The organism is Mesorhizobium sp. M1396 (assembly GCF_040317725.1).
GTDB lineage: Bacteria > Pseudomonadota > Alphaproteobacteria > Rhizobiales > Rhizobiaceae > Mesorhizobium.
Window position 1 is genome coordinate 115,344 of sequence record NZ_JAMYLA010000002.1, and the last position, 56,452, is coordinate 171,795.

The 56,452-nt window shown below is 62.6% G+C and carries 57 protein-coding genes and 2 pseudogenes (2 of these 59 only partly in view); 21 read left to right on the forward strand and 38 right to left on the reverse strand.

Going from position 1 to position 56,452, the window contains the following annotated elements:
- The 4 genes from NKH02_RS01740 to NKH02_RS01755 form a co-directional block, all read right to left on the reverse strand.
- Positions 1-351, reverse strand: partial view of a type II and III secretion system protein family protein gene (locus NKH02_RS01740; protein WP_352875863.1) — the 5' end (the start) only. 1,170 nt of this gene lie to the left of the window's left edge; the window shows 351 of its 1,521 coding nt (coding positions 1-351); the start codon lies at positions 349-351; its stop codon lies off the left edge, out of view.
- Positions 348-1,160, reverse strand: coding sequence for a Flp pilus assembly protein CpaB (gene cpaB, locus NKH02_RS01745; protein ID WP_352875865.1), 813 nt, complete (start codon positions 1,158-1,160; stop codon positions 348-350). Before cpaB ends, NKH02_RS01740 begins: the two co-directional genes overlap by 4 nt.
- Before the next feature lie 210 nt (positions 1,161-1,370).
- Complete coding sequence (locus tag NKH02_RS01750) at positions 1,371-1,889, reverse strand: A24 family peptidase (protein ID WP_352870163.1); 519 nt, start codon at positions 1,887-1,889, stop codon at positions 1,371-1,373.
- Positions 1,890-2,063: 174 nt separating this feature from the next.
- Complete coding sequence (locus NKH02_RS01755; RefSeq protein WP_352554696.1) at positions 2,064-2,240, reverse strand: Flp family type IVb pilin; 177 nt, start codon at positions 2,238-2,240, stop codon at positions 2,064-2,066.
- A 335-nt stretch (positions 2,241-2,575) separates the two neighbouring features.
- On the opposite strand from NKH02_RS01755, the gene NKH02_RS01760 reads away from it, so the two are divergent.
- The 3 genes from NKH02_RS01760 to NKH02_RS01770 all read left to right on the forward strand — a co-directional run bounded on the left by NKH02_RS01760 (position 2,576) and on the right by NKH02_RS01770 (position 4,383).
- On the forward strand, positions 2,576-2,998 hold the full coding sequence (locus NKH02_RS01760; protein WP_352870162.1) for a pilus assembly protein N-terminal domain-containing protein: 423 nt from the start codon (positions 2,576-2,578) through the stop codon (positions 2,996-2,998).
- 139 nt (positions 2,999-3,137) lie between these two features.
- Positions 3,138-3,719, forward strand: coding sequence for a TadE/TadG family type IV pilus assembly protein (locus tag NKH02_RS01765; RefSeq protein ID WP_352870161.1), 582 nt, complete (start codon positions 3,138-3,140; stop codon positions 3,717-3,719).
- Between the two features lie 46 nt (positions 3,720-3,765).
- Complete coding sequence (locus NKH02_RS01770; protein ID WP_352870160.1) at positions 3,766-4,383, forward strand: TadE/TadG family type IV pilus assembly protein; 618 nt, start codon at positions 3,766-3,768, stop codon at positions 4,381-4,383.
- A gap of 99 nt (positions 4,384-4,482) precedes the next feature.
- Here NKH02_RS01770 and NKH02_RS01775 read toward each other — a convergent pair whose 3' ends face one another.
- Positions 4,483-5,430: a phosphate/phosphite/phosphonate ABC transporter substrate-binding protein gene (locus NKH02_RS01775; protein WP_352875866.1), complete on the reverse strand. Its 948-nt coding sequence runs from the start codon at positions 5,428-5,430 to the stop codon at positions 4,483-4,485.
- Positions 5,431-5,611: 181 nt separating this feature from the next.
- Here NKH02_RS01775 and NKH02_RS01780 point away from each other — a divergent pair, with 181 nt between their 5' ends.
- From NKH02_RS01780 to NKH02_RS01820, 9 genes are all read left to right on the forward strand, one after another.
- Positions 5,612-6,853 (forward strand): phosphopentomutase, encoded by a 1,242-nt coding sequence (locus NKH02_RS01780; RefSeq protein ID WP_352876080.1) that lies wholly within the window; start codon positions 5,612-5,614, stop codon positions 6,851-6,853.
- Complete coding sequence (gene mutM, locus NKH02_RS01785) at positions 6,846-7,733, forward strand: bifunctional DNA-formamidopyrimidine glycosylase/DNA-(apurinic or apyrimidinic site) lyase (RefSeq protein ID WP_352875869.1); 888 nt, start codon at positions 6,846-6,848, stop codon at positions 7,731-7,733. Before NKH02_RS01780 ends, mutM begins: the two co-directional genes overlap by 8 nt.
- 31 nt (positions 7,734-7,764) lie before the next feature.
- The gene (locus tag NKH02_RS01790; protein WP_352870156.1) at positions 7,765-8,538 is read left to right on the forward strand and encodes an enoyl-CoA hydratase; all 774 of its coding nucleotides are present in this window, start codon (positions 7,765-7,767) and stop codon (positions 8,536-8,538) included.
- Between the two features lie 182 nt (positions 8,539-8,720).
- Positions 8,721-8,987, forward strand: a complete 267-nt coding sequence (gene rpsT, locus NKH02_RS01795) for a 30S ribosomal protein S20 (RefSeq protein ID WP_013533694.1) — start codon at positions 8,721-8,723, stop codon at positions 8,985-8,987.
- 851 nt (positions 8,988-9,838) lie between these two features.
- Positions 9,839-11,383 (forward strand): chromosomal replication initiator protein DnaA, encoded by a 1,545-nt coding sequence (dnaA, locus tag NKH02_RS01800; RefSeq protein WP_352875871.1) that lies wholly within the window; start codon positions 9,839-9,841, stop codon positions 11,381-11,383.
- Positions 11,384-11,688: 305 nt separating this feature from the next.
- The gene (gene dnaN / locus NKH02_RS01805; protein WP_352875873.1) at positions 11,689-12,807 is read left to right on the forward strand and encodes a DNA polymerase III subunit beta; all 1,119 of its coding nucleotides are present in this window, start codon (positions 11,689-11,691) and stop codon (positions 12,805-12,807) included.
- Positions 12,808-12,994: 187 nt separating this feature from the next.
- Positions 12,995-14,134 (forward strand): DNA replication/repair protein RecF, encoded by a 1,140-nt coding sequence (gene recF / locus NKH02_RS01810; RefSeq protein ID WP_352870154.1) that lies wholly within the window; start codon positions 12,995-12,997, stop codon positions 14,132-14,134.
- A gap of 125 nt (positions 14,135-14,259) precedes the next feature.
- Complete coding sequence (locus NKH02_RS01815) at positions 14,260-15,015, forward strand: molybdopterin-synthase adenylyltransferase MoeB (RefSeq protein WP_352875875.1); 756 nt, start codon at positions 14,260-14,262, stop codon at positions 15,013-15,015.
- 4 nt (positions 15,016-15,019) lie between these two features.
- Positions 15,020-15,508 carry a GNAT family N-acetyltransferase gene (locus NKH02_RS01820; protein WP_352875877.1) on the forward strand — a complete coding sequence of 163 codons (489 nt, stop codon included), beginning with the start codon at positions 15,020-15,022 and terminating at the stop codon, positions 15,506-15,508.
- A gap of 30 nt (positions 15,509-15,538) precedes the next feature.
- On the opposite strand, the gene NKH02_RS01825 is transcribed toward NKH02_RS01820, so the two are convergent.
- The gene (locus NKH02_RS01825) at positions 15,539-16,540 is read right to left on the reverse strand and encodes a 2-hydroxyacid dehydrogenase (protein ID WP_352870151.1); all 1,002 of its coding nucleotides are present in this window, start codon (positions 16,538-16,540) and stop codon (positions 15,539-15,541) included.
- Between the two features lie 159 nt (positions 16,541-16,699).
- On the opposite strand from NKH02_RS01825, the gene NKH02_RS01830 reads away from it, so the two are divergent.
- Entirely contained in the window at positions 16,700-17,260 is a 561-nt protein-coding gene (locus NKH02_RS01830; RefSeq protein ID WP_352870150.1) for an SH3 domain-containing protein, read from the forward strand.
- Positions 17,261-17,306: 46 nt separating this feature from the next.
- On the opposite strand, the gene NKH02_RS01835 is transcribed toward NKH02_RS01830, so the two are convergent.
- A complete protein-coding gene (locus NKH02_RS01835; RefSeq protein WP_502913763.1) occupies positions 17,307-17,681 on the reverse strand; it encodes a DUF4260 domain-containing protein in 375 nt (124 codons plus the stop codon).
- Positions 17,678-18,109: an iron response transcriptional regulator IrrA gene (gene irrA / locus NKH02_RS01840; RefSeq protein WP_024503471.1), complete on the reverse strand. Its 432-nt coding sequence runs from the start codon at positions 18,107-18,109 to the stop codon at positions 17,678-17,680. The genes NKH02_RS01835 and irrA overlap by 4 nt, the downstream gene beginning before the upstream one ends.
- A gap of 242 nt (positions 18,110-18,351) precedes the next feature.
- Between irrA and fabA the strand changes: the two genes are divergently transcribed.
- From fabA to NKH02_RS01860, 4 genes are all read left to right on the forward strand, one after another.
- The gene (gene fabA, locus NKH02_RS01845; RefSeq protein ID WP_352870148.1) at positions 18,352-18,867 is read left to right on the forward strand and encodes a 3-hydroxyacyl-[acyl-carrier-protein] dehydratase FabA; all 516 of its coding nucleotides are present in this window, start codon (positions 18,352-18,354) and stop codon (positions 18,865-18,867) included.
- Positions 18,868-18,916: 49 nt separating this feature from the next.
- The gene (gene fabB, locus NKH02_RS01850; RefSeq protein WP_023758107.1) at positions 18,917-20,137 is read left to right on the forward strand and encodes a beta-ketoacyl-ACP synthase I; all 1,221 of its coding nucleotides are present in this window, start codon (positions 18,917-18,919) and stop codon (positions 20,135-20,137) included.
- A 32-nt stretch (positions 20,138-20,169) separates the two neighbouring features.
- Positions 20,170-20,982, forward strand: a complete 813-nt coding sequence (gene fabI, locus NKH02_RS01855; RefSeq protein WP_109666399.1) for an enoyl-ACP reductase FabI — start codon at positions 20,170-20,172, stop codon at positions 20,980-20,982.
- 206 nt (positions 20,983-21,188) lie between these two features.
- Positions 21,189-22,733, forward strand: a complete 1,545-nt coding sequence (locus NKH02_RS01860) for a putative bifunctional diguanylate cyclase/phosphodiesterase (RefSeq protein WP_352875879.1) — start codon at positions 21,189-21,191, stop codon at positions 22,731-22,733.
- Positions 22,734-22,748: 15 nt separating this feature from the next.
- Here the strand turns inward: NKH02_RS01860 and NKH02_RS01865 are convergent, their stop codons facing one another.
- The 11 genes and pseudogenes from NKH02_RS01865 to rimP all read right to left on the reverse strand — a co-directional run bounded on the left by NKH02_RS01865 (position 22,749) and on the right by rimP (position 35,014).
- The gene (locus NKH02_RS01865) at positions 22,749-23,768 is read right to left on the reverse strand and encodes a class I SAM-dependent methyltransferase (protein ID WP_352875881.1); all 1,020 of its coding nucleotides are present in this window, start codon (positions 23,766-23,768) and stop codon (positions 22,749-22,751) included.
- A 96-nt stretch (positions 23,769-23,864) separates the two neighbouring features.
- Positions 23,865-26,012: a polyribonucleotide nucleotidyltransferase gene (gene pnp / locus NKH02_RS01870; protein ID WP_352875883.1), complete on the reverse strand. Its 2,148-nt coding sequence runs from the start codon at positions 26,010-26,012 to the stop codon at positions 23,865-23,867.
- Positions 26,013-26,291: 279 nt separating this feature from the next.
- Positions 26,292-26,666 (reverse strand): 30S ribosomal protein S15, encoded by a 375-nt coding sequence (gene rpsO, locus NKH02_RS01875; protein ID WP_352875885.1) that lies wholly within the window; start codon positions 26,664-26,666, stop codon positions 26,292-26,294.
- A gap of 78 nt (positions 26,667-26,744) precedes the next feature.
- Complete coding sequence (gene corA / locus NKH02_RS01880; RefSeq protein WP_352875887.1) at positions 26,745-27,839, reverse strand: magnesium/cobalt transporter CorA; 1,095 nt, start codon at positions 27,837-27,839, stop codon at positions 26,745-26,747.
- Between the two features lie 43 nt (positions 27,840-27,882).
- Positions 27,883-28,122: pseudogene (locus tag NKH02_RS34490) on the reverse strand (tRNA pseudouridine(55) synthase TruB); the annotation flags it as partial.
- Positions 28,123-28,244: 122 nt separating this feature from the next.
- Positions 28,245-28,914: pseudogene (gene truB / locus NKH02_RS34495) on the reverse strand (tRNA pseudouridine(55) synthase TruB); the annotation flags it as partial.
- The gene (gene rbfA, locus NKH02_RS01890) at positions 28,914-29,339 is read right to left on the reverse strand and encodes a 30S ribosome-binding factor RbfA (RefSeq protein ID WP_352601443.1); all 426 of its coding nucleotides are present in this window, start codon (positions 29,337-29,339) and stop codon (positions 28,914-28,916) included. The pseudogene truB and the gene rbfA, both read right to left, overlap by 1 nt.
- A 126-nt stretch (positions 29,340-29,465) precedes the next feature.
- Positions 29,466-32,039, reverse strand: a complete 2,574-nt coding sequence (infB, locus tag NKH02_RS01895) for a translation initiation factor IF-2 (protein WP_352875891.1) — start codon at positions 32,037-32,039, stop codon at positions 29,466-29,468.
- Positions 32,036-32,686, reverse strand: coding sequence for an RNA-binding protein (locus NKH02_RS01900; RefSeq protein ID WP_352875892.1), 651 nt, complete (start codon positions 32,684-32,686; stop codon positions 32,036-32,038). The genes infB and NKH02_RS01900 overlap by 4 nt, the downstream gene beginning before the upstream one ends.
- Before the next feature lie 38 nt (positions 32,687-32,724).
- On the reverse strand, positions 32,725-34,320 hold the full coding sequence (gene nusA / locus NKH02_RS01905) for a transcription termination factor NusA (protein ID WP_352870139.1): 1,596 nt from the start codon (positions 34,318-34,320) through the stop codon (positions 32,725-32,727).
- Between the two features lie 49 nt (positions 34,321-34,369).
- A complete protein-coding gene (rimP, locus tag NKH02_RS01910) occupies positions 34,370-35,014 on the reverse strand; it encodes a ribosome maturation factor RimP (RefSeq protein ID WP_352875894.1) in 645 nt (214 codons plus the stop codon).
- A gap of 285 nt (positions 35,015-35,299) precedes the next feature.
- Between rimP and NKH02_RS01915 the strand changes: the two genes are divergently transcribed.
- Entirely contained in the window at positions 35,300-35,464 is a 165-nt protein-coding gene (locus NKH02_RS01915) for a hypothetical protein (RefSeq protein WP_352875897.1), read from the forward strand.
- A gap of 61 nt (positions 35,465-35,525) precedes the next feature.
- On the opposite strand, the gene trmB is transcribed toward NKH02_RS01915, so the two are convergent.
- From trmB to NKH02_RS02005, 18 genes are all read right to left on the reverse strand, one after another.
- Positions 35,526-36,227 (reverse strand): tRNA (guanine(46)-N(7))-methyltransferase TrmB, encoded by a 702-nt coding sequence (gene trmB / locus NKH02_RS01920; RefSeq protein WP_352875899.1) that lies wholly within the window; start codon positions 36,225-36,227, stop codon positions 35,526-35,528.
- A gap of 23 nt (positions 36,228-36,250) precedes the next feature.
- Positions 36,251-37,516, reverse strand: a complete 1,266-nt coding sequence (metK, locus tag NKH02_RS01925) for a methionine adenosyltransferase (protein WP_352872133.1) — start codon at positions 37,514-37,516, stop codon at positions 36,251-36,253.
- A gap of 169 nt (positions 37,517-37,685) precedes the next feature.
- Entirely contained in the window at positions 37,686-38,105 is a 420-nt protein-coding gene (locus NKH02_RS01930) for a helix-turn-helix domain-containing protein (protein ID WP_352872132.1), read from the reverse strand.
- A 138-nt stretch (positions 38,106-38,243) separates the two neighbouring features.
- Positions 38,244-39,836: an apolipoprotein N-acyltransferase gene (gene lnt / locus NKH02_RS01935; protein WP_352875901.1), complete on the reverse strand. Its 1,593-nt coding sequence runs from the start codon at positions 39,834-39,836 to the stop codon at positions 38,244-38,246.
- Between the two features lie 103 nt (positions 39,837-39,939).
- Positions 39,940-40,410, reverse strand: coding sequence for a VOC family protein (locus tag NKH02_RS01940; protein ID WP_352872136.1), 471 nt, complete (start codon positions 40,408-40,410; stop codon positions 39,940-39,942).
- Between the two features lie 16 nt (positions 40,411-40,426).
- Entirely contained in the window at positions 40,427-41,521 is a 1,095-nt protein-coding gene (locus tag NKH02_RS01945) for a hemolysin family protein (RefSeq protein ID WP_352875903.1), read from the reverse strand.
- 28 nt (positions 41,522-41,549) lie between these two features.
- Complete coding sequence (gene ybeY, locus NKH02_RS01950; RefSeq protein WP_352872128.1) at positions 41,550-42,050, reverse strand: rRNA maturation RNase YbeY; 501 nt, start codon at positions 42,048-42,050, stop codon at positions 41,550-41,552.
- Between the two features lie 18 nt (positions 42,051-42,068).
- Positions 42,069-43,061 carry a PhoH family protein gene (locus tag NKH02_RS01955; protein ID WP_023758127.1) on the reverse strand — a complete coding sequence of 331 codons (993 nt, stop codon included), beginning with the start codon at positions 43,059-43,061 and terminating at the stop codon, positions 42,069-42,071.
- 83 nt (positions 43,062-43,144) lie between these two features.
- Positions 43,145-44,554, reverse strand: a complete 1,410-nt coding sequence (miaB, locus tag NKH02_RS01960) for a tRNA (N6-isopentenyl adenosine(37)-C2)-methylthiotransferase MiaB (protein ID WP_352875905.1) — start codon at positions 44,552-44,554, stop codon at positions 43,145-43,147.
- A gap of 73 nt (positions 44,555-44,627) precedes the next feature.
- On the reverse strand, positions 44,628-45,428 hold the full coding sequence (olsA, locus tag NKH02_RS01965; RefSeq protein WP_352875907.1) for a lyso-ornithine lipid O-acyltransferase: 801 nt from the start codon (positions 45,426-45,428) through the stop codon (positions 44,628-44,630).
- A gap of 20 nt (positions 45,429-45,448) precedes the next feature.
- Positions 45,449-45,943, reverse strand: coding sequence for a ribosomal protein S18-alanine N-acetyltransferase (gene rimI / locus NKH02_RS01970; RefSeq protein WP_352875910.1), 495 nt, complete (start codon positions 45,941-45,943; stop codon positions 45,449-45,451).
- A gap of 62 nt (positions 45,944-46,005) precedes the next feature.
- Positions 46,006-46,683 carry a tRNA (adenosine(37)-N6)-threonylcarbamoyltransferase complex dimerization subunit type 1 TsaB gene (gene tsaB, locus NKH02_RS01975; RefSeq protein WP_352875913.1) on the reverse strand — a complete coding sequence of 226 codons (678 nt, stop codon included), beginning with the start codon at positions 46,681-46,683 and terminating at the stop codon, positions 46,006-46,008.
- A 108-nt stretch (positions 46,684-46,791) separates the two neighbouring features.
- On the reverse strand, positions 46,792-47,898 hold the full coding sequence (locus NKH02_RS01980; RefSeq protein WP_352875915.1) for a DUF1513 domain-containing protein: 1,107 nt from the start codon (positions 47,896-47,898) through the stop codon (positions 46,792-46,794).
- A gap of 352 nt (positions 47,899-48,250) precedes the next feature.
- Positions 48,251-49,330 carry an imelysin family protein gene (locus NKH02_RS01985; RefSeq protein WP_352875917.1) on the reverse strand — a complete coding sequence of 360 codons (1,080 nt, stop codon included), beginning with the start codon at positions 49,328-49,330 and terminating at the stop codon, positions 48,251-48,253.
- On the reverse strand, positions 49,330-50,928 hold the full coding sequence (locus NKH02_RS01990; protein ID WP_352875919.1) for a di-heme oxidoreductase family protein: 1,599 nt from the start codon (positions 50,926-50,928) through the stop codon (positions 49,330-49,332). The genes NKH02_RS01985 and NKH02_RS01990 overlap by 1 nt, the downstream gene beginning before the upstream one ends.
- Before the next feature lie 12 nt (positions 50,929-50,940).
- Complete coding sequence (gene bfr / locus NKH02_RS01995; RefSeq protein WP_352629774.1) at positions 50,941-51,426, reverse strand: bacterioferritin; 486 nt, start codon at positions 51,424-51,426, stop codon at positions 50,941-50,943.
- Entirely contained in the window at positions 51,392-51,703 is a 312-nt protein-coding gene (locus tag NKH02_RS02000; protein ID WP_352629776.1) for a (2Fe-2S)-binding protein, read from the reverse strand. The genes bfr and NKH02_RS02000 overlap by 35 nt, the downstream gene beginning before the upstream one ends.
- A 111-nt stretch (positions 51,704-51,814) precedes the next feature.
- Positions 51,815-53,104, reverse strand: coding sequence for an imelysin family protein (locus NKH02_RS02005; protein ID WP_352875921.1), 1,290 nt, complete (start codon positions 53,102-53,104; stop codon positions 51,815-51,817).
- 434 nt (positions 53,105-53,538) lie between these two features.
- On the opposite strand from NKH02_RS02005, the gene NKH02_RS02010 reads away from it, so the two are divergent.
- The 3 genes from NKH02_RS02010 to NKH02_RS02020 are packed head-to-tail and all read left to right on the forward strand — an operon-like array spanning position 53,539 to position 55,392.
- Positions 53,539-54,792, forward strand: coding sequence for an NAD(P)/FAD-dependent oxidoreductase (locus tag NKH02_RS02010; RefSeq protein ID WP_352875923.1), 1,254 nt, complete (start codon positions 53,539-53,541; stop codon positions 54,790-54,792).
- A 37-nt stretch (positions 54,793-54,829) separates the two neighbouring features.
- Positions 54,830-55,060, forward strand: coding sequence for a type II toxin-antitoxin system ParD family antitoxin (locus NKH02_RS02015; protein WP_352872117.1), 231 nt, complete (start codon positions 54,830-54,832; stop codon positions 55,058-55,060).
- 5 nt (positions 55,061-55,065) lie between these two features.
- The gene (locus NKH02_RS02020) at positions 55,066-55,392 is read left to right on the forward strand and encodes a type II toxin-antitoxin system RelE/ParE family toxin (protein WP_352875924.1); all 327 of its coding nucleotides are present in this window, start codon (positions 55,066-55,068) and stop codon (positions 55,390-55,392) included.
- Positions 55,393-55,440: 48 nt separating this feature from the next.
- Here NKH02_RS02020 and NKH02_RS02025 read toward each other — a convergent pair whose 3' ends face one another.
- Positions 55,441-56,452, reverse strand: the 3' portion of a protein-coding gene (locus tag NKH02_RS02025) for a 4-aminobutyrate--2-oxoglutarate transaminase (RefSeq protein ID WP_352875926.1). Its footprint extends 266 nt past the window's final position; the window shows 1,012 of its 1,278 coding nt (coding positions 267-1,278); the start codon falls outside the window, past its right edge; the stop codon is at positions 55,441-55,443.

A 56,452-nucleotide genomic window follows, 5' to 3' on the forward strand; every position in this document is an offset into this window, starting at 1 on the left:
GCCGGCAACGTCGCGTTCGACGGCCAGATCCAGACTGACTATCTGCTCGCCATTCGGGCCGAAGACAAAGATGTTCGTCTCGCCGACCGCCTTGCCGAACAGGTAGATGCGCCTTGCGGTGCGGGTCACCGCATCGGCCACCGCCGGGTTGGCGACGAGAATGTCGTAGGCATCGCTCGGCAGGTCGATGACCACCGACTTGTTAAGACCAAGCTTGACGCGCTGGGTGGCCGTCGATGCCGTGACCTGGGCGTTCTTTGCCTCGACAACGCTGCCTTGCACATTCGTTCCGACGAGCAGCAGGCCGAATGCCGCGGCTGCAATTGCCGGCAGTTTACCACTTAGCCTCATTTCCTTGCCCCTACTTCGGAAACTTCGCCCGACTTGATCAGCCTCACCGTTCCCCTGCGGCCATTGCCGGAAACGAGATAGTCGGCCTCACCCAGATTCTTTTCCTGCGTGTCCGCGACCGCCCGCAGCGCCAAGGTCAAGCGATCGGCCATCTGTTGGGCGACGGTGATGATCTCCGCCTGCTTGGGCGTTAGTTCCAGCGTGGCGGTCTGGCCCACCCTGGTCTTCTTGCCTTCCTCGTCCTCCTGAATGGTCTGGTCGATGGCCAGGACGCGGATGTTCTTGAGGATGGTCTCGGTGTTGAAACCGGCGCCAGCGGCGCTGGCATCGGCCCTGCGGGTCATGATGACATCGACGAAATCGTTCGGAAGAATGAAGCCGCCGGCCGACGTGTCGGCCGAAATAGCCGTGGCGACCGCCCGCATGCCGGAAGGCAGGATCGACGACATGAAGCTTTGCCCCTCGCCGATCAGCTTGGAACGCCGCAGAGGCTCTCCGGCATACATCGCCACACGGGCAAGAGAGCTCTTCAGCTTCTCCAGCGCCTCGGGCTCGGCGGCGCGGGTGATGAAATTCGCATTGACGCCGTCGGCGGGCCAGGATTGCCAGGCGATGTTGTTTTCGATCGGGCTGCCCATCGGAACGTCGCCCGAAAGCACAAGCACATCCTGCAGAGCCACGGCCGGGGCCTGGGGGCCGGAATCGACGACGACCTGGGGCGGCGGTGCCACCATGTTTTTCGCGACATAGCCCGCGCCGCCGGCCGCGGCCACCGCCACGCTCAGAATTATCAATCGCGATGCTGGCATCTGTCCGAACCCTTGCCCTGGCAAACCACGTAGCCAGGCCGGACTTTGCAGCGGCAATCGTCAAAACAAGGTTAATGTAATGCTTACGATCGTGATTAATTTAAGGTTTACATAAATTAGCCGGAATGCGCCCTGATCGGCCAAAATGGCCGGGGCCGGGCCTGTTGAGAACCGGTTGCGGCAATGCTGACAGATAAAATTAAATCGCGGTCAGGCCGCGAGCCTGGTGAGCGCCCATCCCATCAAAGGCGAATCCGGATAGGTCAGCAACCCACCAAGGCCGAGCGCTACGCCGTAGGGAACGCCTTTTGCCTCGTCGGCGAAATGGCGCAGAAACGGATTCTGGCCGGTAACGGCCGCAAGCAGCGACTTCCGGTAGAGGATGATCGCGAGCGTCAGCAGGCCACCGATGATTGTCGAGGCGACAAGATACTCGACGAGACTGACATTGAGACCCATCCACATCGCGGTGGCAGCCAGAAGCTTGGCGTCGCCGCCGCCCATGCCGCCCAGAGCGAACAAGCCGAACGTCACGGCCAGGACTAGGGCGCCGGCGGCGAAATGCCCGCCATAGGCCGCCCATCCCATGCCCGTCAGCGGCGCAACCAGCGCGAAGACGACGACGAGCAGCACCGGCACGCGATTGGCGATCGTCATCGACAGCATGTCGGAGATCGCGGCAAACAGCATGCAGAACGGAAAAACGACGAAGATCAGGGCTTCAAGCATCGGCGCTGTGCCTATTTGTCCGAATTCCACGGGCCCCAATCTAGGCATGTTCGATTAACGATTGATGAGGCCGAGAACGAAAGGACGACGGATGTTGGCAGCGGCATGGAAAAAGGACCGCCATGTGGCGGCCCTTTTCGAGAATGCAATCCAAGCGCTCAACAATATGGCAGATTAGCCGCCGCTGGTATTCAGGGTGGAACCGATAGCGGTGAACTTGCCGTTGAGCGCATTGCCGAGTGCGCCGGCGCCGGTGATGATGGCGAGCGCGATGAGAGCGGCGATCAGACCATATTCGATAGCGGTCGCGCCGGATTCGTCCTTCACAAAACGTGCGATGAGATTAGACATTCGAGAGCTCCTACTCCACGTGTTACAGCACTTCCGTCAACTTCTGTGATGGTTGATCGGATGCTGCCAATCTAGGGAGAAGCTCTTTCGATCGGCTTAATAAACAGCCTTACCGATTCCTTTCCCGGTTCGAATATATTGCGTGGTTAACTTCGGGCTAAAGTGCCGCCGGACCTTCCAATCCCGGGTTTGGCGGGGCTTGCGGCCCCGACCGGATCGCGCCTCGCGGGCGCCCTTGCCGGTCATGGCACCATTGGCAGCACCGCATGCTTAACCGTTGGTTCACCAATCTCGTTCATGTTCCGTTGATCAGTCTGCTTGCGTGGAGCGCCTCAATGGCCCAGCCGAGATCGTCAATCGTGATTGCCGCGCTTCTTGCCGCCACGACCTTCGTCGCGCCAGCCATGGCCGGCCCCGGCATCGAAGTCACGATGAACCAGGCCAAGATCGTCAAACTGTCGCGCCCGGCCGACACCATCGTGGTCGGCAACCCGGCAATCGCCGACGCTTCCGTGCAGGACGCCTCGACGATCGTGCTGACCGGCAAGGGCTTCGGCGTCACCAATCTGGTCGTGCTCGACACCGACGGCAGCCCAATCGTCGACGAGCAGGTTACCGTCGTGCGCCAGGCCGCCTCGTCCGTGCGTATCTATAGGCGTGCCGAAATCCAGACGATGTCCTGCACGCCCTATTGCGAAAGCTCCTACAAGAGTGATGCGGAGAAGTCCTCCGAAGCGGAAATGAGTGTCAGCCATTAGGATGGTGCAGCCGAATGCCGTTCAGGTTATCGGCTGGTTAAGAACCCAACGCCGACTTTAACGATCATCCAAACCGGACCTCAATCGGTTTGCGCTAGTTGCTCCTTCCGAGACCGCATAGAGATCGGCAGGATCAGACATGAGCAAGGAATTCGGCTGTGCAGGCGAACACAAGGCGAGACGCCCAAGGTTTTTCGCCCGTTTTCTTCGTGACCGCCGCGGCGCCACGGCAATCGAATTCGCGATCCTTTCCGTCCCGTTCGCATTGCTTGTCTTTGCCATTCTGGAAAGCTGCATCTCGTTCGCCGCGCAGGAAGTGATGGCCAACATCACCGACGATGTCGCGCGACGATTGCGCACCGGCCAGTTGAGGGCGGCCGACATCGCTGGAACCAATTTGCGGGACATGATCTGCACAAAACTGCAGATCATCGTTTCCCAGGATTGCAAGGATCAGCTGCAAGTGGATCTTCGCCAATATACGACGTTCGCCGACGCGGCCGCGGCCGGTTTCAAGATCCAGGGCGGCCAAATCATCCTGACGAACGGCACCGCCGAGCCGCCCTTTGCTGTTACGGCGGGTGCGCCGGAATCGAGGAACATGCTGCGGGTCTTTTACAAATGGCCCATCATGACCGACCTTTTGGCCCAGTCGATGGGCGGCAACAAGACGCTGCATTTCGCATCCGTGACCTGGCAGAACGAGCCGTTCGACAACTGAGTTCGAGGCGGATGCACGAGCAGCAAAAAGAAAAAGGGCAACGGGCATGATGCGTGCGGGGGCACATCTCAGGACTACGGGAGTTTGGCGGAAAGCAGGTCGATTCTGGGCCGATCGCCGCGGCATCGCGGCGGTCGAATTCGCCTTGATCATGCCTATTCTGCTGATCATGTATTTCCTGACAATGGAGGCGTCACAGGCCATCGAGACCAGCAAGAAGGTCAGTCGTATCGGCAGCATGGTGGCCGATCTCGTCACCCAGCAGACAAGCGTCCTCAAAGCGGATGTCGACGCCATCATGAAGATCGGCACCGTCACCCTTCAGCCCTACAGCCGCTCGGCCCCAAGCATCACCATAACGGCGATACAGGTCTCGGCCGATGGGACGAAGGCATTGGTGGTATGGTCACGCAAGTTGGTCGCGGGCGTCGCCAGCCCCGGCGCCGCCGCGACCACGGAGACCACCGTTCCAGCATCGCTCAAGGTCGCCAACACCTTCCTCATCCGCGTCGAAAGCACTCTCGGCTACACGCCGGTCATCGCCTGGTCGGCGAGCAACCAGCAGAAGCTCGGATTGACCTCGGCTTTCAGCAACATAACGATGGGCGAAACCTACTATCTGCGCCCTCGCAGAAGCGTGACGGTTACTTGCGGCGACTGTTGAACCGGGACGGCCGGGCAGTTTGCAGAACCGCTCCGGCTCTTAATCCCACGCGATTGCAGGTGAGAACCCGTTACGCAGATTTTCCGTTTTGGAATTGCGCTACTGCTGCTGACCTCTGCCCGAGACGAAGCGCACGATAGAAGCGGCCATCTCGTAATCCTTTGTTGTCACGATGGCGAAGCCGCCGGAATGCTTCGATTCCAGGAGGTCGTAGATATCAGGCGTCGTCGACTTGAGGTTGGTGAGGAACACGGTGAGCCGACGCTTGGCTTCAGGATCAAGATCGCTGCGCACCGCATGAGGACCATATCTCAGCAGGCCCGACGTCCACACGATCCGAAGTGCCGTAACCGAAAGCCCTGCCGCTTCAAGCCTGGCCTGCGTGCCCGATGCTTCCGGCTGACCGTCGGCAGCGGCCGTCGCCCAGCCGAACAGGCCATCGGCCCTACCATCGATCAGCATCGTCTCGGCGGCCGCGGCCGAGTCGGCATGGACCAGAAACGGTGCGTCTTCAGCGACCTCGCGGCCTTCCCCGGTCAAAGCCGCAAGTGGCAAGAGGGAACCGCCGACGCTGTCAGAAGGCGCCATGGCGATGCGATGGCTCTCCATCGCAGCCAGGTCGGGCAGCTTGCCGTCCCGCGTCAGCAGAACGGAGCGGATGCCGATCGCACCGTCGGAATCGACCGGAGCCACAAGCGGCTCGATACATTCGCAGCGCTGCGAGGCCGTCGCATAGGCGGTCGCCGAATAGATCGCGTATTCGATGCGGGCATTGGCCTGCGCCTCGATCAGCGCCGCATAGTCGTGGGCAACGACAAACTCGACCTTCATGCCCAGGGCCTTGGTGTAGGCGTCGGTCAACGCAGCCAGCCCGGGAACGGTGTTGCCGGCGCCTGGCTCGGCAACGATGCCGATGCGAAACGTGCCTATGTCATCGCGCCAGTCGGCATGCGCCGGACTGGACCAGACCACGGCCTGCACCAGCATGAGGGCAGCAGAGGCCTTCAGTGCAACGCTCCGAACCGCCGTCTCGTTTCCTCGACCCATACCCATCCGTCGCATCGTTGCGACATGCATTCCTTGTTCGTGCATGTCGTTGCCCAAAACCGCTGCGCACCTTTGGGCGACATCACTGGACTATCGCGCCAAGCCGTTGCCGTTTGGTTTCCGAATTGCCAATGAAGTCGCGGAACCCTATGTCTGGTCGTTCAAACTGGCAACCAACTCGATGGCGCGCGCTTTTCTCTTCGTTCTGGACTCTTTCGGCATCGGTGGCGCGACCGACGCCGACCGCTACGGCGATGCCGGCGCCAACACATTCGCGCACATCACCGAGGCCTGTGCCGAAGGCCGCGCGGATCGCGAGGGGCTTCGCGCTGGACCGCTGTTTGTCCCCCACATGGCCTTGCTCGGGCTTGGCAAGGCTGCCGAAACCGCGACGGGACTGGGCTTTGCCAGCAGCGGGACGGATCTGCTTGCCACGGCCTTCCACGGTGCCGCGCAGGAGATTTCAAGCGGCAAGGACACACCATCGGGCCATTGGGAAATCGCCGGCCTGCCGGTGCGCCTGGACTGGGGCTATTTCCCGGATACGGTTCCCGCCTTTCCGGCTGAACTGACCGAGGCGATGATCCGCGAAGGCAAGGTGCCGGGCATTCTCGGCAATTGTCATGCATCGGGCACCGAGATCATCGAGCGGTTCGGCGAGGAGCACATCCGCACCGGCAAGCCGATCTGCTACACGTCCGTCGACTCGGTCCTGCAGATCGCCGCGCATGAAGTCCATTTCGGCCTCGATCGGCTTTATGAATTCTGCAAGGTGGTACGCAAGCTGGTCGACCCGCTGAGGATCGGACGGGTTATCGCACGGCCTTTCGTCGGCGAAACCGCCGCCACTTTCGAGCGGACCTACAACCGCCATGACTACGCCGTGCCGCCGCCGGAGCCGACCCTGCTCGACCGGCTGACGGCGCGTGGCAGCCGTGTCATCGCCATCGGCAAGATCGGCGACATCTTCGCTCATCGCGGAATTTCGCAAGTGCGCAAGGCGGCGGGCAACATGGCGATGTTCGACGAGGCGCTGGGCGCGATGGATGATGCCGGCAACGGTGATCTCGTCTTCGCCAATTTCGTCGACTTCGACACCGAATTCGGTCATCGCCGCGATGTTGCAGGCTATGCCGCCGCGCTCGAAGCCTTCGACCGGCGACTGCCGGAGGCATTTGCAAGGCTGCGGCAGGGCGATCTTCTCATCCTGACGGCCGATCACGGCAATGATCCGACCTGGCGCGGTACCGATCATACGCGCGAGCGCATTCCGGTGATCGGCACCGGACCGGGTTTCAAGGGCGGCGACATCGGGCTGAGAACGACATTCGCCGACATCGGTGAAACCGTGGCCGAGCATCTTGGGCTGGCGCACGGCCGCTATGGCACTTCTTTCTATACGGCGATTGGCGGTCATGCCTGAATTGCCGGAGGTCGAAACCGTCCGGCGCGGACTGCAGCCGGTTCTGGAAGGCGCAACCATTGCCCGTGTCGAGGCGCGCCGACCGGATCTGCGCTTTCCATTTCCCGAGAAATTCTCGCAGCGGCTGACCGGCAAGACGATCACGGCACTTGGTCGCCGGGCCAAATATCTGACGATGGACCTGAAAGGCGGTCCCGTGCTGATCTGCCATCTCGGCATGTCGGGCTCATTCCGCATCGAAACGGCGGACGGCAGCGACACGCCTGGCATCTTCCAGCACGACCGTTCGAAGAGTTCCAACCACGACCACGTCGTCTTCCATGTCGTATCTCCGGCGGGCGCCCGATCTCGCGTGATCTTCAATGATCCGCGCCGCTTCGGCTTCATGTTGTTTGCGGAAGGGCCGAACGTTCATCCGATGCTGGCCGGACTGGGCGTTGAGCCAACGGGCAACACGTTGGACGGCGCCCTGCTTGCCTCATTGATGAAAGGGCGGCGATCGCCGCTGAAGGCAGCGCTTCTCGACCAGAGGCTGATCGCCGGGCTCGGCAACATCTATGTGTCGGAGGCGCTGTGGCGCGCCGGCCTGTCGCCGCTGCGCGAGGCGGGCACGATCGCCAAGCCCGGAAAGAAAGCCCAGGCCCAAAGCGAACATCTCGCCGAAGCCATTCGCTCGGTGATATCAGATGCGATCGCGGCAGGCGGGTCCTCACTGCGGGACTATATGCAGACCGATGGGTCCCTGGGCTATTTCCAGCATTCCTTCGCCGCCTACGACCGCGAAGGCGAGGCCTGTTCGAAACCCGGCTGCGGTGGCCACATCGAACGGATCGTGCAGAGCGGCCGATCGACCTTCTATTGCCGGACATGTCAGCGGTGAGTTAGACGAGCGCGAGCGAGGAGAAGCAGTCATGACCTATGAAACGATCATCACCGAGACGCATGGCAAGGTCGGACTGATCAGGCTGAACAGGCCGCAGGCGCTCAACGCGCTGAACTCGCGGATCCTGACCGAAGTGGTCGCGGCCGTGAACGGTTTCGGTGCCGATGCCGGTATCGGCGCCATGGTCATCACCGGTTCCGAAAAGGCTTTCGCCGCCGGCGCCGACATCAAGGAGATGCAGTCGATCTCCTATGCGGACGCCTACGCCCAAGACTTCTTCGTCGGCTGGGAGGAGCTTACGCGGGCGCGAAAGCCTGTTATCGCGGCCGTAGCGGGCTATGCACTCGGCGGCGGCTGCGAGTTGGCGATGATGTGCGATTTCATCATCGCCGCCGACACGGCAAAGTTCGGCCAGCCCGAAATCACGCTCGGCGTCATTCCAGGCATGGGCGGGTCGCAACGGCTGACCCGCTTCGTCGGCAAGGCGAAGGCGATGGACATGTGCCTGACCGGGCGGATGATGGATGCCGCCGAAGCCGAGCGTTCGGGCCTAGTGTCGCGGGTCGTGCCCGCGGGCGACCTTGTCGAGGAGGCGCTGAAGGCGGCCGCCAAGATCGCCAGTTTCTCGCTGCCATCGGTGATGATGGCAAAAGAGGCTGTCAACCGCGCCTTCGAGACGACGCTTGCCGAGGGATTGCGGTTCGAGCGCCGACTGTTTCATTCGCTGTTTGCGCTGGACGATCAGAAGGAAGGCATGGCGGCGTTCGCCGAGAAGCGGAAGCCGAATTTCACCAACCGCTGACGCCAATCCTTCAGCTGCGAAGAAGATGGTTGTTGGCCGCCAAAAAGAAGGCCGGGCAGCGTTGACGCGCCGGAAAAGCTGAACTATAAGCCCCACCAACCGAGGCGGCCCCGTGGCTGCCCGTTTGTTTTTTGCGCCCTGCGGCATCCCGCATGCGCCGACCAGATCAGAAGAGAGGCATCATGGCCAATACATCCTCGGCCAAAAAGGCAACGCGCAAGATCGTACGCCGCGCAGCGATCAACAAGAATCGCCGCTCGCGCGTGCGCACCTATATCCGCCAAGTCGAAGAGGCACTTGCCTCCGGTGACAAGGCCGCCGCGCAGGCTGCGTTCAAGATCGCGGAGCCGGAATTGATGCGCGCCGCTACCAAAGGCGTGATCCACAAGAACACGGCGTCCCGCAAGGTGTCGCGACTGGCTCAACGGGTCAAAGTCCTGTCAGCCTGACATTACTTGCCTACACTGACGTTGTTCGAACCCGGCCGTTTGTGCCGGGTTTTTTCGTTTGCCGGCAAGCACTTAAAAAGAATGTCCGGAAACGACGTTCTATGCGGATTTCACCATTGGGAATACTTTGCCGGCATATGCATGCCTGCACTTGATCAGCACGCTTGGAAATGACCGGCTTGCGGATTCTTAGATACCAGAAATAGTCTTTAATTTTCAGACGTTTACCGGCGGTGATCCACAGCTTGTCCACATCGAGCCGGGGCGATGGGGGACAAGTGGCTGTCAAGTGAATTATTTCAGAATATTTCTCTCAGCGCCCGGTTTTTCATATTCGCCGGAAAAGGGTTTGAATCACAATGGCTTTGTTAAAATGTGCCGTTGCGGTACGCCACCCGAACCCGCCTCCAGTAACCAGATTCCTTAAAAATCCGTTAGACGTGGCCTTGCCCTATCCACAGCGATTTCGGTAATGTCGATCTATCGAAAGGGACGGGCCTCTGGCCCTCAACCAGCCTGACACGGACCAGCTTAAATTGGCGGGATTTGCAACGCGGATCAAGTCTGCGGACGGGTTTGGTTTGTCTTTTTCGATGCGGTAGGGGACTGGCGTAACTAGACATGGCGGGTAGACGGCGGCCGGCGATCTTTTCGACGGACGGTGTTTTGTTGCCCTGACATACCCAACGCGGACTGGCTTCCATGAGCCGGCACCGGTTCCCGCAGACAATGGGCGACGTTCATCTGCCGGCGGCGGCAGCGGACATCGCAGCAAAGACGCAGTCGCCGGAACCGGATGCAGGAGGCGCATCCCCGGTGGAAAACAGGTACGGAAGGACAAGGAAAAGATCATGCAGAGCGGCATCGAAAGGGAACTTACGGGCGACCTCCCATTTCCTGGAACTTTGATCGGAGCAAAAGACATGGCGGTGTCCAGCGACGCGGAGCAAAAATTCGACCGGGTCAAGACTCAGTTGAAGGCGCGTCTGGGAACCGAAGTCTATTCGAGCTGGTTTGGCCGCATGAAGGTCGCGGAGGCTTCCAAGGGCATTGTCCGCATCTCGGTGCCCACCGCCTTCCTGCGCTCGTGGATCAACGGCCACTATCTCGACCTCATCTCCGAGCTGTGGAAGCAGGAGGATCCTGATCTCCTCAAGATCGACATTGTCGTGCGCACGGCGACCCGTCAGGGACGCAGCCAAGCCGAGCCGGAGGTGGTACCGGCACGCAAGATGACGCGGCAGACGCAGACGGCGCTTGCCGCGGGCACCGCCAGCCCCGGCCGGACAGAGCGTGCACCGGTTCCGCGTCCGGGCACGCCGGTCGAGAGCGAATTCCGGCACAATGTGCTGGGGTCACCGCTTGATCCTCGCTATACGTTCGGCTCCTTCATCGAGGGCCCGTCGAACCGGGTGGCCTTCGCCGCCGCCAAGGCAGTGGCGGAATCGCAATCGAGCGCGGTGCGCTTCAACCCGCTTTTCCTTCACGCAACCGTCGGGCTCGGCAAGACACATCTGCTGCAGGCTATCGCCGCGGAATCGCTGAAGCAGAATCCCAAGTCGCGCGTCGTCTATCTCACGGCCGAGTATTTCATGTGGCGCTTTGCCACCGCAATCCGTGACAACAACGCGCTGACGCTCAAGGAACAGCTGCGCGACATCGACTTGCTCATCATCGACGACATGCAATTCCTGCAGGGCAAGTCGATCCAGCATGAATTCTGCCACCTGATCAACATGTTGCTCGATAGCGCCAAGCAGGTCGTCGTTGCCGCCGACCGGCCGCCGTCGGAACTGGAATCGCTCGAACCGCGGGTCCGTTCGCGCCTCAATGGCGGTGTCGCGCTTGAAATGTCGGCGCCCGATTTCGCCATGCGCCTTGGCATGCTCAAATTGCGCCTTGCCACCGCCAGGGTCGATGATGCGTCGCTGAACATTTCGGAAGAGATCCTCAATCACGTTGCCCGCACCGTGACCGGCAGCGGACGCGAACTGGAAGGCGCCTTCAACCAGCTGCTGTTCCGTCAATCCTTCGAGCCGCAGATCACCATCGACCGGATCGACGAAATCCTCGGCCACATCTATCGAACCGGCGAGCCGAAGCGGATCCGTATCGAGGACATCCAGCGCATCGTCGCGCGCCACTACAATGTGTCGAAGACCGAATTGCTGTCCAACCGGCGCACGCGCACCATCGTCAAGCCGCGGCAGGTGGCTATGTACCTGTCGAAGGTGATGACGCCGCGCTCGTTGCCTGAGATCGGACGGCGTTTCGGTGGCCGCGATCATACCACCGTGCTGCACGCCGTGCGCAAGATCGAGGACCTTTCCGGCAACGACAACACGCTGGCGCAAGAACTCGAGCTCTTGAGGCGGTTGATCAACGACCAAGCCTGACCGGGCCGGGCGAGCCCGAACCGGAACAACACCGGAATTCAATGGCTTGCCTGTGCGGTCCGGGGCCCGGAATGGGCTCGTGGCGCCGCCTGGAAGCCGCCCGGATTTCGGTTTTACAACACCGGCTCGCGGGCTTCGTGCCCTTTATCCCCAGAAAGCCCGCGCAGCCGACCCTAACCGGTGGCGCGGGCTTGCGTTTGCCGGTTTTTTCCTGTCAGTTTACGCAGATTCTGAGCCTGTTCAGACCTTTCGCGGGACGCCGCTCATTGGTGACCCGTCATTCATTCAAGCGAGCCTGTTTCGTCATGCGTGTTATCCTGGAACGGTCAAACCTCCTGAAGTCGCTCAACCACGTCCACCGTGTGGTCGAGCGGCGCAACACCATACCGATCCTGTCCAACGTGCTGCTCAGCGCCGAAAGCGCCAGCCTTGAAATGAAGGCGACCGATCTCGACCTCGAGGTGACGGAAGCGACGCCCGCCAAGGTGGAGCGCGGCGGGGCGACGACGGTTCCGGCACATCTGCTCTACGACATCGTGCGCAAGCTCGCCGACGGAGCCGAGGTGATGCTGAAGACGGACGAGGACGGCAATGCCATGACGGTGACGTCAGGCCGCTCAAGCTTCCGCCTCCAGTGCCTGCCACAATCCGACTTCCCCGAGCTTTCGGCCGGATCGTTCTCGCATATCTTCCGTCTCGACTCGGTTGCCCTGAAGGGCCTGATCGAGAAGACCCAGTTCGCCATCTCCACCGAGGAGACACGCTATTATCTGAACGGAATCTACCTGCACACGCATGAGGTCGGCGGCAAGCTGAAGCTGCGCTCGGTGGCGACCGACGGCCACCGCCTGGCGCGCGCCGAAATCGACGCGCCGGCGGGTTCCGAGGGCATGCCGGGCATCATCATTCCACGCAAGACGGTGAGCGAGCTGCAGAAGCTGGTGGACGATCCGGACGTCGCGGTGACCACGGAACTGTCGGACACCAAGATCCGCTTCACCATCGGCAGCGTAATTTTGACCTCGAAGCTGATCGACGGCACCTTCCCCGATTATCAGCGGGTCATTCCGACCGGCAACGACAAAAAGCTGATCATCGACCGCCAGAGTTTTGCCGCCGCTGTCGATCGCGTCTCGACCATCTCTTCCGAACGCGGCCGCGCGGTGAAGCTTTCGATCAGCGAGGGTCAGGTGACGCTTGCGGTCAACAATCCGGATTCAGGCAGCGCCACCGAGGAACTCGCAGCCGACTATTCGTCGGATCCGATCGAAATCGGCTTCAATGCCAAGTATCTGCTCGACGTTGCCGCGCAACTGACCGGCACCGAGGCCAAGTTCATGCTGGCCGACGCCGGTTCGCCGACGCTGATCCACGACATGGCCGACGAAACCGCACTCTATGTGCTGATGCCGATGCGGGTGTAGCCTAGGCCGAGTCATCAATCCGGCTCTGCGGCCGGGACCGGCTATGAGAACCATGGTTGCGGCGACTTCCAGAGCAATTCCAGGAAAAGTGTGAAACGGTTTTCCGTCCGGAATTGCGTCAAAACAAAGAGATAGGGCCGTTCGGCGTTTACGTGAAACGATGAACCGCTCTACAGGCGGATAGCGGTTGCCGGCACAGACCTACATAAGTAAGCTTACGCTTACTAATTTTCGCAACTACGCGGCGCTGACGATCGATCTGGCGCCGGGTGCCGTGGTTTTTTCCGGCGACAATGGTGCCGGCAAGACCAATCTCCTCGAAGCGATCTCCTTTTTGACACCGGGGCGTGGCTTGCGCCGCGCCCCTTATGCGGATGTCGCGCGTGAGGGTGGCGATGGCGGCTTTGCCCTGCATGCCCGGCTCGACGGAGCTGACGGTCAAGTCGAGATCGGAACAGGCATTTCCGGCGGCGACAGCCCCGGCGAAGGCGGCAGGCGGGTGCGCATCAACGGAGCTTCGGCACGTTCGGCCGAGGACATGCTGGAATGGCTGCGCGTCGTGTGGCTGACACCGGCGATGGACGCCTTGTTCACAGGACCGGCCGCGGATCGACGGCGCTTTCTCGACCGGCTGGTGCTTGCGATCGACCCCGGCCACGGGCAACGTGCGATCGATTACGAAAAGGCGATGCGTGGCCGTAACCGACTGCTTACCGAAGGATCCCGGGACGACCGCTGGTTCGACGCGATCGAGACGCGGATGGCCGAGACCGGTGTGGCGATCGCCGCGGCACGGGCCGAGATGGTGCGCCTGCTCGCCGCCATGATCGACAGGCTGCCCGACACGGGGCCATTTCCGCAGGCCGATATCGGCCTTTCGGGGGATCTGGAGGCCGAGGTTTCCAGCATGCCAGCAGTCGATGTCGAAGAGCGCTTCCGCAGGACGCTTGCCGAGGGACGCGACCGCGACCGCGCCGCCGGGCGCACGCTCGAAGGGCCACACCGTTCGGATCTGGTGGTTCGGCACCGTCCCAAGGCGATGCCGGCCGAGCTCTGTTCGACAGGCGAGCAAAAGGCGCTGCTGGTCGGCATCGTGCTGTCGCATGCCCGGCTGACCGGCGAAATGTCGGGCATGACACCTATCCTGCTGCTCGACGAGATCGCCGCGCATCTCGATGGCGGGCGGCGCGCGGCGTTGTTTTCCATCCTTGAGGAATTGAACTGCCAGGTGTTCATGACCGGAACCGATGCGGCGCTGTTTTCCAGTCTCAAGGGGCGTGCGCAATTCCTGACTGTCGACCACGGCACGGTTGGGCCAACGATCTAGATATTTGACGCTTGCATAGGTCATCATCCCAGAACCGCTTCGCACTTTTGGGCGACCCGCCGCAGGTTTATGCATGTCATGGATTAGCCCCTGACAAGGTTTTTCAGCCGCTATATGATCCGGCGATGACCCCTGCCGCCCTGAACGCCGACGAGATCGAACGCTATGCCCGCCACATCGTGCTGCCCGAGATCGGCGGCGCCGGCCAGCAGAGGCTGAAGCAGGCGCGAGTGCTGGTCATCGGCGCCGGCGGGCTGGGCGCGCCGGTGCTTGAATATCTTGCCGCCGCCGGCGTCGGCACGCTCGGCGTGGTCGATGACGACACCGTTTCGCTTTCCAACCTGCAGCGTCAGGTCATTCACGGCACCGATAGTGTCGGCATGCTGAAAACCCATAGCGCCGAGGCGGCAATCGCCAGCATCAATCCCAACACCACTGTCGAAACGCACACGTTCCGGCTGACCACGGACAATGCCCCCGCCCTCGTCGCCGGCTATGACATCGTCGTCGACGGTTCCGACAATTTCGAAACCCGCTATGTGGTGGCCGATGCCTGCGCGAACGCTGGGAAACCGCTGGTGCATGCCGCTGTCGGACGCTTCGACGGCTCCGTCACGGTGCTGAAGCCATTCGAGGACGGCAAGGACGGCAAGCCCAATCCGGGCTACCGCGATCTGTTTCCCGAGGCGCCACCGCCTGGCCTGGTGCCGTCCTGTGCCGAAGCCGGCGTGCTTGGTGCGCTGACCGGTGTCGTCGGCACGCTGCAGGCAATGGAGACGATCAAGCTGATCACCGGCGTCGGCGAGCCGCTGGTCGGCAGGCTGCTGCTCTATGATGGGCTGGCCGCGCGCTTCGACACGATCCGCTACAAGAGAAACTGATCCCGTGCAGCGGACCGAAGCTGTCTCCATCGCGCAAATTCCGGCCGATTTCGACCGTTGGAACGATGTGCTCGCACTGATCATGCGTGCCTTCGCCTCGATGGACGGGGTTATCGACCCACCCTCCTCCGCCCACCTGCTGACTGCGGACAGCCTGCGGGACAAGGCTCGGCGGGAGACCGGCTTCGTGGCACTCAACGGCGACAGGATCGTCGGCTGTATCTTTGCCCTTGAAAGGCCGGCGGAACTCTATGTCGGCAAGCTCGCCATCGCGCCGGACTGCCAGGGACAGGGCATTGGCCGGCGGCTGATGCAGGCGGTCGAAGATCTTGCCCGCAGCCACGGCAAGGTGGCAATCGAGCTTCAGACGCGGATCGAGCTGACCGGAAACCATGCAGCCTTTGCCCGCCTCGGCTTTTATGAGACCGAACGGACGGCGCATGAGGGCTACGACAGGCCGACCTCGATCACCATGCGCAAGGTGCTTGTGTAAGCCCGGTCTTTCATCTGCGTTTCGATTGCGTCAGGTTCGCAGTGGCAGCACGCGGTCCGGCGGGCGATGGCCATCGACGAAGGCGCGGATGTTGATGATGACCTTTTCGCCCATGTCGATGCGGCCTTCGAGCGTCGCCGAGCCCATATGCGGCAACAACACGACCTTGTGCTTGGCGGCGAGCTTCAGCAGCTTGCCGTTCAAAGCCGGCTCGTGCTCGTAGACATCGAGGCCGGCGCCGGCAATCTTGCCGTCCTGGATCAGCTTGACCAGTGCTTCCTCGTCGATGATGTCGCCGCGCGCGGTGTTGACGACATAGGCCGTGGGCTGCAGCAGCGCCAGCCGCCGCGCCGAAAGCAGATGGAAGGTTGCCGGCGTCGATGGGCAATTGACCGAAATGATGTCCATGCGGGCCAGCATCTGGTCGAGGCTTTCCCAATAGGTCGCCTCCAGCCCGTCTTCGACGGCCGGCAGCACGCGATGGCGGTTGTGGTAATGGATCGACAGGCCGAAGGCCTTGGCCCGCCTGGCGACGGCGGTGCCGATGCGCCCCATGCCGACAATGCCCAGCCGCTTGCCCCAGATGCGCCGGCCAAGCATCCAGGTGGGCGACCAGCCGGCCCATTTCTTGTCGCCGGTGAGCACGTTGGCTCCTTCCGCCAGCCGCCGCGGCACCGCCAGCATCAGCGCCATGGTCATGTCGGCCGTGTCCTCGGTCAGCACATTGGGCGTGTTGGTGACGGTGATGCCCCGCTTAGCCGCGGCCTCGACATCGATCTTGTCGACGCCGTTGCCGAAATTGGCGATCAGCTTGAGGTTGTCGCCGGCCTGGGCGATCAGTGCCGCGTCGATGTGGTCGGTCACCGTCGGCACCAGCACGTCGGCCTCCTTGACCGCCGCCACCAGTTCCGGCTGCGTCATCGGCCTGTCCTCGACATTCAGCCGGGCGTCGAACAGTTCGCGCATGCGGGTCTCGACCGGGTCGGGCAGCTTTCGCGTGATGACGACGAGAGGCTTCTTTTTGCCTACCATTGTTTCCTCGTACCCCGATCTCGTTGAGACCTCTTTAACCAAGACCGGCGAAACTGAAAGCCGGTCGCGGTACCGATTACCTCATGTAACAAGCGGTGCCGCCGAAGACAAAGAAAAAGGGGCGCCGCTGCCGCCAGGCAAGCGCCGAAAGGAATGAAAGTGTCTGGTTTCGCGTCGTTTCGCCTGACCCTCAGCGCAGCACTTCTCGGCGCTTTGCTTTATTCTCCGCTTGCCGCGGCGCAGAGCGCGGCGGCACCCGCGCAGAGCGTCGTCACGCTCGGGCCGAGCGGTTTGCCGCTGCCGCGATTCGTCAGCCTGAAATCCGGCCGCGTCAACTCGCGCGTCGGCCCCGGCGCCAACTACTCGGTCGACTGGATGTATATGAAGGCCGGCCTGCCGATGGAGATCATCCAGGAATTCGATACATGGCGCCGCGTGCGCGATGCCGATGGGTCGGAAGGTTGGATCAACCAGTCGCTGCTTTCCGGCCGGCGCACGGCAATCGTCGCACCGTGGCAGCGCGGCAAGGGCGCCCAGATCAATCTTCTCAACAGCCCCGACAAGGACGCAAGGGTGGTCGCGATGGTCGAGCCGGGCGTCATGGGCACGATCAAATCCTGCGATGGCCAGTGGTGCGAAATGACGTTCGATGGCCACACCGGCTGGCTTGCCCAGTCGATCGTCTGGGGCGCCTACCCCGGCGAGCGGGTCAAGAACTGATTTTTACCCCTTTGACCGCGACATCTCGAAGAGTCGCGGTGGTGGTTTAGCGCCCGATGCGGCCGAGATGGGTGTCCTGAAAGCCGGTTGGCAGCTTCAGGCCGTAGCCCAGCGCACGGTCGATGGCGATGTGGGCGATCCAGATCAGCGCAACCGCCACCGCGGTCGCATTGCCCTCCATGTGCCCGGCGAGCAGCAGCAGCACGGGCACGATCAGAATATGCAAGGCGTTGTAGGCAAGGGCACCGACGCGCGGTCCCGCCAGATAGCCGAACATCGACAGGTCAGGCGCCAGAACAAGCAATCCGAAGAGCCACCAGGAAACGCCGATCGACGCATAGAATACGACGGCGCCCACCGCAACGATTGCCCATTCGAGCCGTATCGTCAGATCAAGCGGCTTCAATCCCTCGCCGGTCATTCGCGGCGCTTGGGGCGCAGCCTCACCACGATGTCGACATTGGCGATTTCCATCCCCTCCGGCGGCTCCGGCAGGTTGGCAACGGTCACCGGACCGCTGTCGATGTCGAATATGCGGTTCTCGCCTTCGATATAGAAATGGTGATGGTCGGAGGTGTTGGTGTCGAAATAGGTCTTGGCGCCCTCGACGGCGAGGATGCGCAGCAGTCCCGCCTGGGTGAACTGGTGGAGGGCATTGTAGACGGTGGCCAGCGATACTGGCACGCCGGCGGCGACGGCCTCCTCGTGCAGTTCCTCGGCCGACAGATGACGGTCGCCCTTGGCGAAAAGCAGGTCGGCCAGCGCAATGCGCTGACGCGTCGGCCTCAGGCCGGCTTCACGGACCCGTTTGTCCACAGCGACATTTTCCTTCCGGCCGTCCAGGTCCATCTTCTCGTCGAACCCCACAGTTCCGCCCCAAGACACGCCCAGAATGGCAAAAAAATGAACGTCTGCCGAAACCGGACCTCCGCCGACATATATTCTGTCGCCCGAATGCGATCAATAGCGCGCATTGACCCAGGCAGACGAGCAGGTTAAGCGCAAACGCCGGTTTCCGGCCTGAAACAGATTGTGTTAGGAAACCAACGACAAGGGCGCCCGATAGCCCGGAACGATATGGGGAGAGATTGATGCCGGGTAAATCCAGCTACGAGTACGACGAATTGCTGGCCTGCGCCCGCGGCGAACTGTTCGGACCGGGCAATGCCCAGCTTCCCTATCCGCCCATGCTGATGTTCGACCGTATCACCGAGATCAGCGAGACGGGCGGCGCCTTCGAGAAGGGTTTCATCCGCGCGGAATTCGACATCAAGCCCGACCTGTGGTTCTTTGCCTGCCATTTTATCGGCAATCCGATCATGCCGGGATGCCTCGGCCTCGACGCCATGTGGCAATTGACGGGCTTCTATCTTGGCTGGCTCGGCGAACCCGGCAAGGGCATGGCGCTGTCGACCGGTGAAGTGAAATTCAAGGGCATGGTGACGCCCTCGGTGAAAAAGGTTGAGTATGGCATCGACTTCAAGCGCGTGATGCGAGGCCGGCTGGTGCTCGGCATCGCCGATGGCTGGCTAAAGGCGGATGGCGAGCCCATATACGCGGCAACGGATCTGAAGGTCGGTCTGTCCAAGCAGTCGGCGGTCGTTTGACCGCAGCCCTGGCCAGCCCCCTGGCCAGCATCCCTGGAAGGAGTTGCGAATGAGACGTGTCGTAGTCACAGGCCTCGGCATTGTGTCGTCGATCGGCAACAATGCCAACGAGGTGCAAGCCTCGCTGCATGACGCCAGATCCGGCATCAGTTTCTCCGATTCGTTCGCCGAGCATGGCTTCCGGTGCCAGGTCTGGGGCGCGCCGACGCTCGATCCATCCGCCATGATCGACCGCCGGGCGATGCGCTTCCTGAGCCAAGGTGCGGCCTGGAACCACGTCTCCATGGACCAGGCGATCGCGGATGCGGGCCTCGAAGAGAGCGACATCACCAATGAGCGCACCGGCATCGTCATGGGATCGGGCGGACCATCCACCCGCACCATCTTCGAGGCGGCCGAGACCACGCTGAAGAACGGCAGTCCCAAGCGTATAGGTCCGTTCGCGGTGCCGAAGGCGATGTCGTCGACCGCATCGGCGACGCTTGCCACCTGGTTCAAGATTCACGGCGTCAACTATTCGATCTCTTCGGCCTGTTCGACCTCGGCGCATTGCATCGGCAATGGCTACGAACTGATCCAGTGGGGCAAGCAGGACATAGTCTTTGCCGGCGGCCACGAGGATCTCGACTGGACGATGTCGGACCTGTTCGACGCCATGGGCGCCATGTCGTCGAAGTTTAACGACAAGGCATCGACCGCTTCGCGCGCGTATGACGCCAATCGCGACGGCTTCGTCATCGCCGGCGGCGCGGGCGTGCTGGTGCTGGAAGAGCTTGAGCATGCCAAGGCGCGCGGCGCCAAGATCTACGCCGAGATCGTCGGCTACGGCGCGACCTCGGATGGCTACGACATGGTTGCCCCGTCAGGCGAGGGCGCGGTCCGCTGCATGCGCCAGGCACTGGCCACGGTTTCCACGCCGGTCGATTACATCAACACCCATGGCACATCGACGCCGGTGGGCGATTCCAAGGAAATGGGCGCGATCCGCGAGGTGTTCGGCGAGAAGATGCCCTACATCACCTCGACAAAATCGCTGACCGGCCATTCTCTGGGCGGGGCCGGCGTGCAGGAATCCATCTACTCGATCCTGATGATGCAGGGCGGTTTCATCGGCGAAAGCGCCCATATCGAGACCCTCGACCCCGAATTCGAGGGCATGCCGATCGTGCGAAAGCGCATCGACGACGCCAGGATCGACACTGTCTTGTCTAATTCGTTCGGCTTCGGTGGCACCAACGCAACGCTCGTTTTCCAGCGCTATTCCGCATAAGGCCAGCGTTTTTTTAATAAGGATTGGCGGCCATGGACGGATTGATGAAGGGCAAGCGCGGGCTTGTCATGGGTGTCGCCAACGATCATTCGATCGCCTGGGGCATCGCCCGGAAATTATCCGAACATGGGGCGGAACTCGCCTTCACCTATCAGGGCGATGCCTTCGGGCGCCGGGTCAAGCCGCTGGCAGACAAGCTCGGTGCCTCGCTGGTGGTGCCGTGCGACGTCGAGGACAGCGCTTCGGTCGCCGCGACGTTCGAGACCCTGGGCAAGGAATGGGGCGGGCTGGATTTCGTCGTCCACGCCATCGGCTTTTCCGACAAGAACGAGTTGAAAGGCCTTTACGCCGACACCAGCCGGGACAATTTCGTCCGCACCATGGTGATCTCCTGCTACTCCTTTACCGAAATCGCCCGCCATGCCGCCGCCCTGATGCAGGACGGCGGATCGATGATCACGCTGACCTATGCGGGGTCGGTCCGCGTCATGCCGAACTACAACGTCATGGGCGTCGCCAAGGCAGGGCTGGAGGCCAGTGTGCGCTACCTCGCCAATGATTACGGTCCGCGCGGCATCAGGGTCAACGGCATATCGGCTGGACCCGTGCGCACGCTTGCCGGCGCCGGCATTTCCGACGCCCGCCACATGTTCTCCTACCAGCAGCGCAACTCGCCGCTGCGTCGTACGGTGACTATCGACGAGGTCGGCGGCTCCGCGCTTTATCTACTGTCCGATCTGTCTTCCGGCGTTACCGGCGAAATCCACTATGTCGATTCCGGCTATCACATCGTTTCCATGCCTACGCTGGACGAATTGAAGCAGACCGACGGTGGACGAGACTAATGCATGTCGCCCAAGAGTGCGCGGCGGTTTTGGGACAACGACATTTATAAAACAAAAGCTTAAAATGCGCCGACGGAATCCGTTTCAACCCGACGCGCTTTAACCCTCTCAAGAAATACTTTCGCTCCAATAAAATTAGACGCATTCGCGGAAACTCATTTTAAGGACATATCCGCTAGAAAGCCCCGTACTCTGGGGATCTTTCAATGTCCGCCGTCAGCAACCCGAAGCGAACACCGGTGTTCCGGCTGCTCACCATAGCGAGCTCGGGCCTCGGCAGTTTCGTCCTCGGACTCTGGGGCCTGAAGCTCGGTCTCGGCGATGGCTTTGCCGGCATCTCCGCGGACATGATGGTCGCGGTGATGGCCGCGCTTTGCGCACTGGCGGCGTCGGCAGCCGCGATGTCCTTCTTCGCCGGCGTCGATGAATCGGCGGATTTCGTCTTCACGGAGACCCATTTCGACAAACTGACGGGCCTTTTGGCGCGTCCGGCAATGGTCGGCAAGATTGCCGAGGCGGCGTGCGCGACAAGCCGGACCGGCGAGCCGATGTTCCTCATCGACATCGATATAGATCGCTTCAAGCAGATCAACGACGCCATCGGCTACAGCCAGGGCGACGAGTTGATCCGCGCCTTCACCAACCGCTTGAAGACGTGCGTGCCGCCGCGCGCGCTGATCGGACGCATCGGCGCCGGTGAATTCGCGGTTCTACTCCCCGACAATCAGGTGTCCGGGTCGCTGGAAAGCACCATCGAGAGGCTCATCGACGAGATGATGGAGCCCTATGAACTCAGCACCCACCTGCAATCGGTCAGCCTGTCGGTGGGCATCGTGGCGATGCCAAAGGACGGCGTCGATCCCGTCCTCATCCTGCGCCGCTCCAATCTGGCGCTGCAGAATGCCCGCGCCAGCGGCGTCGGCAACTGGTCTGTCTTCCATGCCGAAATGGGCAGGGTCGCCGATCATCGCCAGTGGATCGAATCCGAACTGAATACAGCTTTCGAGCGCGGTGACTTCGATCTTCACTACCAGCCGCAGCTCGACCTCCCGACCGGCCGCATCGTCGGCTATGAAGCGCTGATCCGCTGGCGGCATCCCGAACGTGGCATGATCCCGCCGATGGAGTTCATCCCGATCGCCGAGGAAACCGGCATGATCGGCCCGATCGGCGAATGGGTGCTGCGCAAGGCTTGCAGCGACGCCCGGCATCTGCCCGACGACTGCTTCGTTGCCGTCAACATCTCGCCCGTGCAGTTCATGACCAAGGACTTCGTCGGTACCGTGCGCGATACCATGACGAGCACCGGCATCAAGCCGTCGCGGCTGGAACTGGAAGTGACCGAGACGGCGATGATGCAGGACCGCGACCGCGCCGCCGCCATACTGAAGCAGCTTGCAGACATGGGCATCTCGGTCGCCGTCGACGATTTCGGCACCGGCTATTCCAATTTGAGCTATCTCATCGATTTCTCGTTCGGCAAGCTGAAGATCGACCGGTCCTTCGTCAGCCGCCTCGATACCGATTCCAGCTCCGGCGCGGTCGTCTCGACCATCGTCGGGCTTTCGCGGGCGCTCGGCGTCAGCATCATTGCCGAAGGCGTCGAGACCGAAAGCCAGGCGACGCTGCTCAGGGCGGCTGGCTGCGAGGTGGTGCAGGGCTACCTGTTCGGCCGGCCGGCACCACTCAAGTTCAGGGTTGGCGACGCGCATGTCACCGACGAGGTCCGGCGCGTCGCCAATCTGCATTAAACGCTACGCATTGTATCAACGCCGCGCGGCAAGCACCTTGAACATGCCGTCGCGAGCGAGTTCGGCATGGCTCGAAAAAGCCGCCGACAGGATCGGCTCATAAGGAAGCTGGCGGTTGGCGACCATGAACAGCCGCCCGCCTGGCTTCAAGGCCTTGGCCGCAGCGCGGATCATGCCGGCGCCGATCTCGGGCTCGGCCGCACGGCTGCGATGAAAGGGCGGGTTCATGACGATCGCGTCGTAGCGCTTCTCGACCGGTTCTTTCAGCAGATCGGTCCAGAAGAAGTTCCTGGCGATCGACTGGCTAACCCCTGCCAGATTGAGCTTCGCGGCTTCGAGCGAGGCGAAATCCGCCTCATGGAGGTCGAGCGCCAGAATGCCGGGTGAATGGGCGGCTATCTCGGCCGCCAAATAGCCCCAGCCGGCGCAGAAATCGGCAACACTGCCACGCAGATCATTGGGCAGGTTCTCGACCAGCAGTTTCGAGCCGGTATCGATCCGGTCGAAGGAAAACATGCCGGGCGCGGTATGGAACCGGCCTTCGACCAGCAAGGCGGGATTGGCGGCACGCAATTCTTCCGCGGCGGCCAGATCGGCGGAACGGCGAAACCAGAAGGCGATGCCGTGATGTTTCGGTAGATGACCCTCAAGCGGCACAAGCTCGTCAACGCGCCTGCGCAGGCTGGCAATGCCATCGTCCTTGCCGCCGGCAACGACGACAAGGCCGCCCGGCGCGACGCGCTCAAGCGCCTGCGCGATGCGCACTTCGTTCAGGCCGCGATGCCGACCGGCCAGCACGAGTGCCATGTCGAAGCCGTCGCCTTCCGCCTGCGCGGTGACGATGACGCCGGAGGTCTGCAGCGCGCAAAAATGCGGCCGGAAGCCCTGCACGAGATGAAGCGCGGCCTCGAAGCCTTCGGGCAGCCGAAAACCCGGTTCGGCGCCGAGAAATAGGACGCGCCCATCCTTTGCGGGCAAAGCAACAGCCTCGGCCTCAAATGGATGAAAAAGGGTCTTCAGCGGCTCGGCGGACATTTTTCGATCTCGAAATGAAGTCTGTCTCTACAGCCCGAAAATGAAAACGGGCGCGACATAAGCCGCGCCCGTTTCGAGTCATGAACTCAAGACCGATCAGGCAGCGTTTTCTTCGCCTTCGGTCTTCTTGTCGCGGGCAAGTTCCTTGCCGGTGGCCTGGTCGACGACCTTCATCGACAGGCGGACCTTGCCGCGCTCGTCGAAGCCCATCAGCTTGACCCAGACCTTGTCGCCTTCCTTGACCACGTCCGAGGTCTTGGCGACCCGGTCGTTGGCAAGCTGCGAGATGTGGACGAGGCCGTCGCGCGGACCGAAGAAGTTGACGAAAGCGCCGAAGTCGGCGGTCTTGACGACCGTGCCTTCGTAGATTTCGCCGACTTCCGGCTCGGCAACGATGGTGTGGATCCACTTCTTCGCCGCCTCGATCTCCTTGGCGTTGGACGAAGCGATCTTGACCGTGCCGTCGTCCTCGATGTTGATCTTGGCGCCGGTCTTTTCGACGATCTCGCGGATGACCTTGCCGCCCGAGCCGATGACGTCGCGGATCTTGTCGGTCGGGATGTGCATCACTTCGATGCGCGGCGCGAACTCACCGAGTTCCGAACGCGCGCCGGTCAGAGCGTGCGCCATCTCGCCGAGGATATGCTGGCGGCCATCCTTGGCCTGGTCCAGCGCGATCTTCATGATCTCCTCGGTGATGCCCTCGATCTTGATGTCCATCTGCAGCGAGGTGATGCCGTTGGCGGTGCCGGCGACCTTGAAGTCCATATCGCCGAGGTGATCTTCGTCACCCAGGATGTCGGACAGAACCGCGAAGCGCTCGCCTTCCTTGATCAGGCCCATGGCGATACCGGCGACTGGCTTGGCCAGCGGCACGCCGGCATCCATCAGCGCCAGCGAGGTGCCGCAGACGGTGGCCATCGACGACGAGCCGTTGGACTCGGTGATCTCCGAGACGACGCGCAGCGTGTAGGGGAACTGGTCGGCACTCGGCAGCATCGGGCGAATGGCGCGCCAGGCGAGCTTGCCATGGCCGATTTCGCGGCGGCCCGGCGAACCCATGCGGCCGGTCTCACCGACGGAGTAGGGAGGGAAGTTGTAGTGAAGGAGGAACTTCTCCTTGTACATGCCGGTCAGCGAGTCGACATACTGCTCGTCCTCGCCGGTGCCGAGCGTGGCAACGACCAGCGCCTGGGTCTCGCCGCGGGTGAACAGCGCCGAACCATGGGTGCGCGGCAGGACGCCGACTTCGGAGACGATCTTGCGGACCGTCTTGAGGTCACGGCCGTCGATGCGCGAGCCGGTGTCGAGGATGTTCCAGCGCACGACCTTGGCCTGGAGTTCCTTGAACACGGTGCCGATCTGCTCGGAGGTGTACTTGGCGTCCTCGCCTTCAGCCGGGGCAAACGCGGCCTTGACCTTGGCCTTGACGGCGTCGACGGCCGCATAGCGCTTCTGCTTGTCGACGTTCTTGTAGGCAGTGCTGAGTTCGTCGCCGACGATCTTCAGCATCTCGGCTTCTAGGGTGGAATAGTCCGGCGCGGTGAAATCACGCGGCTCCTTGGCGGCGACTTCGGCCAGCTTGATGATGGCGTCGATGATCGGCTGGAAGCCCTTGTGGCCGAACATGACGGCGCCGAGCATCAGCTCTTCGCCGAGTTCCTTGGCTTCGGACTCAACCATCAGCACGGCGTCGGTCGTGCCGGCGACGATCAGGTCGAGCTTCGATTCCTGCATCTCATCGACGTGTGGGTTGAGCACGTATTCGCCGTTGATGTAACCGACGCGGGCGCCGCCGATCGGGCCCATGAAGGGTACGCCCGACAGGGTCAGGGCAGCCGAGGTGGCAACGATCGACAGGATGTCGGGATCGTTCTCGAGATCGTGCTGGACGACGGTGACGACGATCTGGGTGTCGTTCTTGTAGCCCGAGGCGAAGAGCGGGCGGATCGGGCGATCGATGAGGCGGGAAACCAGCGTTTCCTTCTCGCTCGGACGGCCTTCACGCTTGAAATAGCCACCCGGGATCTTGCCGGCGGCGTAGGTCTTTTCCTGGTAGTTGACGGTCAGCGGGAAGAAATCGAGGCCTGGCTTCGGCTCTTTCATCGAAACGACGGTGGCGAGAACCTTGGTCTCGCCGTAGGTGGCGAGCACCGCGCCATCAGCCTGGCGCGCGATCTTGCCGGTTTCGAGGATGAGCGGACGGCCGCCCCATTCGATTTCCACTTTGTGGTGATTGAACATATCTTGTCCTTAATATGAGGAAAGGGCCGCGCCGTTTCACGGTGCGCGGATGCCCTTTCCCTTGGCTTCCTTTCTCGGGCAGCCACGGGCAAGACAACGGGAAGCTCGGGTAATTTCGGCGCGGCTAGCGCGCACGAGCGTCCTGCAATCCTGCCCCATGACCGTCCATGGGCGGTTTCGAGTGCCCTCTGCACGATCGAAACCGGGTCTGGCCAGTCGATGCGACTGGCAGAATGCGCGACCGGCGGACTTTCCGAAGAAAGCCCGCCGGTCAATTCGTCAACGGCGCAGACCGAGCTTCTCGATCAACGTCTGGTAGCGCGCGTCGTCCTTGCGCTTGAGATAATCAAGCAGGCTGCGGCGCTGGGAGACGAGAGCGAGCAGACCACGGCGGGAATGGTTATCCTTCTTGTGGTCCTTGAAATGGTCGGTCAGGTTCTTGATGCGCTCGGAAAGGATGGCCACCTGGACTTCCGGAGACCCGGTATCGCCCTTGGCGGTTGCGAATTCACCCATCAATTCCTGTTTGCGCTCGGCAGTAATCGACATCGTGTTTTTCCTTATCTGTTTGAGGAAACGGGTCGCCCTCAGCCGGGATGTCGTCCAGCAGGGGCCGGTGCAAGCAAAGCGTCTTAGCGCTGTGCTGCGGCGCATATAGTGCAATTCCCCGGAAAATACCAGCCCAATTCACAAGCCGGCTTTTCAGGTCGAAAATGGCCGGTCTTATCCTTGTCAGAGCCATTTCTTCCATTTGAAGAAGGCAATCAGCCCGAACGCGACAAGCACCATGAACAAAAGCGATAGGGGATAGCCGTAGTAGGCCTTCAGCTCGGGCATGTTCCAGGGCGAAGACCCTGGATCGAAATTCATGCCCCAGATACCGACCAGGAAGGTAAGCGGCATGAAGATGACCGAGACGATGGTGAGATAGCTGATGACGTCGTTGGTGCGCGCCTGGCTCAGCGACAGATGCATCTCGATCAAGCCGGTCAGCATGTCGCGCTGGGTTTCGACCAGTTCGATCAGCCTGAGCGAATGGTCGAGTGTGTCGTTGAGGAAGATCTTGGTCTCGGCCTTCACATAGGGCACGTCGTTGCGGATGAGCGTCGCCAGCGCGTCGCGCAGGGGCCACAGCACCCCTTTCAGCACATTGGCATCGCGCCGCAATTCATGCAGCTGCCGCATCTGATGCTTGTCCGGCGAATGCAGCATCTCGTCCTCGATGCTGTCGACCAACTCGCCGGCCGCCTCGATCGGCGGAAAATAACTGTCGACGACGGCGTCGACCAGCGCATAGGCGAGATAGTCCGCTCCACGCGCGCGCAACCGGTTGGGCGCCGAACTCTCGATGCGCTTGCGCACGGGATCGAAGGGATCGCCTTCACGTTCCTGGAAGGTGACGACGAAATTGCTGCCGAAGAAGACGGAGATCTGCTCATAGCGGTGCGACGTGACATCGTCGATCATCCTGACGACGACGAAGGCATGGTCCTCGAAGAAATCGACTTTCGGCCGCTGGCCGGTGTTGACGACGTCCTCCAGCGCCAATGGATGCAGGCTGAAAATGCGGCCGATCTCCTCGATCAGCGGAATGTTGGCGAGGCCGGTGCAGTCGAGCCAGATAACTGGCCATTTGTCGCAATGGGTGTTGAGGTCGTCGATGCTGGCGTTTTCGATGGTCTGGAATTTCTGCGGCGAGATCATGGTCAGCCGCAGTTCCGAGCGACGAGCCGCCGGGTCGGCGATCAGCGTGCCCGGCGATGCACCGACCGGCGGCCGCCGCGTCCTCACCGGCGCCCGCTTCTTCACCGCTTCAGCCTTTGCCATAGAGCCCCTCTAACGCTATCCTGCGGACATTCGATGAGTGCCCTCAGCCGGCAAAGACCCGCTTGGGCTTGAACATGCCTTGCTCGATGGCACCGATGGCGACCAGCTTGCCGCGCGCCGTGGCGCAGGCTTCCTCGGCTTCCACCGGCGCGTCGCGGCCACGGATGATGACTGGATTGCCAAGGCGGATCTTGGTCGCCGCATCATCGCTGATGGCGACCTGCGGCAGGCAGTCGAGGGCGGCCGCCGTATCGACCAGAAGCGCATCGATGGTGTCGAAGTCGATCGGCGCTTCCACCGCGCCAGCGGCTTCTCTCGCGCCGGCGGCTTCTGTCATGTCGGAGGCTTCTGCCGTGTCGGCGACATCCGTCGCATCCGAGCTGTCTTCATCCCGCACGCCGAAACGAGCGGCTTCCAGTTCGGCGATGGTGACGAAATCCTCCGGCGTGAACGGCTCGACCTCGACCCGGCGCAATTCTGAAATATGGCCGAAACAGCCGAGGTCGCGGCCCATGTCGCGGGCCAGCGAGCGCACGTAGGTGCCTTTGCCGCATTCGACCTCGAAAACCGTGTGGTCGGCGTTGTGCCCGACAATATCGAGCCGGCCGATCTCGACCTCGCGAGGTGGAATATCGACTGTCGCACCATCGCGGGCCAGATCATAGGCGCGCTCGCCCGCGATCTTGATGGCCGAGAATTGTGGCGGCGTCTGCATGATGATGCCGGTGTATTTCGGCAGCAGGGCAAGCACCTCGGCCTCCGACGGACGCAGATCGGACTCCTTCGTCACCGGACCCTCGAGATCATCGGTGGAGCGCTCCTGCCCCCACGCCACGGTAAAGCGATAGATCTTGGCGCCGTCCTGCACGTAAGGCACGGTCTTGGTAGCCTCGCCAAGCGCGATCGGCAGCATGCCGGAGGCGAGCGGGTCGAGCGTGCCGGCATGGCCTGCCTTTTCCGCCTGGAACAGCCATTTGATCTTGGAGACTGCCTCGGTCGAACCCATGCCGACCGGCTTGTCCAGGATCAGCCAGCCCGAGATCGGCCGGCCTTTCTTCTTGCCGCGACGCGCCACTATTCGGTGTCCTTGTTGTCGTCTTTGTCCTGGTCTTCAGGACCCAGATCGCGCGCCACCTCGGGCGACTTCAACAGGTCGTTGATCCTGGCGAAATTGTCGAAGGAGGTGTCGAGCTTGAAGCGGAACTCCGGCATGAACTTCATCTGCCGCAATGCGCCCGAGACACGGCCACGGACGAACTTCGCATGCTTGTTCAGCGCCTCGACCACCGCATCGGTATCCTTGGCGCCGAGCGGCGAGACGAAAGCGGTGGCGACCTTCAGGTCGGGCGACATGCGCACTTCCGAGACCGAGACCACGGTGTTCTCGATCAGCGGATCAATGATCTCACCGCGTTGCAAGGTCTCGGACAGCGCATGGCGGACCTGTTCGGCGACGCGCAGCATGCGCTGGGATGGGCTGGATGCGGTTGGACGGGGCATTTTTCTCAATCCTGAAAGCGTGGGGCGCGGGATGGGACCGTGCCGCATGTCTCATATGGGCCATTCTCAACAGACCTTGGGCGGCGGCCTTGCGACCACCGCCCGCTATGGACAAGTCACTCGAACTCAGAGCGTCCGGGTCACCATCTCGACGCGGAAGCACTCGATGACGTCGCCGACGCGCATGTCCTCGTAGTTCTGGAAGGCCATGCCGCATTCCTGGCCGCCGGGGACTTCCGAAACTTCGTCCTTGAAGCGCTTCAGCGTCTTCAGCGTGCCCTCGTGGATGACGACGTTGTCGCGGATCAGGCGCACGCCCGCACCACGCTCGACCTTGCCTTCGGTGACACGGCAGCCGGCGATCTTGCCGACCTTGGTGATGTCGAAGATTTCGAGGATCTGCGCGTTGCCGATGAAGGTCTCGCGACGCTCCGGCGACAGAAGGCCCGATAGAGCCGCCTTCACGTCATCGACGAGGTTGTAGATGATCGAGTAGTAGCGGATCTCGATGCCCGCGGCCGCCGCGGCGGCACGCGCCTGGACGTTGGCGCGGACATTGAAGCCGATGATCGCCGCACCCGAAGTCTCCGCCAGCGACACGTCGCTTTCGGTGATGGCGCCGGCGCCGGCATGGACGATGCGCGCACGCACTTCGTCGGTGCCGAGCTTGTCCAGCGCCGCGTTGATCGCCTCGATCGAGCCCTGCACGTCGCCCTTGATGACCAGCGGGAATTCCTTCAGCCCGCTCGTCTGCAACTGCGACATCATCTGCTCGAGCGAACCGCGCTGGCCGGCATGCTTGGCAACCGCCTTCTCGCGCGCCAGACGCTGGCGATATTCGGTGATCTCGCGGGCGCGGGCCTCGTTGTTGACCACGGCGAAGCGGTCGCCGGCCTGCGGTGTACCCTGCAGACCAAGCACCTCCACCGGCATCGCCGGCGGCGCTTCCTTGATCTGCACGCCACGATCGTTGACCAGCGCACGCACCCGGCCCCATTCGTTGCCGGCAACAAGGATATCGCCCGGCATCAGCGTGCCGGTCTGCACCAGAACGGTGGCGACGGGGCCACGGCCCTTGTCGAGCTGGGCTTCGATGACGACGCCCTCGGCGGTACGATCCGGATTGGCCTTCAGGTCGAGAATTTCGGCCTGCAGCAGGATCGCCTCGAGCAGCTTGTCGAGATTGGTGCCCTTCGTCGCCGACACTTCGACGTCCAGAACTTCACCGCCCATGGATTCGACGAAGACCTCGTGGCGCAGCAGTTCGGAGCGGACTTTCTGCGGATCGGCGTCATGCTTGTCGATCTTGTTGATCGCCACGATGATCGGAACGCCGGCCGCCTTGGCATGGCTGATCGATTCGATCGTCTGCGGCATGACGCTGTCGTCGGCCGCAACCACCAGGATGGCAATGTCGGTCGCCTGGGCGCCACGAGCACGCATCGCCGTGAAGGCGGCGTGACCGGGGGTGTCGATGAAGGTGATCTTGTGACCGCCCTTCTCGACCTGGTAGGCGCCGATATGCTGGGTGATGCCGCCGGCTTCGCCGGAGACCACGTTGGCGTTGCGGATGGCATCGAGCAGCGAGGTCTTGCCGTGATCGACGTGACCCATGATTGTCACGACAGGCGGACGCGACACCAGGTCCTCGGCATTGTCGGCGATGTTGAAGAGGCCTTCCTCGATGTCGGATTCGGCGACGCGGCGAACCGTATGGCCGAATTCGGTGGCAACCAGTTCGGCCGTGTCGGCGTCGATGACGTCGCCCGGCTTCAGAATCTGGCCCTGCTTCATGAAGAACTTGACCAGGTCGACCGCACGCTCGGACATGCGTTGCGCCAGTTCCTGAATGGTAATCGTCTCTGGCAGGATCACTTCGCGCATGACTTTCTCGCGAGGCTCATTGTGCATCGCGCGCTTGAATTTTTCCTGGCGGCGACGCATCGACGACAGCGAACGGGCTCGCGCATCTTCGTCGGACAATGCTGAATTCAGCGTCAGCTTGCCGCGGCGGCGGTCTTCCTCGCTCTTGGTCGGCTTGGCCGGACGCGCCACTTCGGGCGTGACCGGACGGCGCACCGGAGCACCGGCACCAGTCCGCTTCGGCTTGGCCTGCTCTTCGTCGTCGACCGTCGCCAGTTCGGCGGTCAGCGGCGCGCGGCGGCGCGCCTCTTCCTCGGCCCGACGGCGGGACTCGGCCTCGGTCTGCAACCGCGCCTCTTCCTCGGCCTGGCGGCGCGCGGATTCATCACGTTCGCGCTTGCGGCGCTCTTCATCCTCGGCGCGGCGCTTGGCATCCTCGGCGGCGCGCTGACGGTCTTCGACCTCGCGAACCTTTGAGCCCTCGAGCGCCCTGCGGCGTGCTTCCATTTCACTGCGCGACAGTTCGTTCAGCACCATGCCGCCGCGCTCGACCGGGGCCGGCGGCGCGGGTGGTGGCGCCTTCGGCGCTTCCTGAACGACGGCGGGTGCGGCCACGACCGCCGGCTTCGGTGTGAAGACGGGAGCGGCAACCGGCTCCGGCTTGTCGCCGGGCATCGAGAACTTGCGCTTCTTGGTTTCGACGACGACCTGCTTGGTGCGGCCGTGCGAGAAGTTCTGGCGCACAGTGCCCTGTTCCATACCGGGGCGCTTCAGCGTCAAGGTCTTCTTCGGCGTCACACTCAGCGTATTGTCGTCACCCGATTTCGTATCGTTCATTCCATATCCTCTGCGGCATCATCTTCGTCAGCAACAGCCGCAAGCATTGCCAGATCGTCCGGGGAACCGCCCCGATACCGGTCGAGCGCAACCATGCGCTTTTGGACCGCCCTGCCCGCGTCTCCCGCGAGAACGGCAGCATGTATCACATTTGTACCCCCCAATGCCAAGCTCAACTCGGCCTCGGAGAAAAGTTTGTAGGCAAGGATTGCGGGGCCGCCGAGATGGACTGTCGCCCGTCGTGCCTGGCTGATCTTGCGTACACCGTCGTCGGACGCTTCGGTCGCGTGAAGCACGAAAAGCGCCAATCCGCCGCGCACAGCGCTCTCGACCTTGGTGGCGCCCAGCGCAATCGCGCCTGCCTTGCGGGCAAGACCAAGCATGCCCAGAGCGTATCTGGAAAGCAACCCGTCGACCATGCCGCCAAGATCGGGCGGCACGGCCACCTGTGCCTTGAAGGCGCGAGCGAAAAGGTTCTTCGCCGCAGCCTTGTCGATATGTAGGCGGTCGGCGCTCACCCAGCAACCTCGGCCGGGCAAATTTCTCTTGATGTCGGGAACGACGGCCGAATCCGGGCCGACGACGAACCGGATCAGATCATCCGGTTCGGCCTGTCTGCGGGTGACGATGCAGGTGCGATCGTTCATCTCGTCCAAGGGCGGGTTCGGTGCGATGCGGTTTCACCTCACGCACCAACGGCTTCGTCAGCCGATTCTTCTTCGGCCGCAAGCTCGTCTTCGGTGATCCATCCAGCCTTAAGGCGGGCGGCCAGAACCATCTGTTCGGCATCGGCGCGTGTCACGCCATGATTGGCCAGCACGCCGGGGAATACCTTGGTTTCGCCGTCCTTGCGTTCCTTCCAGCCGGTCAGGTCGTCGGCGGCATAGCCGGCAAAGTCCTCGATCGTCTTCACGCCGTCCTCGCCGAGCGTCACCATCATGGCGGTGGTGATGCCAGGGATTTCGCGCAATTCGTCCGAGACGCCGAGGGCCTTGCGCTTGTCGTCGTGTTCGGCTTCGATCTTCTCCAGATATTCGCGGGCGCGGGTCTGGATTTCCGAAGCGGTGTCCTCGTCGAAGCCGTCGATCGAGGCGATCTCGCCGGAATCGACATAGGCGACTTCCTCGACGCTGGTGAAGCCTTCGGAGGCGAGCACCTGGCCGACCATCTCGTCGACGTCGAGGGCTTCCATGAACAGCGACGACCGCTCGACGAATTCCTTCTGGCGACGCTCGGACTCTTCGGCCTCGGTCAGGATATCGATATCCCAGCCGGTCAGTTGCGAAGCAAGCCGCACGTTCTGGCCGCGGCGGCCGATGGCCAGCGACAGCTGGTCGTCGGGAACCACGACTTCGATGCGTTCGGCATCCTCGTCGAGCACGACCTTGGCGACTTCCGCCGGCTGCAGCGCGTTGACGATGAAGGACGCCGCCGAGGGCGACCACGGAATGATGTCGATCTTCTCGCCCTGCAACTCGCCGACGACGGCCTGGACGCGGCTGCCGCGCATACCGACGCAGGCGCCGACCGGATCGATCGAGCTGTCGCGCGAGATGACCGCGATCTTGGCGCGCGAGCCGGGGTCGCGGGCGACCGACTTGATCTCGATGATGCCGTCATAGATTTCCGGCACTTCCATGGTGAATAGCTTGGCCATGAACTGCGGATGGGTGCGCGACAGGAATATCTGCGGGCCGCGCTGCTCGCGGCGCACGTCGTAGACGTAAGCGCGGACGCGGTCGCCGTATTTGTAGTTTTCGCGCGGGATCAGTTCGTCGCGACGGATGATCGCCTCGCCGCGGCCGAGATCGACGATGACGTTGCCGTATTCGACGCGCTTGACGGTGCCGTTGACGATCTCGCCGATGCGGTCCTTGTATTCGTCATACTGGCGGTCGCGCTCGGCCTCGCGCACCTTCTGCACGATGACCTGCTTGGCCGACTGGGCGGCGATGCGGCCGAAATCCATCGGCGGCAGCTGTTCGGCGATGAAGTCGCCGAGCTGGGCGTCCGGATTGCGCTCGCGGGCCGAGGAAATGGCGATCTGCGTGGCGTAGTCGTCGACCTTCTCGACCACTTCCATCAGCCGCTGCAGCTTCATCTCGCCGGTGTTCGGGTTGATGTCGGCGCGGATGTTGGTCTCCTGGCCGTAACGCGAACGCGCCGCCTTCTGGATCGCATCGGCCATGGCGGCGATGACGATCGACTTGTCGATCGACTTTTCGCGCGCGACCGCGTCGGCGATCTGCAGCAGTTCAAGTCTGTTGGCGCTTACAACCATCGTTTTTCTCCCGAGCCTGTTTGCCGGACCTTTGCGCCCGGCAGCTCAATCATAGTTCCTGTTCGTGTTCTTCCGCGGCGTCCGCTTCCGTACCCGACTCATCGTCGTCCGGTTCGCCGCGACGCTTTTTGGCTTCCTTGCGCGCCCTGTTGTCCTTCGACAGGGCATCGCGGATGAGATCGTCGGTCAGGATCAGGCGCGTTTCGGAAATCGCGTCATAGGGGACACGCACCGTCGGCTCCTCGCCATAGGCTGCCTTTTCGCGCTCGATCAGCACATCGTCTTCGCCGGCCTCGACGATCTTGCCCTTGAACCGCTTGCGGTCGGCAACGACGATCGATGTTTCCATCTTGACCAGATGACCCGTCCAGGTCGTGAAATCCGATTTTCGGACCAGCGGCCGGTCGATGCCGGGCGACGAGACCTCAAGATGATAGGCCTTTTCGATCGGATCATCGACGTCGAGCGCCGGCGACACCGCGCGGCTGACCTCTTCGCAATCCTCGACGGTCATGGTGCCGTCCTCGCGCTCGGCCATGATCTGCAGCGTCAGCCCGTTCTGGCCCGACAGATGCACCCGCACGAGGCGGAAGCCGATGCCGCGCAGAACCGGCTGGACGATCAGCGCGATGCGTGCATCGATGCCGCTTTCGCGGATGATGCGATCGTCGCCCTCGCTTGCCGTTGCAGTCATTGATATCCTGTCGCTCTATCCGAAGTTATCGGCGGGTAATAAAAAAGAGCGGGACCGGGTGGACCCACTCTTCGTCATACCGACCAAGAATTTGAGGCTGATATAAACGATCGTGGCCGGTGTTTCAAGCCCGCCGTGCGGGCCGCACAAAAGCCGTGACGGCGCCAGTGTTGCGCCAGACGCATGGCCTCCATGCGGCGAAACCCCTGCGAGCCGTGCCGCTGCATCCCCACTTATATCACATCGCACAAGATTTGCACGACACAGCACCGAAGGGGCATGACCATGACCAACCGCAAGATTTTATCCGCCGTAGGCGAGCTCTTCACGACATTTGGCAGCGCGGTCGCTGCCTCGCGTGCCGTGGAAGCAGGCCGCAAGCCGCGCGCTGACGACCTGCGCAAGCTCGGAATGGATCCGGCTGTATTCAACAGGATCGGTCGTTTCTGAATCGGGCGAGTGGACGACACCCGCCTTCGCAACGGCCGGAGGCTAGTGGGCGTGAGCGCGCCTATGTTCTGACAAAAGTGAGATAGGCCGGCCGCCGGCCCTCACGAATGGCCTTCGCCTCGTAACGGGTGCCCGGCCAGCCATCATAGGGCCGGTGCCAATCCGCAGCCTCCGAAGCCTGCCACGCGAACGCGACATGCGCACGGCAATGCAGCAGGGTCCAGTTGACATACGTGTCGATATCGGACGCGAAGCGGAATTTTGAACCCGGCTTCAGCACGCGCGCGAAGCGCTCGAGATTGACCGGGCTGACGAAGCGCCGCTTCCAGTGTTTCTTCTTCGGCCAGGGATCGGGATAGAGCAGGTCGATACCGTCCAGCGAGGCTTGCGGCAACCAATCCAGCAACCGGGTGGCATCGTCGTCATAAACCCGCAGATTGGCGAGCGGTTTCTCTCGCACCGCCATCATCATCTTGGCCATGCCGTTGACGAAGGGCTCGACGCCGATAAAGCCGACCGTCGGCGCTTCGGTCGCGCGATGCAGCAGATGTTCGCCGCCGCCGAAGCCGATCTCGAGGCGAACCGCCGAAATACCCGCTTCAAACAGAACGTGCAGATCGGCCGGCGGTTCAGCCGTCAGATCGAGCCGATATGTGCCGAAACCGCTTTCCAGTGCCGCCGCCTGCTGCGGACGCATGGTCTTGCCGCGCCGGCGACCGAAGAAGGCTTCGGTCGCGCGGCTTGGTCTGTCCTTCGGATCCATGGCGGTACTTTGCGGCGTCGCTATCAGGCGGCGACCGCGTCCTTGAGCGCCTTGGCGAGGTCGGTCTTCTCCCAGGAGAAAGACCCGTCGCGGCCGGCCTTGCGGCCGAAATGGCCGTAGGACGACGTCTTGGCGTAGATCGGCTTGTTGAGATCGAGATGGCGGCGGATGCCGGATGGCGACAGATCCATCACGCTGCGCAGCGCCTCCTCCAGCTTTGCCTCGTCGACCTTGCCGGTACCGTGCAGGTCGACATAGACCGACAGCGGCTGGGCAACGCCGATGGCGTAGGAAAGCTGGATGGTGCAGCGGTCGGCGAGTTTCGCCGCCACGACATTCTTGGCCAGATAGCGTGCCGCATAGGCCGCCGAACGATCGACCTTGGTGGTGTCCTTGCCGGAGAAGGCGCCGCCGCCATGCGGTGCGGCACCACCATAGGTGTCGACGATGATCTTGCGGCCGGTCAGGCCGGCGTCACCGTCCGGCCCGCCGATGACGAACTTGCCGGTCGGGTTGATGTACCACATGCAGTTGTCGGCGATCTTCAGCTCGCCCAAGGCCTCGCGGATATAGGGTTCGACGACCTTGCGGACCTTCTTCGAATCCCAGCTCGCATCGAGATGCTGCGTGGACAGCACGATCTGCGTCGCCTCGGCGGCCTTGCCGTCGACGTAGCGAACGGTGACCTGGCTCTTGGCGTCCGGCCCGAGCTTGCCGGCTTCACCGCTGCCTTCGTGACGGGCAGCTGCCAGCAGTTCGAGGATCTTGTGGCTGTAGTAGATTGGCGCCGGCATCAGATCCGGCGTCTCGCGGCAGGCATAGCCGAACATGATGCCCTGGTCGCCGGCACCTTCTTCGCCCTGACGGTCGGAGGCGTTGTCGACGCCCTGGCCGATATCGGGCGACTGACCGTGCAGCAGGACCTCGATCTTCGCCGTTTTCCAGTGGAAGCCGGCCTGCTCATAGCCGATTTCGCGGATCGCCTTGCGGGCGACCGACTTGAACTTGGCCGGATTGACGACCGGATGGCCGGCGGCATCCGTGAGGATGTTGCCTGCCTTGTCCTTCTTCAGCAGCGTCTCGGGGACACGCACCTCGCCGGCGATGACGACGCGGTTGGTTGTCGCAAGCGTCTCGCAGGCGACACGGACTTTCCACGGGTCCATGCCGGTCTTCTTGGCTTCGCGATAGACCAGATCGACGATCTCATCGGAGATCCGGTCACAGACTTTGTCGGGATGGCCCTCGGCAACGGATTCCGAGGTAAAGAAGTAGTTCTGCCGCGTCACGGGTGTCCCCTCTTGAAAAACGATCGGCAGGCTGCCGATTTTGGCGCGCCACGTGTTAGCGGGGCGAAGCGCCGCTCGTCAAGCGATGCTTCGGTTCTGGCATGAATGTCGATGCAGTTATCTTGTGCCACCGGCGGCAGGGCGCCGCCGGTCCAAGCGTGATTGCGGATCAGTCGGCATCGTCGGTCGAGAGGGACTTGATCAGGTCTATGATCCTGCGGCGCACCTTGGCGTCGGCGATCTTGACAAAGGCCCGGTTGAGCTGAAGTCCTTCGGGACTGCCGCAGAATTCGACGGCGAAGGCCATCGACGCATCCTCGGCAAATCCACGGCCCGCCACGGCCTCCTGGCCGGGCGCATCCTCGAAAAAGAAGGCGACAGGCACGCCTAGGATGGACGCGATCGCCTGCAGACGGCTGGCGCCGACGCGGTTGGTGCCCTTTTCATATTTCTGAATCTGTTGAAATGTGATGCCGAGGTTTTCTCCCAGCTTTTCCTGGCTCATTCCAAGCATGTTGCGGCGAAGCCGGATGCGACTGCCGACATGGATATCGATCGGATTCGGTTTTTTCTTGTTGTCTTCTGTCATTTTTTCCTCGCCGAATTTTTTCGGCTTTTCTATTTTTTCCTGCCCAAACGAAGCCGGAGGCAACTGCCCCAACAGAACGATCAACCGACTTCGAGAAATATCAGGCGCTTACAGTATGAGTTTCTAATGTGTGGGCTGTCAATTCACCCGTAGCCTCTGCCTTACGCTCAAAATTGCGGCCGCAATGGCAAACAGCAACATGATCAGCATTCCGTTAACGCGTCGTTGGCCAGGAGAGATGACCGCCTGTTCGGAAATCGGCACATGGGCATCGATGGCGCCGCGGGCGTCGATCGCCAGCGCGTCGACAATGCGCCCGCGCGGATCGACCACGGCCGAGATGCCGTTGTTGGCCGCACGCAACAATGGCAATCCATTCTCCACCGCACGGATCTGGGCCTGCCTGAAATGCTGATACGGACCCGGCGTGTCGCCGAACCACGCATCATTGGTAACATTCACAATAAGCTGTGCTGACGTAGCGTCAACTGCCACGAGATCGGGAAAGATCACCTCATAGCAGATAAATGGCAATGCACGGATGCCGTCGGGCAGCGTGATGGCGTGCCGCTCGTTTCCGGCCGCAAAACTCATCGGCCCGGCAACCAGTTGCTCGATGCCGAAACGCTCGAGCAGATCGGAGAAAGGCAGATATTCGCCGAACGGCACAAGGTGAACCTTGTCGACGGCATCGGAGATTTCACCCTTGTCGTCTATCGCGACCACGGAGTTATAGTAGCGGCTGTCGGCATTCGCGGCCGAGCCGCCTTCCTCGCGGACGACGCCGGCGATCAGCATCTGGCCGGGTGCCAGCATGTCGCCCAGCGCCGTCAATGCGTCCGGACGCTCCGTGAAGAGGAACGGCACCGAGGTTTCGGGCCACAGGATCAGTTGCGGCTTGCCGTGACCCGGGTCCGGCGCCTTGGCCGACAGCCCCACCAAGGTTGCGAAGATGCGGTCGCGCACCGAGGCGTCCCACTTTTCCGACAGGTCCACGGCCGGCTGGACGATGCGGACGTCCAGGCTGTGCGCCGCCGGCGGTTCGGGAGCGGCAAGCCTGACATAGCCGAAGCCGACATGGGCGGCGGCGAGCACGGCAAACATCCCGGCGCCGAGACGCAGATGCCGGCGCGTCGCCAGCAGCGCCGGCAGCGCGAAGACGAACACCGCGAGCGCGTTCATGCCGATCATGCCGGTCACCGAGACGCTTTGCATCAGCAGCGGCACGGGCATGGCCGCGTAGCCGATGGCATTCCAGGGGAAACCGGTGAACAGGAAGTCGCGCAGCCACTCCGCCAGCCCGAAGCCGAAGGCAAGGGCAGCGATGCGGCCGATGTCGCTGCTCCACAAGAGCCGGGCAACCATGGCCGCAAAGCCGTAGAAAAAGGCGAGTGCGAAGGGAATGCCGACCGCCGCGAAGGGAAGCGCCCAGGCAAAGCTGTCGGCCTCGACCAGCAGGGCCGAGCCGATCCACCAGAGGCCGGCAAGGAAATAGCCAAAGCCGAACCACCAGCCGACGGCGAAGGCCGGTCGCAAGCGACGGAACAGGCTGCCGGAGGCTTCGCCGGTGGCGCCGTCGAGCAGCCAGACCAGCACGGGAAACGAGATGAAACAGGCGGCGAAGAAATCGTAGGGCGCCTGGCCAAGCACGGCAAACGCGCCTGCGATAAACGCCACGAGCGCGCGCCGCCAACCCCAAAGCAGAATTATCCGGCCGGCAAGGCGCACCATGCATACTTCCGAGTCACGCGAATCAGGACGCAAGATTTAACAGGCCACGGTCCGCGGACCAAACGCCGGATGGCAAGCCGCGATGCAAGCTCCGGTCACCACTCTACCGGTGCCAGCCGTCGATTTGAACGCCGCCCAGCCGTTCGGCCTCCTCGCGCGGAACCGAACGGATGGTCTGCGTGAAGGTCCAGACATGGCCCTCGGGATCACGCGCCCGATACTGGCGTTCGCCATAGAACTGATCCGCCGGCTCCTGGACGATCTCGGCACCCTTGGCCCTGGCACGCTCGCAATGGGCATCCAGACCGTCCTTCAGCTTGACAAGGACCGACTGCGTGTTCTTGCCGGCGACCGAAGCCGGGCTGGCGACGTAATCGATCCATTCGGAATCGACGATGATGTGGCCGTCGCCAAACCGCATCTCGGAATGGACGAGCTTTGCCTCGGCATCACTGACCACCATGCTGCGCTCGAAGCCGAAGGCCGCCTCAAGCCAGTCCAGCGCGGCCCGAGGATCCTTGTAGAACACGCCGGAGCCCAGGCTTGCGCGCTTGAATGGGTCGTCGACCGTCACCGGGCGAGCGAAACGCTCACGCCTGTTCGGCACGGGCCGTGGCGCGCCGGCGGCGCTCGCCCTTCTGGCTCTGTACGATGCGCACGCGCTTGACGCGGCGTGGATCGGCATCCAGCACATGGAATTCGAAGCCGGGAATGGCTTGAACCACCTCGCCGCGAGCCGGGACGCGGCCAAGCGTATTGAAGATCATGCCGCCTATGGTGTCGACATATTCGCCATGTTCGCCGGCGGCGAAATCCCCGCCGATCATCTTGGCGACATCGTCGATCTCGGCCTTGCCGTCGACGATGAACACGCCGTCACCGCTCTGGGTGATCATCGGCTCATCATCGTCATGCTCGTCCTCGATGTCGCCGACCACCATCTCGACGATGTCCTCGAGCGAGGCAAGGCCGTCGGTGCCGCCATATTCGTCGATGACAAGCGCCATCTGCGTGCGCGTCGTCTGCATGCGGCCCATCAGGTCGGAGGCAAGCATCGACGGCGGCACGAACAGCACCGGGCGGATCAGATTGAGATCGCCAATGGTGCGCGCGAGGTCGACCTGTGCGAGATCGAGAACCGTGGCGGCGGGGGTTTTCCTGGTCGTGCGGCCCTTTTTGACGCGCGCGATCTTGGTAATGTGGGCCAGTACGTCACGGATGTGGACCATGCCGCGCGGATCATCGAGCGTCTCGGAATAGACCGGCATGCGCGAATGGCCGGATTGTTCGAAGGTGCCCAGGAGGTCGCCGAGCGTCGTCGTGATCTCGACCCCCTGGATGTCGGCGCGCGGCACCATGACGTCCTCGACGCGCACCTCGCGCAGCCGCAGGATGTTGTTGAGCATGGCGCGTTCGCCGGGCGAGAAGGCCCCGGCGTCGCTCGTCGTTTCGGCAAGCGCGTCGGCAATTTCCTCACGCAGGCTGGTTCCGTTGCGTTGCCTAAACAGGCCCAGAACGCGGTCGAACAGGGAGGGACCGGCGGGCGATATTTCGCTGGCAACGCTGCCGGTGCTGGCAGCACCAGAGGTAACGGTACTCGGACTTGATCCCTCTTCCGACTTATCGGAAGCCTTGGTCGCACTGCCGGCGTCGGGGCGGGCGGCAGTCTCTGGTTTGTCGTTCATCGTCGTCCGGTCAATTGGTCAGAAGTAGTTACGCGTAGGGATCGGGAATGGCAAGCCTTGCGAGCGCAGCACGTTCGATGGCTTCCATCGCCTCGGCCCCGGCGTCGGTCTCGTGATCGTAGCCCAGCAAGTGCAGCAGGCCATGGATGACGAGATGGGTGATATGGTTCTCGACAGGCTTGTCTTCCAGTGCCGCTTCGCGCGCGACCGTCTCGGCTGCCAGCACGATATCGCCCAGCATCGGCGGCAGCGGGGCCCCTTTCAGCAACGGAAAAGCCGGGAAAGACAAGACGTTGGTCGGTTTGTCCTTGCCGCGCCAACCGGCGTTGAGGGCCCGGATATGGGCATCGTCGGAAAAAACGAGGCTGAGTTCGGAACGGCCCGCCACGCCGGTCTCGGCAAAGGCAGCCGCGACGGCGCGATCGACCAGCCGCGTCAGGTTTGCCTCATCGGGCCATTCGCCCGCTTCGACAGATATATCGATGTCGACGGGAAGCGCCCCGTCGCCGGATATCTTGTCCTCAGGCATGAAGCCGCATCGTCAAAATCAATTCTCGGCGCCAAGGCCGCGCGCTAGTTTGGCATCCCGGTCATAGGCCCTGACGATTTCCGCCACCAGCGGATGGCGAACGACGTCGCCGTCGTTGAAGCGCACGGTGACCGCCCCTGCCACGCCGTCCAGCACGCGCAAGGCTTCGACCAGGCCTGATTTGGTGTTCGAGGGAAGGTCGATCTGGGTGGGATCGCCGGTGACGATCATGCGCGAGTTCTCGCCGAGACGGGTCAGGAACATCTTCATCTGCATCGGCGTGGTATTCTGCGCCTCGTCGAGGATGACCGCGGCGTGCGCCAGCGTGCGGCCACGCATGAAGGCGAGCGGTGCGATCTCGATCACTTCGGCGGCAATGGCGCGCTCGACCTTGTCGGCCGGCATCATGTCGTAAAGCGCGTCGTAGAGCGGCCGCAGATAGGGATCGACCTTTTCCTTCATGTCGCCCGGCAGGAAGCCGAGCCGCTCGCCGGCCTCGACCGCCGGCCGCGACAGAATGATGCGCTCGACCATGCCGCGCTCGAGCAGCATCGCCGCATGCGCCACCGCCAGATAGGTCTTGCCGGTGCCGGCCGGGCCGATGCCGAACACCAGTTCCGACCGCTCCAGCGCCCGCATATAGGCGTCCTGGTTGAGCGATCGGGCATAGATCGTCTTCTTGCGGGTGGCGATCTGGGCGGCGGAGACCTTGCCCTTGCGCTCCAGCGTCGGCAACGTCAGTTGATCGTCGGCGGCGATTGCCATGCGCACGGCGCCATCGACGTCGGACTGGCCGATATCGACGCCCTTCTGGAGAATGCCGTAGAGGTTGTCCAGGGCGCGGCGCGCCTGCTCGGCGGCTGACGCCGAACCCTTGATGGTCAGCTGGTTGCCGCGCGAGCGGATGTCGACGCCGAGCTTCTGCTCGAGCCTGGCGAGGTTTTCGTCGAACTGACCGTAAAGGGCGCTGGCAAGCTTGTTGTTGTCGAAAGTCAGAACGATATGCGCCATATCAGAAGCCCCGGATGCAGTGGTCTGGGGCAGATTCTTCACTTCCGCAGCGCTCAACCGTCTCTCCTTATCTGCCGAGACCCTCAGGCCAATTCGGCGAACAGGCTGTTGTAGCCCGTCTTCGTGATTCGCACCTGGATAATGTCACCGATTTCGCCGGCCTTTTCATCAACAATAACCGGCTGCAGCCACGGCGAGCGGCCGACCTTCTGGCCGGCCTGTCGGCCGGGCTTCTCGATCAGCGTGTCGATGGTGCTGCCGACGAGGCTCAAGCCGAAATCCTGCTGCTGTTTCACAAGCAGGGCCTGCAGCCGCTGCAGACGCTCGTCCTTGACGGTTTCCGGCACATGATCGGGCATTTCAGCGCCCGGCGTGCCGGGACGCGGCGAATATTTGAACGAGAAGGCAGAAGCGTAATTTACCTGACGCACCAGTTCCATGGTCGCCTCGAAATCCGCTTCGGTCTCGCCGGGGAAGCCGACAATGAAGTCGCCTGAAAGCGCTATGTCAGGCCGGGCAGCACGGATGCGGTCGAGCAGCGCCAGATAATCCTTGGCCGTATGCCGGCGGTTCATCGCCTTGAGGATGCGATCGGAACCTGATTGCACCGGCAGATGCAGATAGGGCATCAACGCCGGCAGATCGCGGTGGGCGGCGATGAGTTCGTCGTCCATGTCACGTGGGTGGCTGGTGGTGTAGCGCAGCCGCGCCAGGCCCGGGATTTCGGCCAGCCTGAACAGCAGGCGGCCAAGGCCCCATTCCTCGCCGTTTTCGCCCCGGCCGTGCCAGGCATTGACGTTCTGGCCAAGCAGCGTCACTTCGCGCACGCCGGCTTCCGCCAGGCGCTCAGCCTCCGCGACGATCTGCGCCACCGGCCGCGAGACTTCGGAGCCTCTGGTGTAGGGCACGACGCAGAAGGTGCAGAATTTGTCACAGCCTTCCTGCACGGTGAGGAAGGCGGTGACGCCGCGCTTGATGACCTCGGCGCGCTTCGGCTGCGGCAGGTATTCGAACTTGTCCTCGATGGCGTAGTCGGTCTCGACGATCTTCTCGCCGCCGCGCACCCGCGCCAGCACATCGGGGAGCCGGTGATAGGTCTGCGGGCCGATGACCAGGTCGACGGCCGGCGAACGGCGGAGGATCTCGGCGCCTTCGGCCTGCGCCACGCAGCCGGCGACGCCGACCAGCATCTCGCGGCCGGCCAAGGCGCGTTCGGCCTTCATATCGCGGATACGGCCGAGCTCGGAATAGACCTTTTCCGCCGCCTTCTCCCTGATATGGCAAGTGTTGAGCAACACCAGGTCGGCCTCGCCGATGGCATCGGTCGCGGAATAGCCATCGGCGGCGAGCGCATCGCTCATACGCTGTGAATCATAGACGTTCATCTGGCAGCCATAGGTCTTGATGAAGACTTTTTTCGCTGCCGTTGAAAGCACCTCCGGCTGTCCGGCCGCGGTGCGGATGTCGTCGCTTTCGATCGTGTTCAAGTCCATCTGGCGGCTTCTAACGCCTTTCCGTGACAAAAAACAGACCATTCTCGGCATGCGCCCGCGGGCGCGGCCGGGGCTAGCGGCTCGGGCGCGGATCGGCAAGCGCTGCCTGCATCATCCCGCGCACCTGACTTTCCATCAGTTTCGACGTTTCCTTGCGGTTCGAACCCTTGGAAAAAGCAATCGCCTCGCCGAAATGCACCTCGACGTCGAGGGCCCCCTCCGCCAGCAACACCTTGAGATGCGGCATCAAATCCTCATCGCCGATCCAGGCTGCAAGCGGGCGGTGGCGCCGGCCGAGCGGCACGCCATGCAGGCGGGTATAGGCAATCGCCACCGGCTGGATGAAGACCTGCTCGGCCGCACCTTCCGAAATCGCCATCGAGGCGGCGCCAAACAGCGTGCTCTTGAACGGCAGGACGATGTTGCCGTCGCCTGTCGAGCCCTCGGCGAACAGCACCATGGCGTCGCCTTTGGCCATGCGGCTGGCGATCTCGCTTGCCTGGTCGCCCGAGGACCGCTTGCGCTCACGCTCGATGAACACGGTGCGCTGCAGCTTCGACAGCATGCCGATCAGCGGCCAGCCTTCCATATCGGCTCTGGCGATAAATTTCACGTCGGCAAATGAGCCGAGCACCATGATGTCGGTCCACGAGATGTGATTGGATGCCACAAGCAAAGGACGCTTGGTCGATAGCGTTCCCTTGACATGGATGCGCATGCCGAGCGCCCGGATGATCAGCCTGTGCCATATCTTGAGGATGAAGGTTTCCGGCCACCAGCCGGTCTTCATCGACAGTATCTGCAAGGGCACGAGGGCCAGCGAACCGGCGACAACGAGGCCCAGCGCCAGGAAAATCCTGATTTTCTTGATCATCGCCCTATCCCGGCCTCTGGCTAGCGAAGATCGCGGCGCATGACAAGCGCGCCGGTCGGTCCGTTTTCTGGCGACTTGTAGTAATTCGGTCGCTTGCCGACCTCGCGGAAGCCCAGCCGCCGATAGAGCGCGATCGCCGCGACATTGGTCTCGTCGACCTCCAGGAACAGCGCCTCGGCACGCTGCGCGTGCAGTTCGCGCAGTACCGCGTCCATCAATTGCCAGCCGAGCCCCTGCCGGCGGTGCGATCGCGCCACCGCAACGGTCAGTATCTCGCCTTCGCCGGCCGCGAGCCTGGCCAGCACGAAGCCAACGGGCGGCTTGGAGCCCTGTCCGGTTTCGCGCGCGGCATAGCCGAATACGGTGTCCTGTTCGAGCAAGGCAGCGAATTCGCCATCCGTCCATGGGCGGACAAAGTCCTCGCGATGCAGCAGCGAGACCGCCGGGCTGTCGGCGATCTTCAGCGGCTCGAGCGCATAGTCCCGGCGGCGTGGTTGGAGAAAAGGTATGCGCATTTAGTTTTCGTTTTCTTGATTGACCATGATCTCTTCCGAAAATCGGCGTCCACTTTTCGGGATCATGGTCCGAGCCTTGAAAGAATGAACCCGGCCTGCGGCTTGGCGTCGGCGCCGCGCAAGTAAAGCGGTTTTGGCCTTTCGCCCGGACCCTTGGCGGCAGCTAGGCCGGCGTAGGTGACAATGTCCGCCGTGGCTGTCCGAGGGCCGATATCGAAGCCGCCCCCCGCCGATGCGACGATCAGCGCCGCCGCGGTACCGGCAAGCACCGAAGAATTTTCCGTCGCCATCGCCACGACGTCAGCCAGTGTGGCCACAGCCGGACCGTAAGTCAAAGCCGACATTTCATCGTAGAGGGCGGCATGGATTTCCTCGCGACCCGCATCGAGCGCCGCCAGCACGGCGCGGCCGGGAAATGCCGCTGCTGCTTCAGCGGCCAGCGCCTCGAGCGTCGTCACCCCGATCGCGGGGATCTTCAACGCCAGCGCCAAGCCACGCGCGGTCGAGACGCCGACACGCAGACCGGTGAAGGAACCCGGGCCGACCGAAACGGCGATGGCGCCAAGACCGGCATAGTCGGTGGCACTTGCCTTCAGCGCTTCGGCGATGACGGTCATTAGGTGCTCGGCATGGCCCTTGCCGAGATCGAGCACCGAACGGCCAAGCTCCTGCTTCGCCGCCGCGTCATAGACGCAAGCGGCGCAGAGGTTGGCGGCACAGTCGATGGCAAGCAGTTTCATGGAGCGACCGGTTCGAAAAACAATTCCCTGTGCCCGCCATGGCCCGCCACCGCAAGGGGATAGTGCATAATTCGTTAAGCGGCTTCGCTTCGCCCCGGCGGGAAATATCTACGCAGCCTGTTCGATACGCAGCATGTGGTTGTCCCAGACATAGTCCGGTTCGGAGCGTGTCGCACCGCTGCCCTCGACGATCTCGCCAGCGCCCGTGGTGGCCATGAAGCCGGTTCCGTCAGGTGCCACGCCGCAGACTTCGACCAGTGCGCTGGCCGAGACGACCCGGCTGCTCGCCGAATCGATCACGACAAGCGAGTTGCCTTCCGGCGAGGAGATGGCGACGGTGCCGGCAAGCGGATTGGCGGCGACCGAGCCTATATAGTTGCGGAAGCCGGACAGCACGTCCCGAGGCATGTCGAGGAGCTGCAAGTCCTTGCCGCGCGCGGCGCGGCCGACCAGCAGCGGACGATCGGTGCCCGGCCCCCGGTATTGGCAGCCGAACCAGACGGTGCCGGACGGGTCGGCGTCCATGTGGCGGATCGACAGCTGGTGCAGCGCGGCCGGCAATTCGTGTTTCTCGATGAGATCGCCGGTGACGCGGTCGATGAGCACATAGGACGGCTTCATGGTGGCGATGTTGAGCTCGGTGCGGCCGTAATCCGGATGGGTCTCGATGCCGCCATTGGCAACCGCGATCGTCCTGCCGTCGCCCAGCAGCAGAAGCTCGTGCGGACCCATGCCATGGGTCGGGAACTCACCGATGCGGTTGAACTTCGCCCGCGCGTCGTAGATGCCTACCACACCGGCAGCGTTGTCGAAGTCGTTTTCGGTGGCGTATAGCAGCGCCCCGTCGGGCGAGAACGCGCCATGGCCGAAGAAATGCCGGCCGCTGATGCTGGCGATGGTCAGCGGCGCGTTCCGGCCGGAATGATCGAATACCACGGCGAACGTGCCGGGCTGGCGAGCGAAGACCACCGAACGCTTCGATGTGGGATCGAAGGTGACGTCATGGCCGCGATCAGGCAGGTCGATCGCGTGCAGGACCTTGCCGGCCTCGGACAGGACCGCGGCGCCATAGCTGCCGTCGCGCTTGACGAAGGCGGTGGCGAAGACGGCGTCCGCCGTAAGCGTTTTTGCCAAGGCCGACGGCGTCATTGCGGCGGCAAAGCCGATACCCGCAGCCCTCAGGAAATCGCGGCGATCGATGAGGGAGGTTTTCAAGAGGCGATCCTCCCCTGCACTGGCTCGCTCCAAGACAGGGTGATTTTTGCGGATCGGAGCTGACGCTTGGCACCTACCGGTTCTTGGAATGATCTATCGCAGACGTTGGAAATTGGCCGAAGCCTCCGGAATTTCGTCATCCACGGGCGGAGCAGGAGCGAAGCGACGTCGCGGAGACCCGAGGATCCATGCCGTGACCTCGACCGTCGGGTGCAACGGAGCAAAATTCTGGACCGCGGCAGCGCTTTGAAGTCGCGGCATGGATCCCGGGGTCTGCGCTGCGTCGCTTCGCTCCTTGCTTCGCCCCAGGATGACGAAACTATGGGCGTTTTGGCCGATCTCGAGATCATGCTCAGTCCCCATCCAGCGACGAGAAACCGGCGGTCAGGCCGAATTCGGCGGTCAGCCTGGTGCCGATCAAGGTCGACAGGCTGGAGGTGATCATCGCGAAATGGTCGAGTTTTTCACGCAGTGCCGGATCGGCAAGCGCCTTGTCGATCGGGCCCTGGATGGACTTCGCGGTGGCGACACCGTTGACCAGCTGGATGTGGATCGACTCGGCCATCCAGCGCGCATCGGCCGGCAACGCATCGCCAAGCTTCGATGCCTGGAACAGCGTGTCTATCCCGGACAGATTGCCGGCTAGCGAATTGGCGGTGTTCCGCGAGCGCCGGTAGATCGCCTGTTTCGGCTTGTCCGCATCCGGCTTTCCGCCGAAAAACCCTTTCAGGCGCACGTCGCGAACCATTTCCAGCTCATTGATGAAGACGCCGACCAGTTCCGTCACCGCTTCGTTGCCGTCGCGATAAAGTGCGTTCTGAGGCCCCGGATTGGCCCAAAGAGCGGCAAAGCCGTCCGGCTTGTTCCAGGCGGCGCTGACCTCACCGGCCATGGTTTCGATATTGCCGGCAACCGCCGCGCCATAGGCGCAACGATAGGGATCATCCTTGCCGGAAAGTCCCTCGGCGCCGTCGCCATAGAGCACGAATTCGAGCGCGCCCAGTCCCTGCATGGCGACGCTCTTGCCGGCCAGCTGTGCCGGATCGGTGGCGGTTGCATCCTTCTCCGCCAAGGCCGCTTGCACCTGCTTCAGGCCGATGCTCTTGCGATCTGGCCAGAACAGCATGCGTTCCAGCCGGTTGTTCTCCTTGATCGGTCCGAATCCGATGATTTCGGCTGAGGACCAGGCATAGACGGTGGCGGAAAATGCCGCGCGCGCGGCATCGAGCTCCCCTTGCGAGGGCGCTTCGCAGAGCTTGTGCATCGCTTTCGTTAGGGCTTCCGCATGCTCATGCAGGCCGGCATAGGCGGGGCGGACAAAGCCGTCGATTGCCCCCTGGATGATTTCGGAGGCTTTGGCCGCCGCGGATGCTGGGACGGCGCCCAGCAGAGCCAGCGGAAGAACGAGAAACAACACACAGCGCTTGAGCATCACAGTGACTCCAGGAATTTGAGCAGCGCATCGCGGTCGGCCGCATCAGCGGCGGCAAAGCGGTCGCGTGCCTTCCGCGCCTCGCCACCATGCCAAAGGATCGCCTCGGTCGGGCTGCGTGCGCGCCCATCATGCAGGAAGAAGGAATTGCCGCTGATCGTCTCGGTCAGGCCGATGCCCCACAGCGGCGGCGTGCGCCACTCATTGCCCGTGGCTTCGCCCACGGCCTGGCCATCAGCCAGGTCAGGCCCCATGTCGTGCAGCAGGAAGTCGGAATAGGGCCAGATCAACTGGAAGGCCTGAGCCTTGTTGGGCGTGCCGCGACGGGTGACGAATTTCGGCGTGTGGCAGGCAATGCAGCCGATTTCATAGAAGACCCTCTTGCCGGTGAGCACATCTGGCCGGTCGAGGTCGCGGCGCGCCGGCACGGCGAGGTTTTGCGAATAGAAGGTGACCAGATCCATCACCGGCGGCGGCGCTTCGACCGGGCCGAGACGCTGCTGCGCACCGGTCGGCATGGCGAGGCATTTGGCCTGCGCGGCGGTGCAATCCCCCCAGTGTTTTGGTTCTTCCGGCGTCGAGATGCCGATGTCGCCGGCAAAGGCATCCGCCGCTTGCTGGCGGATCGACGCCGTCTGCGCCTTCCAGCCGAAACGGCCAAGCGTCAGTTCTCCGCCCGGGCCGTCGCGCACGATGTTGGGCCTGCCGGAAATGCCGTCGCCGTCCCCGTCATTCGGGTCGGCGCGGACAAGGATATCGGCCGGCGCAATCTCTTCGATCAGGCCAAGGCCGATCATCGGCGGCGTCAGGCGCGGCGACAGCGTGATGCGCGGATCGAGTGGTCCATAGGCAGGATCGACAACCGAGTAGCTTGGTTTGCGTAAGGAAATCACGACGCCGTCCGTCAGCTCCACCTTACGCTCCTGATAGTCGACATGCATCCGGCCTTCGCCGCGCAAGCCGGGCACCGCCAGTTCCTGCAATTGCGCGCCGTAGACCGGGTCGGGGAAATTGAGCACCTTGTGGTCGGCAAGTGCTGCTCTCTCTTCCGCGCTGCTGGCCTCACGCGCCAGCCGCAGGAACATCGAGGTGGTGACGGCGTCGCCTTGCGGCGGACGGCCGCGGCCATCCTTCAGATGGCAATTCTGGCAGGCGCGTTCGTTGAACAGCGGGCCGAGCCCGTCCGAGGCCTGCGTCGAGGACGGCGACGACACCCAGTTCTTGCGAAACAGGGCATTGCCGAGCTTGAAGTCGCCCTCTTCCTCGAAGGTGATGTTGGCCGAGGATTGCGAGAAGGAATCGCGGCTGACGTCCTTTCTTGACGTGCCGGCGCCCGCTTGCATCAATTCGAATTGCTCCGGTCTGGAGAAATCCGACGTCGGCCTTGTGATTGCTGTGACGCGCGCCTGATCCTTCGCATCGAGGTCGGTGCGCGTGGCGAGGCCGGCGGGTTGAAGATCACCGGCCATCGCCGAAGAGGTGAGCGCCATCACGAGGGCGATACAGCGCCGACGCGCCAATTTGGCTGGCGTCTTCCGAGGGAGCGGCGAGCCATCGGCCCGCCGCGAGCGGCGCACGAATTCTAGCAGGCGCCGCATTCCCGCATGCCCTTACTCCGCCTCGTCCGCCGATGCGGCGTTGAGCTGGCCGTATTTTTCCTCGCCGATAGAGGCAAGCAGGTCGAGCTGCGTCTCTAGGAAGTCGATATGACCTTCCTCGTCGGCCAGCAATTCCTCGAACAGCTTCATCGTCACATAGTCGCCCGCGTCGTTGCAGATTTCGCGTGAACGCTTGTAGGCGGTACGCGCGTCATATTCGCCGGCAAGGTCGGATTCGAGCACTTCCTTGACGTTCTGGCCGATGCGCAGCGGCGCCACGGACTGCAGATTCGGATGGCCTTCAAGGAAGATGATGCGAGCCACGAGCTTGTCGGCATGGTGCATCTCCTCGATCGATTCCGCCCGCTCCTTCTTTGCCAGCTTGGCGTATCCCCAGTCCTCCAGCAGACGGAAATGCACCCAGTACTGATTGACGGCCCCTAGCTCCAGAAAAAGGGCCTCGTTAAGCCGCTCGATGACCTGCGGGTCGCCTTTCATGATTTCTGCTCCCGTATTGGACGCGCAGGCTTCGGACGCGATCCAGGTGTGAAACGATATCCACGCCGCTCGCCTCCGAGCGGGCGTGGTAATTTTCGGTGACCCGAATGATCGTTTCCACCACATTTGGGAAGCAGCCGCAACAGCGACCGCGCTTTTGCATGGCATGATAGACCTTCGCCGGTACGATCAGCTGCCAGGGATCCTGATCCAGCAGCCCGACGATCGTCTGCTCGATCTCCTTCTCAGTGATAATGTTGCAATGGCAGATCAGCATTAATTTGCTCGGATGGCTGACGGCGCCTCCCGCGCCGTGTGGCTTTATTTTCTACCGGACCCCATGCCGAAGCCGATGTCCGGCTCCGGATCAGGCTCCAGCCTTTCGACCTTACTTGAACACCTTGTCGGGTGCATCGAGACTGTCGGACCCCTCGAAGGCGATGGTGCTGAGCTTCAGGGAGCCAACGGCGCGTTCGATCGACTTGGTCTGGTCGATCAGCGCGTCGATCGCTGCCTGCACGGCGGCATTGCCTTGCGTGTTGCCCTCGGCGATCTGCTGGTCATAGGCCTCGCCGGCCAGTGCCCGCGCCTTGATCGCCTCCATCTTGGCGACCGTGACATCGAGCTTGTCCGACAGCTCCTTGTCGATCGCCGGATCGGCTGCCTTCACCATGTCGGCCACCGAGGGACCCGAAACGACGGTGCCGTCGAGGCTGGTATAGTTGGCATGGTAGGCAGCGCGAATGCCGATGGCGTCGTAGAGATGCGAGTTGTAGGTGTTGTCGGAGAAGCAGTCATGCTCCTCTTCCGGATCGTGCAGCAGCAGGCCGAGCTTCATGCGTTCGCCGGCCAGTTCGCCGTAGGACAGCGAGCCCATGCCGGTGAAGATCGTCGAGATGGCGGTGTTCGGCTCGCCATCGACGAGAGCCTTACGCGCGGCACCGTCTTCCTTCCAGTTGCCGACCATCTCCTGAAGATCGGAGACCAGAAGGTCGCTGGCCGACTTCAGATACTGGGCGCGACGGTCGCAATTGCCGCCGGTGCAGTTCTTGAGGTCGTAGTCGGTATAGGGACGTTCGCCGGCGCCCGGGCCGGTGCCATGCAGGTCCTGGCCCCAGAGCAGGAATTCGATGGCGTGGTAGCCGGTGGCGACATTGGCCTCGACGCCGCCGGCTTCCTGCAACGTGCCGGAGAGAAATTCCGGCGTCAGGCTCGAGGCATCGACCTTCTTGCCGTTGATCTCGATCTCCTTGTTGGCGATCACATTGGCCGTATAGAGCGCGTTCGCGTCCGATTCGGTGCCGTAGCTCTTGGCGACATAGTCGATCAGGCCTTCGTCCAGCGGCCAGGAATTCACCTTGCCCTCCCAGTCGTCGACGATCTTGTTGCCGAAACGGTAAACCTCGGTCTGCTGGTAGGGAACGCGTGATGCCTTCCAGGCGTCGCGGGCTGCATTGAGCGTTTCCACCGAGGGATTGGCAAGCAACGCGTCGACTGCCTTGTCGAGCGCCTGCGCGGTGGTCAGCGAATCCTCATACTTGGCGAGCGCTATGTCGGAATAGGTCTTGATAACCGCCTTCGCATCGGTTTCCGCCTTGGCCGGCAACACGAACACCGCCGCCGTCAGCAGGGCCGTGGCGCCGATCGCGGCAAACCTGCCGCCATATCGTGCTGTCATAATCACTCTCCAGTTTCTCGGAAATTCTGTAAATGGCGCACGAGGCAACGGGCGCCTGGCGATCTGCAAGCCATTGGGCGCAAGAGATGCCGCGCCATCGCGCGGTTCGCGGAAGAAAGACACCAAAATGCCTCCAATCGAAAGGGTTCAAGGCCCAGACATTAAAGGGATGCGCTGACGCGCGAGCTTCCATAAAGCTGCGACATCGCCGGATGTCAATGGAGATCAGCAAGAAAAATCAATTGAAACAATAGTTTAGAATTATTCTAAACTACAACTATCAACTTTATCCCTTGCCTGCACCGGTCTTGCGGACGAACTGTACGATTGACAGCCGCCATCCCGGGTGCGACCCGCAAAAGCTCTCTTGCGGCGGCGCCAGACAATTGCCACTTGGCGGGACATCCTAGACTCGGAATCCGGATTGGAATGCGATGAAGAACGGTGTGGTCATTGTAGGCGCGGGACATGCGGGCGTGCAAGCGGCCGCAAGCTTGCGCGAGGACGGCTATGACGGGCCGGTGATCCTCGTCGGCGACGAGAACGAACTGCCCTACCACAAGCCGCCGCTGTCGAAGACCTTCATCAAGGATGCCGAGGCCAAACCGCAACCCTTGCGCGGCGGGGCCTTCTACACCGGCAGCGCCATCGACTATCGGCCGGGCGTCAGGATCGATCGCATTGATGCCGAACGCCGCAGCCTGGATGTTGCCGGCGGCGGCGCACTTGCTTTCGATCACCTGATCCTGGCGACCGGCTCGCGCCCACGTATCCTACCGTTGCCAGGCTCCGATCTTTCCGGCGTGCTGTCGCTGCGTTCGCTCGCCGATGCGCGGCTGATCCGTGAACTGAGCGCCCGGAGCGACGAGGTCGTGATCCTCGGCGGCGGCTTCATCGGGCTGGAGATCGCCGCGACGCTGAGGGCCGCCGGCCGCACGGTGACCGTGGTCGAAGCGCTGGACCGGCTGCTCGGCCGCGCCGTGGCGCCGGTCGTGGCGGGCCATGTGCGCCAACGGCTGGAAGCGACAGGCGTGCGCGTCCTCACCGGCACCTCGATTGCAAGGCTCGAAGGCGAAAACGGCCATGTCACGGCAGCGATGACTTCGTCAGGCGAAAGGCTGCCGGCGCGCATGGTCATCGTCGGCATCGGCGCCGTGCCGAATGTCGAACTGGCGCAGTCAGCAGGCCTTAGCATCGCCAACGGCATCCGCGTCGATCACCAGATGCGCACTTCGGCGCCTGAAATCCTCGCCATCGGCGACGCTGCCTCCTACCGGCACTGGTTCACCGGCGGCGACGTGCGGCTGGAATCGGTGCAGAATGCCACCGACCAGGCGCGGCTTGCCGCGCGTACGATCACCGGCCATGCCGACGCCTATTCGGCGGTACCGTGGTTCTGGTCCGATATCGGCGACATGAAATTGCAGATGGTCGGCCTGACCGCCGGTGGCGACCACCATGTCGTGCTGGGCGACCTGCCAGACAACAAATTCTCGATCTATCACTATGCTGGCGACCGGCTGCTCGGCATCGAATCCGTCAACCGTCCCGGCGACCACATGCTTGGCCGCAAAATGCTCGGCGCCGGCTTCTCGCCGACGCCGGAAACGATCGCGGCAGGCCCCGAGGGCCTGAAAGCGGCGTTGGCCGCGTATCAGGACATGGAGCCAGTCAAGGCCAGTGCTTAGGATTGCCAATTTTTGCCATACGCAATAAAATGCCTGAATGAGCACCATGAATATCTCACTGCCCGACAGCTTGAAGCATTTTGTCGATCAGCAAGTGACGGATCGCGGCTATGGCACGAGCAGCGAGTATGTGCGTGAATTGATCCGCCACGATCAGGATCGTCAACTTCTGCGCGGTTTGCTCCTCGAGGGCGCATCATCCGCGCCGGGCGCTCCCGTAGACGATGACTATTTCGCCGCGCTGAGAAAACGAGCGCAGAGCCAATAAATTAAGTGGCCACGAAGGCAATTGTTCCTCGAAGCCTTGCTCTGCGGGATATCGAGGACGCCGTTGATTATTATGCACGCGAAGTTGGTTCGCATATGGCGTTGGGCTATATCGAGGACCTTCAAAACGCCTACAAACTGATAGCCAGCCATCCGGCATCGGGCTCTCTCAGGTATGGTTATGAAATTGGATTGCCTGGGCTGCGTAGCGTGCAACTCAAGCGCTACCCATACCTGATTTTCTATCTTGAGCAGATCGACCATATCGATGTGTGGCGGGTCCTGCACGCCAAGATGGACATTCCAGCCTGGTTACAGAATCCAAGCTCCTGACGGCACGTTCACCCGCTCGCGAGGCCGTCAGGAGAAATGGGCGCCCGATCAAGCAGCGCAGACTTCGCGGATCGAGCTTTCCAGGATGTCGAGCGCCTCGTTCATGACGCTGTCCTGGATGGTGATCGGCGCCAGGAAGCGGATGACGTTTCCATAGACGCCGCAGGTCAGCAGGATCAGGCCCTTGTCGAGCGCCTTCAGCCTGATCGCGTTGGCGATCTCGGCCGACGGCAGGCCCTTCTTGACGTCGTTGAACTCGACCGCGTTCATGAAACCGAGGCCTCTGATGTCGACGATCTCGGGCACGTCGTCGCGGATCGACTGCAGCCGCTGCTTCAGCCTTGCACCCAGCGTGTTGGCACGGTCGCACAGCTTTTCGTCATCGATCACGTCGAGCACGGCGTGCGCCGCGACGACGCCGATCGGGCTGCCGCCATAGGTTCCGCCGAGCCCGCCGGGGCCGGGTGCATCCATGATTTCGGCGCGCCCGGTGACCGCGGCCAGCGGGAAACCGCCGGCCAGGCTCTTGGCCATGGTGGTGATGTCGGCCGCCACCTCATGGTGATCCATCGCAAACATCTTGCCGGTGCGGGCAAAGCCGGTCTGCACCTCGTCGGCGATCAGAAGCATGCCGTGCTGGTCGCAAAGCTTGCGCAGCGCCGTCAGGAACTCGCGCGGCGCCTCGTAGAAGCCACCCTCGCCCTGGACCGGCTCGATGATGATGGCGGCGACACGGGCCGGGTCGACATCGGCCTTGAACAGGCGGTCGAGGGCGGCAAGCGAATCGGCGACCGATACGCCATGCAGCGGCACCGGGAACGGCGCGTGATAGACGTCGCCCGGCATGGCGCCGAAGCCCACCTTGTAGGGCACGACCTTGCCGGTCAGCGCCATGCCCATGAAGGTGCGGCCGTGGAAGCCGCCGGCAAAGGCGATGACCGCCTGGCGGCCGGTGGCGTTGCGGGCGATCTTGATAGCGTTCTCGACCGCCTCGGCGCCGGTGGTGACGAAGATCGTCTTCTTCTCGAACTTGCCGGGCAGCATGCCGTTCAGCCGTTCG

Coding starts and splice junctions, on each gene's coding strand:
- fabA (WP_352870148.1), top strand. CDS start 18,352: ATGCCGGGTAAATCCAGCTACGAGTACGACGAATTGCTGGCCTGCGCC.
- NKH02_RS01765 (WP_352870161.1), top strand. CDS start 3,138: ATGAGCAAGGAATTCGGCTGTGCAGGCGAACACAAGGCGAGACGCCCA.
- fabB (WP_023758107.1), top strand. CDS start 18,917: ATGAGACGTGTCGTAGTCACAGGCCTCGGCATTGTGTCGTCGATCGGC.
- rpsO (WP_352875885.1), bottom strand. CDS start 26,666: ATGCGCCGCAGCACAGCGCTAAGACGCTTTGCTTGCACCGGCCCCTGC.
- NKH02_RS01985 (WP_352875917.1), bottom strand. CDS start 49,330: ATGCTCAAGCGCTGTGTGTTGTTTCTCGTTCTTCCGCTGGCTCTGCTG.
- NKH02_RS01760 (WP_352870162.1), top strand. CDS start 2,576: ATGGCCCAGCCGAGATCGTCAATCGTGATTGCCGCGCTTCTTGCCGCC.
- dnaN (WP_352875873.1), top strand. CDS start 11,689: ATGCGTGTTATCCTGGAACGGTCAAACCTCCTGAAGTCGCTCAACCAC.
- nusA (WP_352870139.1), bottom strand. CDS start 34,320: ATGGTTGTAAGCGCCAACAGACTTGAACTGCTGCAGATCGCCGACGCG.
- NKH02_RS01770 (WP_352870160.1), top strand. CDS start 3,766: ATGATGCGTGCGGGGGCACATCTCAGGACTACGGGAGTTTGGCGGAAA.
- NKH02_RS01750 (WP_352870163.1), bottom strand. CDS start 1,889: ATGCTTGAAGCCCTGATCTTCGTCGTTTTTCCGTTCTGCATGCTGTTT.
- irrA (WP_024503471.1), bottom strand. CDS start 18,109: ATGGACCTGGACGGCCGGAAGGAAAATGTCGCTGTGGACAAACGGGTC.
- NKH02_RS01930 (WP_352872132.1), bottom strand. CDS start 38,105: ATGACAGAAGACAACAAGAAAAAACCGAATCCGATCGATATCCATGTC.
- olsA (WP_352875907.1), bottom strand. CDS start 45,428: ATGATCAAGAAAATCAGGATTTTCCTGGCGCTGGGCCTCGTTGTCGCC.
- rimI (WP_352875910.1), bottom strand. CDS start 45,943: ATGCGCATACCTTTTCTCCAACCACGCCGCCGGGACTATGCGCTCGAG.
- NKH02_RS01955 (WP_023758127.1), bottom strand. CDS start 43,061: ATGGCGCATATCGTTCTGACTTTCGACAACAACAAGCTTGCCAGCGCC.
- NKH02_RS01945 (WP_352875903.1), bottom strand. CDS start 41,521: ATGAACGACAAACCAGAGACTGCCGCCCGCCCCGACGCCGGCAGTGCG.
- rimP (WP_352875894.1), bottom strand. CDS start 35,014: ATGACTGCAACGGCAAGCGAGGGCGACGATCGCATCATCCGCGAAAGC.
- NKH02_RS01835 (WP_502913763.1), bottom strand. CDS start 17,681: ATGACCGGCGAGGGATTGAAGCCGCTTGATCTGACGATACGGCTCGAA.
- NKH02_RS01780 (WP_352876080.1), top strand. CDS start 5,612: ATGGCGCGCGCTTTTCTCTTCGTTCTGGACTCTTTCGGCATCGGTGGC.
- lnt (WP_352875901.1), bottom strand. CDS start 39,836: ATGGTGCGCCTTGCCGGCCGGATAATTCTGCTTTGGGGTTGGCGGCGC.
- tsaB (WP_352875913.1), bottom strand. CDS start 46,683: ATGAAACTGCTTGCCATCGACTGTGCCGCCAACCTCTGCGCCGCTTGC.
- cpaB (WP_352875865.1), bottom strand. CDS start 1,160: ATGCCAGCATCGCGATTGATAATTCTGAGCGTGGCGGTGGCCGCGGCC.
- bfr (WP_352629774.1), bottom strand. CDS start 51,426: ATGAAAGGCGACCCGCAGGTCATCGAGCGGCTTAACGAGGCCCTTTTT.
- fabI (WP_109666399.1), top strand. CDS start 20,170: ATGGACGGATTGATGAAGGGCAAGCGCGGGCTTGTCATGGGTGTCGCC.
- infB (WP_352875891.1), bottom strand. CDS start 32,039: ATGAACGATACGAAATCGGGTGACGACAATACGCTGAGTGTGACGCCG.
- NKH02_RS01755 (WP_352554696.1), bottom strand. CDS start 2,240: ATGTCTAATCTCATCGCACGTTTTGTGAAGGACGAATCCGGCGCGACC.
- NKH02_RS01790 (WP_352870156.1), top strand. CDS start 7,765: ATGACCTATGAAACGATCATCACCGAGACGCATGGCAAGGTCGGACTG.
- mutM (WP_352875869.1), top strand. CDS start 6,846: ATGCCTGAATTGCCGGAGGTCGAAACCGTCCGGCGCGGACTGCAGCCG.
- NKH02_RS02005 (WP_352875921.1), bottom strand. CDS start 53,104: ATGACAGCACGATATGGCGGCAGGTTTGCCGCGATCGGCGCCACGGCC.
- NKH02_RS01825 (WP_352870151.1), bottom strand. CDS start 16,540: ATGGTAGGCAAAAAGAAGCCTCTCGTCGTCATCACGCGAAAGCTGCCC.
- corA (WP_352875887.1), bottom strand. CDS start 27,839: ATGGCAAAGGCTGAAGCGGTGAAGAAGCGGGCGCCGGTGAGGACGCGG.
- rpsT (WP_013533694.1), top strand. CDS start 8,721: ATGGCCAATACATCCTCGGCCAAAAAGGCAACGCGCAAGATCGTACGC.
- NKH02_RS01775 (WP_352875866.1), bottom strand. CDS start 5,430: ATGGGTCGAGGAAACGAGACGGCGGTTCGGAGCGTTGCACTGAAGGCC.
- miaB (WP_352875905.1), bottom strand. CDS start 44,554: ATGGACTTGAACACGATCGAAAGCGACGACATCCGCACCGCGGCCGGA.
- dnaA (WP_352875871.1), top strand. CDS start 9,839: ATGCAGAGCGGCATCGAAAGGGAACTTACGGGCGACCTCCCATTTCCT.
- ybeY (WP_352872128.1), bottom strand. CDS start 42,050: ATGCCTGAGGACAAGATATCCGGCGACGGGGCGCTTCCCGTCGACATC.
- trmB (WP_352875899.1), bottom strand. CDS start 36,227: ATGGATCCGAAGGACAGACCAAGCCGCGCGACCGAAGCCTTCTTCGGT.
- NKH02_RS02010 (WP_352875923.1), top strand. CDS start 53,539: ATGAAGAACGGTGTGGTCATTGTAGGCGCGGGACATGCGGGCGTGCAA.
- NKH02_RS01815 (WP_352875875.1), top strand. CDS start 14,260: ATGACCCCTGCCGCCCTGAACGCCGACGAGATCGAACGCTATGCCCGC.
- NKH02_RS01900 (WP_352875892.1), bottom strand. CDS start 32,686: ATGAACGATCGCACCTGCATCGTCACCCGCAGACAGGCCGAACCGGAT.
- NKH02_RS01915 (WP_352875897.1), top strand. CDS start 35,300: ATGACCAACCGCAAGATTTTATCCGCCGTAGGCGAGCTCTTCACGACA.
- pnp (WP_352875883.1), bottom strand. CDS start 26,012: ATGTTCAATCACCACAAAGTGGAAATCGAATGGGGCGGCCGTCCGCTC.
- NKH02_RS01990 (WP_352875919.1), bottom strand. CDS start 50,928: ATGCGGCGCCTGCTAGAATTCGTGCGCCGCTCGCGGCGGGCCGATGGC.
- rbfA (WP_352601443.1), bottom strand. CDS start 29,339: ATGCCCCGTCCAACCGCATCCAGCCCATCCCAGCGCATGCTGCGCGTC.
- NKH02_RS01860 (WP_352875879.1), top strand. CDS start 21,189: ATGTCCGCCGTCAGCAACCCGAAGCGAACACCGGTGTTCCGGCTGCTC.
- NKH02_RS01865 (WP_352875881.1), bottom strand. CDS start 23,768: ATGTCCGCCGAGCCGCTGAAGACCCTTTTTCATCCATTTGAGGCCGAG.
- NKH02_RS02015 (WP_352872117.1), top strand. CDS start 54,830: ATGAGCACCATGAATATCTCACTGCCCGACAGCTTGAAGCATTTTGTC.
- NKH02_RS02000 (WP_352629776.1), bottom strand. CDS start 51,703: ATGCTGATCTGCCATTGCAACATTATCACTGAGAAGGAGATCGAGCAG.